Annotated in this window: 58 protein-coding genes (2 of these 58 running past the window's edge); 30 read left to right on the forward strand and 28 right to left on the reverse strand. The window is 62.4% G+C overall.

What is annotated here, in order from left to right; genetic code table 11:
• The 4 genes from ACEN84_RS12680 to ACEN84_RS12695 form a co-directional block, all read left to right on the forward strand.
• Positions 1 to 48, forward strand: partial view of an FAD-linked oxidase C-terminal domain-containing protein gene (locus tag ACEN84_RS12680; protein WP_413711040.1) — the end only. Its footprint begins 1,392 nt before the window's first position; only the last 48 of its 1,440 coding nucleotides appear in the window; its start codon lies off the left edge, out of view; it ends in the stop codon at positions 46 to 48.
• Entirely contained in the window at positions 45 to 1,247 is a 1,203-nt protein-coding gene (locus ACEN84_RS12685; protein WP_413711041.1) for an FAD-binding protein, read from the forward strand. The genes ACEN84_RS12680 and ACEN84_RS12685 overlap by 4 nt, the downstream gene beginning before the upstream one ends.
• A 94-nt stretch (positions 1,248 to 1,341) precedes the next feature.
• A complete protein-coding gene (glcF, locus tag ACEN84_RS12690) occupies positions 1,342 to 2,652 on the forward strand; it encodes a glycolate oxidase subunit GlcF (protein WP_413711042.1) in 1,311 nt (436 codons plus the stop codon).
• Between the two features lie 38 nt (positions 2,653 to 2,690).
• Positions 2,691 to 3,122 (forward strand): hypothetical protein, encoded by a 432-nt coding sequence (locus ACEN84_RS12695; protein ID WP_112713077.1) that lies wholly within the window; start codon positions 2,691 to 2,693, stop codon positions 3,120 to 3,122.
• A gap of 8 nt (positions 3,123 to 3,130) precedes the next feature.
• Here ACEN84_RS12695 and ACEN84_RS12700 read toward each other — a convergent pair whose 3' ends face one another.
• From ACEN84_RS12700 to ACEN84_RS12710, 3 genes are all read right to left on the reverse strand, one after another.
• Positions 3,131 to 3,790, reverse strand: a complete 660-nt coding sequence (locus ACEN84_RS12700) for an outer membrane protein (protein WP_413711043.1) — start codon at positions 3,788 to 3,790, stop codon at positions 3,131 to 3,133.
• A 288-nt stretch (positions 3,791 to 4,078) separates the two neighbouring features.
• On the reverse strand, positions 4,079 to 4,750 hold the full coding sequence (locus tag ACEN84_RS12705; protein ID WP_112713073.1) for a L,D-transpeptidase: 672 nt from the start codon (positions 4,748 to 4,750) through the stop codon (positions 4,079 to 4,081).
• Between the two features lie 135 nt (positions 4,751 to 4,885).
• Positions 4,886 to 5,641 (reverse strand): L,D-transpeptidase, encoded by a 756-nt coding sequence (locus ACEN84_RS12710; RefSeq protein ID WP_413711044.1) that lies wholly within the window; start codon positions 5,639 to 5,641, stop codon positions 4,886 to 4,888.
• Positions 5,642 to 5,852: 211 nt separating this feature from the next.
• Between ACEN84_RS12710 and ACEN84_RS12715 the strand changes: the two genes are divergently transcribed.
• Positions 5,853 to 6,482 (forward strand): DNA-3-methyladenine glycosylase I, encoded by a 630-nt coding sequence (locus tag ACEN84_RS12715; RefSeq protein WP_199626243.1) that lies wholly within the window; start codon positions 5,853 to 5,855, stop codon positions 6,480 to 6,482.
• Positions 6,479 to 6,982: a hypothetical protein gene (locus ACEN84_RS12720; protein WP_112713067.1), complete on the forward strand. Its 504-nt coding sequence runs from the start codon at positions 6,479 to 6,481 to the stop codon at positions 6,980 to 6,982. The genes ACEN84_RS12715 and ACEN84_RS12720 overlap by 4 nt, the downstream gene beginning before the upstream one ends.
• Before the next feature lie 3 nt (positions 6,983 to 6,985).
• Here the strand turns inward: ACEN84_RS12720 and ACEN84_RS12725 are convergent, their stop codons facing one another.
• A complete protein-coding gene (locus ACEN84_RS12725; protein WP_203429522.1) occupies positions 6,986 to 7,690 on the reverse strand; it encodes an HAD family hydrolase in 705 nt (234 codons plus the stop codon).
• 241 nt (positions 7,691 to 7,931) lie between these two features.
• Here ACEN84_RS12725 and ACEN84_RS12730 point away from each other — a divergent pair, with 241 nt between their 5' ends.
• Complete coding sequence (locus tag ACEN84_RS12730) at positions 7,932 to 8,981, forward strand: aldo/keto reductase (protein ID WP_413711045.1); 1,050 nt, start codon at positions 7,932 to 7,934, stop codon at positions 8,979 to 8,981.
• An 8-nt stretch (positions 8,982 to 8,989) separates the two neighbouring features.
• Here the strand turns inward: ACEN84_RS12730 and ACEN84_RS12735 are convergent, their stop codons facing one another.
• The 9 genes from ACEN84_RS12735 to ACEN84_RS12775 all read right to left on the reverse strand — a co-directional run bounded on the left by ACEN84_RS12735 (position 8,990) and on the right by ACEN84_RS12775 (position 14,022).
• Positions 8,990 to 9,514 carry a TadE/TadG family type IV pilus assembly protein gene (locus ACEN84_RS12735; RefSeq protein WP_130278983.1) on the reverse strand — a complete coding sequence of 175 codons (525 nt, stop codon included), beginning with the start codon at positions 9,512 to 9,514 and terminating at the stop codon, positions 8,990 to 8,992.
• Positions 9,514 to 10,032 carry a TadE/TadG family type IV pilus assembly protein gene (locus tag ACEN84_RS12740; RefSeq protein WP_203429519.1) on the reverse strand — a complete coding sequence of 173 codons (519 nt, stop codon included), beginning with the start codon at positions 10,030 to 10,032 and terminating at the stop codon, positions 9,514 to 9,516. Before ACEN84_RS12740 ends, ACEN84_RS12735 begins: the two co-directional genes overlap by 1 nt.
• A complete protein-coding gene (locus tag ACEN84_RS12745; protein WP_413711046.1) occupies positions 10,029 to 11,333 on the reverse strand; it encodes a pilus assembly protein TadG-related protein in 1,305 nt (434 codons plus the stop codon). The genes ACEN84_RS12740 and ACEN84_RS12745 overlap by 4 nt, the downstream gene beginning before the upstream one ends.
• A gap of 182 nt (positions 11,334 to 11,515) precedes the next feature.
• The gene (locus tag ACEN84_RS12750; protein ID WP_413711047.1) at positions 11,516 to 11,872 is read right to left on the reverse strand and encodes a DUF305 domain-containing protein; all 357 of its coding nucleotides are present in this window, start codon (positions 11,870 to 11,872) and stop codon (positions 11,516 to 11,518) included.
• Between the two features lie 71 nt (positions 11,873 to 11,943).
• Positions 11,944 to 12,309 (reverse strand): DUF2946 family protein, encoded by a 366-nt coding sequence (locus ACEN84_RS12755; protein ID WP_413711048.1) that lies wholly within the window; start codon positions 12,307 to 12,309, stop codon positions 11,944 to 11,946.
• A gap of 43 nt (positions 12,310 to 12,352) precedes the next feature.
• Positions 12,353 to 12,664 (reverse strand): BrnA antitoxin family protein, encoded by a 312-nt coding sequence (locus tag ACEN84_RS12760; RefSeq protein ID WP_199626249.1) that lies wholly within the window; start codon positions 12,662 to 12,664, stop codon positions 12,353 to 12,355.
• Positions 12,627 to 12,905, reverse strand: a complete 279-nt coding sequence (locus ACEN84_RS12765) for a BrnT family toxin (RefSeq protein WP_130278978.1) — start codon at positions 12,903 to 12,905, stop codon at positions 12,627 to 12,629. The genes ACEN84_RS12760 and ACEN84_RS12765 overlap by 38 nt, the downstream gene beginning before the upstream one ends.
• Positions 12,906 to 12,971: 66 nt before the next feature.
• Positions 12,972 to 13,733 carry a hypothetical protein gene (locus tag ACEN84_RS12770; protein ID WP_413711049.1) on the reverse strand — a complete coding sequence of 254 codons (762 nt, stop codon included), beginning with the start codon at positions 13,731 to 13,733 and terminating at the stop codon, positions 12,972 to 12,974.
• A gap of 55 nt (positions 13,734 to 13,788) precedes the next feature.
• Positions 13,789 to 14,022: a hypothetical protein gene (locus tag ACEN84_RS12775; protein ID WP_025555534.1), complete on the reverse strand. Its 234-nt coding sequence runs from the start codon at positions 14,020 to 14,022 to the stop codon at positions 13,789 to 13,791.
• A 134-nt stretch (positions 14,023 to 14,156) separates the two neighbouring features.
• On the opposite strand from ACEN84_RS12775, the gene hisS reads away from it, so the two are divergent.
• The 3 genes from hisS (at position 14,157) to hisG (ending at position 17,695) form a co-directional block, all read left to right on the forward strand.
• Positions 14,157 to 15,671: a histidine--tRNA ligase gene (gene hisS, locus ACEN84_RS12780; protein WP_413711050.1), complete on the forward strand. Its 1,515-nt coding sequence runs from the start codon at positions 14,157 to 14,159 to the stop codon at positions 15,669 to 15,671.
• Positions 15,672 to 15,881: 210 nt separating this feature from the next.
• Positions 15,882 to 17,003: an ATP phosphoribosyltransferase regulatory subunit gene (locus tag ACEN84_RS12785; protein ID WP_413711051.1), complete on the forward strand. Its 1,122-nt coding sequence runs from the start codon at positions 15,882 to 15,884 to the stop codon at positions 17,001 to 17,003.
• On the forward strand, positions 17,000 to 17,695 hold the full coding sequence (gene hisG, locus ACEN84_RS12790; RefSeq protein ID WP_413711052.1) for an ATP phosphoribosyltransferase: 696 nt from the start codon (positions 17,000 to 17,002) through the stop codon (positions 17,693 to 17,695). Before ACEN84_RS12785 ends, hisG begins: the two co-directional genes overlap by 4 nt.
• A gap of 75 nt (positions 17,696 to 17,770) precedes the next feature.
• On the opposite strand, the gene ACEN84_RS12795 is transcribed toward hisG, so the two are convergent.
• On the reverse strand, positions 17,771 to 18,196 hold the full coding sequence (locus ACEN84_RS12795) for a DoxX family protein (RefSeq protein WP_130278972.1): 426 nt from the start codon (positions 18,194 to 18,196) through the stop codon (positions 17,771 to 17,773).
• 198 nt (positions 18,197 to 18,394) lie between these two features.
• Between ACEN84_RS12795 and ACEN84_RS12800 the strand changes: the two genes are divergently transcribed.
• Entirely contained in the window at positions 18,395 to 19,105 is a 711-nt protein-coding gene (locus ACEN84_RS12800; protein WP_112713041.1) for a glutathione binding-like protein, read from the forward strand.
• 63 nt (positions 19,106 to 19,168) lie between these two features.
• On the opposite strand, the gene ACEN84_RS12805 is transcribed toward ACEN84_RS12800, so the two are convergent.
• From ACEN84_RS12805 to groES, 4 genes are all read right to left on the reverse strand, one after another.
• On the reverse strand, positions 19,169 to 19,615 hold the full coding sequence (locus ACEN84_RS12805) for a hypothetical protein (RefSeq protein WP_112713039.1): 447 nt from the start codon (positions 19,613 to 19,615) through the stop codon (positions 19,169 to 19,171).
• A 139-nt stretch (positions 19,616 to 19,754) separates the two neighbouring features.
• A complete protein-coding gene (locus ACEN84_RS12810) occupies positions 19,755 to 19,937 on the reverse strand; it encodes a hypothetical protein (protein WP_130278970.1) in 183 nt (60 codons plus the stop codon).
• A gap of 333 nt (positions 19,938 to 20,270) precedes the next feature.
• Positions 20,271 to 21,911: a chaperonin GroEL gene (gene groL / locus ACEN84_RS12815; RefSeq protein WP_025555501.1), complete on the reverse strand. Its 1,641-nt coding sequence runs from the start codon at positions 21,909 to 21,911 to the stop codon at positions 20,271 to 20,273.
• 56 nt (positions 21,912 to 21,967) lie between these two features.
• Positions 21,968 to 22,264, reverse strand: a complete 297-nt coding sequence (gene groES / locus ACEN84_RS12820) for a co-chaperone GroES (RefSeq protein ID WP_004675403.1) — start codon at positions 22,262 to 22,264, stop codon at positions 21,968 to 21,970.
• A 196-nt stretch (positions 22,265 to 22,460) separates the two neighbouring features.
• Between groES and chrA the strand changes: the two genes are divergently transcribed.
• From chrA to ACEN84_RS12835, 3 genes are all read left to right on the forward strand, one after another.
• Positions 22,461 to 23,843, forward strand: a complete 1,383-nt coding sequence (chrA, locus tag ACEN84_RS12825; protein WP_413711299.1) for a chromate efflux transporter — start codon at positions 22,461 to 22,463, stop codon at positions 23,841 to 23,843.
• Positions 23,844 to 23,944: 101 nt separating this feature from the next.
• The gene (locus ACEN84_RS12830; RefSeq protein ID WP_413711053.1) at positions 23,945 to 24,793 is read left to right on the forward strand and encodes a TIGR01459 family HAD-type hydrolase; all 849 of its coding nucleotides are present in this window, start codon (positions 23,945 to 23,947) and stop codon (positions 24,791 to 24,793) included.
• Positions 24,794 to 24,808: 15 nt separating this feature from the next.
• A complete protein-coding gene (locus ACEN84_RS12835) occupies positions 24,809 to 25,792 on the forward strand; it encodes a bifunctional riboflavin kinase/FAD synthetase (protein WP_413711054.1) in 984 nt (327 codons plus the stop codon).
• Positions 25,793 to 25,889: 97 nt separating this feature from the next.
• Here the strand turns inward: ACEN84_RS12835 and ACEN84_RS12840 are convergent, their stop codons facing one another.
• Complete coding sequence (locus ACEN84_RS12840; protein WP_413711055.1) at positions 25,890 to 27,101, reverse strand: MFS transporter; 1,212 nt, start codon at positions 27,099 to 27,101, stop codon at positions 25,890 to 25,892.
• Positions 27,102 to 27,345: 244 nt separating this feature from the next.
• Here ACEN84_RS12840 and ACEN84_RS12845 point away from each other — a divergent pair, with 244 nt between their 5' ends.
• Both ACEN84_RS12845 and mctP read left to right on the forward strand, forming a co-directional pair.
• Positions 27,346 to 27,543, forward strand: a complete 198-nt coding sequence (locus tag ACEN84_RS12845; protein ID WP_112713029.1) for a DUF3311 domain-containing protein — start codon at positions 27,346 to 27,348, stop codon at positions 27,541 to 27,543.
• A complete protein-coding gene (gene mctP, locus ACEN84_RS12850; RefSeq protein ID WP_413711056.1) occupies positions 27,533 to 29,008 on the forward strand; it encodes a monocarboxylate uptake permease MctP in 1,476 nt (491 codons plus the stop codon). The genes ACEN84_RS12845 and mctP overlap by 11 nt, the downstream gene beginning before the upstream one ends.
• 32 nt (positions 29,009 to 29,040) lie before the next feature.
• Here the strand turns inward: mctP and ACEN84_RS12855 are convergent, their stop codons facing one another.
• Both ACEN84_RS12855 and ACEN84_RS12860 read right to left on the reverse strand, forming a co-directional pair.
• On the reverse strand, positions 29,041 to 29,475 hold the full coding sequence (locus ACEN84_RS12855; RefSeq protein WP_413711057.1) for an RES family NAD+ phosphorylase: 435 nt from the start codon (positions 29,473 to 29,475) through the stop codon (positions 29,041 to 29,043).
• 2 nt (positions 29,476 to 29,477) lie between these two features.
• Positions 29,478 to 29,888 carry an antitoxin Xre/MbcA/ParS toxin-binding domain-containing protein gene (locus ACEN84_RS12860; protein ID WP_413711058.1) on the reverse strand — a complete coding sequence of 137 codons (411 nt, stop codon included), beginning with the start codon at positions 29,886 to 29,888 and terminating at the stop codon, positions 29,478 to 29,480.
• Positions 29,889 to 30,167: 279 nt separating this feature from the next.
• Between ACEN84_RS12860 and ileS the strand changes: the two genes are divergently transcribed.
• Positions 30,168 to 33,137 carry an isoleucine--tRNA ligase gene (gene ileS, locus ACEN84_RS12865; protein ID WP_413711059.1) on the forward strand — a complete coding sequence of 990 codons (2,970 nt, stop codon included), beginning with the start codon at positions 30,168 to 30,170 and terminating at the stop codon, positions 33,135 to 33,137.
• A 140-nt stretch (positions 33,138 to 33,277) separates the two neighbouring features.
• A complete protein-coding gene (locus ACEN84_RS12870) occupies positions 33,278 to 33,907 on the forward strand; it encodes a hypothetical protein (RefSeq protein ID WP_112713019.1) in 630 nt (209 codons plus the stop codon).
• An 8-nt stretch (positions 33,908 to 33,915) separates the two neighbouring features.
• Here ACEN84_RS12870 and ACEN84_RS12875 read toward each other — a convergent pair whose 3' ends face one another.
• A complete protein-coding gene (locus ACEN84_RS12875) occupies positions 33,916 to 34,209 on the reverse strand; it encodes a hypothetical protein (RefSeq protein ID WP_413711060.1) in 294 nt (97 codons plus the stop codon).
• Entirely contained in the window at positions 34,206 to 34,643 is a 438-nt protein-coding gene (locus tag ACEN84_RS12880; protein ID WP_112713015.1) for a nucleoside deaminase, read from the reverse strand. Before ACEN84_RS12880 ends, ACEN84_RS12875 begins: the two co-directional genes overlap by 4 nt.
• Positions 34,644 to 34,734: 91 nt before the next feature.
• On the opposite strand from ACEN84_RS12880, the gene ACEN84_RS12885 reads away from it, so the two are divergent.
• The 3 genes from ACEN84_RS12885 to ACEN84_RS12895 all read left to right on the forward strand — a co-directional run bounded on the left by ACEN84_RS12885 (position 34,735) and on the right by ACEN84_RS12895 (position 38,214).
• Positions 34,735 to 36,747, forward strand: a complete 2,013-nt coding sequence (locus ACEN84_RS12885; protein ID WP_413711061.1) for a pseudouridine synthase — start codon at positions 34,735 to 34,737, stop codon at positions 36,745 to 36,747.
• The gene (rsmD, locus tag ACEN84_RS12890) at positions 36,728 to 37,288 is read left to right on the forward strand and encodes a 16S rRNA (guanine(966)-N(2))-methyltransferase RsmD (protein ID WP_413711062.1); all 561 of its coding nucleotides are present in this window, start codon (positions 36,728 to 36,730) and stop codon (positions 37,286 to 37,288) included. Before ACEN84_RS12885 ends, rsmD begins: the two co-directional genes overlap by 20 nt.
• Positions 37,289 to 37,380: 92 nt before the next feature.
• On the forward strand, positions 37,381 to 38,214 hold the full coding sequence (locus ACEN84_RS12895) for a patatin-like phospholipase family protein (RefSeq protein ID WP_413711300.1): 834 nt from the start codon (positions 37,381 to 37,383) through the stop codon (positions 38,212 to 38,214).
• On the opposite strand, the gene ACEN84_RS12900 is transcribed toward ACEN84_RS12895, so the two are convergent.
• Positions 38,211 to 40,025 (reverse strand): monovalent cation:proton antiporter-2 (CPA2) family protein, encoded by a 1,815-nt coding sequence (locus ACEN84_RS12900; protein ID WP_413711063.1) that lies wholly within the window; start codon positions 40,023 to 40,025, stop codon positions 38,211 to 38,213. The genes ACEN84_RS12895 and ACEN84_RS12900 overlap by 4 nt on opposite strands.
• 106 nt (positions 40,026 to 40,131) lie before the next feature.
• On the opposite strand from ACEN84_RS12900, the gene ACEN84_RS12905 reads away from it, so the two are divergent.
• From ACEN84_RS12905 to ubiA, 7 genes are all read left to right on the forward strand, one after another.
• Entirely contained in the window at positions 40,132 to 41,478 is a 1,347-nt protein-coding gene (locus tag ACEN84_RS12905; RefSeq protein ID WP_413711064.1) for a TldD/PmbA family protein, read from the forward strand.
• A gap of 14 nt (positions 41,479 to 41,492) precedes the next feature.
• Positions 41,493 to 42,302: a 3'(2'),5'-bisphosphate nucleotidase CysQ gene (locus tag ACEN84_RS12910; RefSeq protein WP_413711065.1), complete on the forward strand. Its 810-nt coding sequence runs from the start codon at positions 41,493 to 41,495 to the stop codon at positions 42,300 to 42,302.
• 61 nt (positions 42,303 to 42,363) lie between these two features.
• Entirely contained in the window at positions 42,364 to 42,612 is a 249-nt protein-coding gene (locus ACEN84_RS12915) for a DUF4170 domain-containing protein (RefSeq protein WP_112713001.1), read from the forward strand.
• A gap of 175 nt (positions 42,613 to 42,787) precedes the next feature.
• Positions 42,788 to 44,104, forward strand: a complete 1,317-nt coding sequence (gene waaA, locus ACEN84_RS12920) for a lipid IV(A) 3-deoxy-D-manno-octulosonic acid transferase (protein WP_413711066.1) — start codon at positions 42,788 to 42,790, stop codon at positions 44,102 to 44,104.
• Between the two features lie 23 nt (positions 44,105 to 44,127).
• Entirely contained in the window at positions 44,128 to 44,847 is a 720-nt protein-coding gene (locus ACEN84_RS12925) for an HAD family hydrolase (protein WP_413711067.1), read from the forward strand.
• 16 nt (positions 44,848 to 44,863) lie between these two features.
• Positions 44,864 to 45,460, forward strand: a complete 597-nt coding sequence (locus ACEN84_RS12930) for a GNAT family N-acetyltransferase (RefSeq protein WP_413711068.1) — start codon at positions 44,864 to 44,866, stop codon at positions 45,458 to 45,460.
• 101 nt (positions 45,461 to 45,561) lie between these two features.
• A complete protein-coding gene (gene ubiA / locus ACEN84_RS12935) occupies positions 45,562 to 46,521 on the forward strand; it encodes a 4-hydroxybenzoate octaprenyltransferase (protein WP_413711069.1) in 960 nt (319 codons plus the stop codon).
• A 71-nt stretch (positions 46,522 to 46,592) separates the two neighbouring features.
• Here ubiA and ACEN84_RS12940 read toward each other — a convergent pair whose 3' ends face one another.
• Positions 46,593 to 47,159 (reverse strand): DUF6101 family protein, encoded by a 567-nt coding sequence (locus ACEN84_RS12940; protein WP_112714342.1) that lies wholly within the window; start codon positions 47,157 to 47,159, stop codon positions 46,593 to 46,595.
• 312 nt (positions 47,160 to 47,471) lie between these two features.
• Between ACEN84_RS12940 and ACEN84_RS12945 the strand changes: the two genes are divergently transcribed.
• Entirely contained in the window at positions 47,472 to 50,303 is a 2,832-nt protein-coding gene (locus ACEN84_RS12945; protein ID WP_413711070.1) for a DUF1217 domain-containing protein, read from the forward strand.
• Here ACEN84_RS12945 and ACEN84_RS12950 read toward each other — a convergent pair.
• From ACEN84_RS12950 to ACEN84_RS12960, 3 genes are all read right to left on the reverse strand, one after another.
• A complete protein-coding gene (locus tag ACEN84_RS12950; protein WP_413711071.1) occupies positions 50,300 to 51,730 on the reverse strand; it encodes an FAD-binding oxidoreductase in 1,431 nt (476 codons plus the stop codon). The two genes, ACEN84_RS12945 and ACEN84_RS12950, sit on opposite strands and share 4 nt — an antisense overlap.
• A 19-nt stretch (positions 51,731 to 51,749) precedes the next feature.
• Positions 51,750 to 52,724, reverse strand: coding sequence for an L-threonylcarbamoyladenylate synthase (locus tag ACEN84_RS12955; protein WP_413711072.1), 975 nt, complete (start codon positions 52,722 to 52,724; stop codon positions 51,750 to 51,752).
• A 96-nt stretch (positions 52,725 to 52,820) separates the two neighbouring features.
• Entirely contained in the window at positions 52,821 to 53,426 is a 606-nt protein-coding gene (locus tag ACEN84_RS12960; protein WP_112712987.1) for a DUF6656 family protein, read from the reverse strand.
• A gap of 401 nt (positions 53,427 to 53,827) precedes the next feature.
• On the opposite strand from ACEN84_RS12960, the gene ACEN84_RS12965 reads away from it, so the two are divergent.
• Positions 53,828 to 55,057: the 5' portion of an aromatic ring-hydroxylating oxygenase subunit alpha gene (locus ACEN84_RS12965; RefSeq protein ID WP_203429493.1), read on the forward strand. It continues 15 nt past the right edge of the window; the window shows 1,230 of its 1,245 coding nt (coding positions 1–1,230); its start codon is at positions 53,828 to 53,830; its stop codon lies beyond the right edge, outside the window.

Raw genomic sequence — 55,057 nt, forward strand, 5'->3', positions numbered from 1 at the left:
CTCAATCCGTCAAAAGTCTTCCCGCTCGATGGACGGCCGGCCGCATGAGCGCATTCTTTCCCGAAAGCGAAGATGAAGCCGCAGCGCTGATCCGCGACCACGACGCCGCAGGCCGGCCACTCGCCATATCGGGCGGCGGCACGCGCGCTGGTTTCGGCAACAGGGTCGAGGCCGAAGACACGCTCCGCTCCACACGCCTTTCCGGCATCGTCGCCTATAATCCCGGCGAGATGGTCATGACGGCGCGCGCCGGTACACCGGTTGCCGAAATCGAAGCCGCCCTTGCCGCCAATGGCCAGATGATGGCCTTCGAGCCGATGGACCACCGCGGCGTCATGGGCACCTCGGGCGAGCCGACGATCGGCGGCGTCTTTGCCGCCAATGTCTCTGGCCCCCGCCGTTTCATCTCGGGTGCGGCGCGCGACAGCCTGCTCGGCATTCGCTTCGTCAACGGCCGTGGCGAGATCGTCAGGAATGGCGGCCGCGTCATGAAGAATGTCACCGGCCTCGATCTGGTGAAGCTGCTGGCGGGTTCGCACGGCACGCTCGGCTTCCTTACCGAAGTCACCTTCCGCGTCCCCCCGCGCCCGAAGGCGGAGGAGACGATCGTCATCTCTGGCCTCAACGATGCCGAGGCGGCCAATGCCATGGCGGCCGCAATGGCGCTGCCGGTCGAGGTCTCCGGCGCAGCGCACCTGCCGATGACGGTCACCTGGCGCTTCGCGGACGGCAAGCTGCCGGAAGGCGAGGCGACGGTCCTGCGTCTCGAAGGCCTGCCGGGCTCCGTCGAGGCACGCGCCGAAAAGCTCGCCAAGGCCATGTCCGCCTTCGGCCCCGTCGCCCGCATTGGTGAGGAGATGAGCCGCACCCTCTGGCGCGAAATCCGCGATGTCTATCCCTATGCCGATGGCACCATGCGCCCCGTCTGGCGTGTCTCGGTCGCGCCATCCGCCGGGCACCAGCTGGTTGCCGCACTCCGCCTCGAAGCCGGGGTCGATGCCTATTACGATTGGCAGGGCGGGCTCATCTGGATGCGCATGGAAGCCGATCCCGAAGCCGGCCTGCTGCGCCGCTTCATCAAGGCGCTCGGCGGCGGCCATGCGACGCTGATCCGTGCTGCGGATACGGTGCGTGCCGATCTCGCGGCTTTCCAGCCGCAGCCGGAAGCGGTGGCCTTGCTGTCGGCGCGCGTTAAGGAAAAGTTCGATCCGGCCGGGATATTCAATCCGGGGAAGATGGGGTGGTGACGATGGTTCGCTTTGAATATGTGGCGTACCCCCCTCTGTCCGGCAGGGCAGAGGGGAGTAACCCCACCCACCAGGCCTCGACGGGACACCACTGATGCAAACCAATTTCACCGCCGAGCAGCTTGCCGATCCCCATGTCGCCGAATCCGAGAAGATCCTGCGCAAATGCGTGCATTGCGGCTTCTGCACCGCCACCTGTCCCACCTATGTGACGCTCGGCAACGAGCTCGATAGCCCGCGCGGGCGCATCTATCTGATCAAGGACATGCTGGAAAACGGCCGCCCGGCCGATACCGAGGTGGTCACCCATATCGACCGCTGTCTTTCCTGTCTCGCCTGCGTCACCACCTGTCCGTCCGGCGTCGATTACATGCATCTGGTCGATCACGCCCGCGCCCATATCGAGAAGACCTACAAGCGCCCGTTCATGAACCGGCTGACGCGCGCCATTCTCGCCGCCGTGCTTCCCTATCCCGGCCGTTTCCGCATGGCGCTGCAGCTCGCCCGTCTCGGCCGCCCGTTCCGCGGCCTGATGAGTGCACCGGCGCTCAAGCCCTTCGCCGCGATGCTGGCGCTCGCCCCCCGCTCCGTCCCGGCACCCTCCGTCTACTCCCGCCCCGGCAACCATCCGGCAGAGGGCAAGAAGCAGGCCCGCGTCGCGATCCTCACCGGTTGCGCCCAGCCCGTGCTCGACCCCGGCATCAACGAAGCGACGATCCGGCTGCTCACCCGCCTCGGCGTCGAGGTCGTGGCACCATCAGGCGAGGTCTGCTGCGGTTCGCTGGTGCATCACATGGGCCGCGAGGAACAGGCGCTCGCCAGCGCCCGGGCCAATGTCGATGTCTGGATGCGCGAGGTCGAAAAGGGCGGGCTCGATGCGATCATCATCACCGCCTCCGGCTGTGGCACGACGATCAAGGATTACGGTCACATGCTCCGCCTCGATCCTGCCTATGCCGAGAAGGCGGCAATCGTCTCGGGCCTGGCGAAGGACGTCACCGAATATCTGGCGACCCTCGATCTCCCCTCGCATATGCCGAAGGGCATCACCGTCGCCTATCATTCCGCCTGCTCGATGCAGCACGGTCAGAAGATCACCATGGCGCCGAAGCAGCTTCTGAAGGCGGCGGGTTTCACGGTGCGTGATCCGGCCGAAGGCCACCTCTGCTGCGGCTCGGCCGGCACTTACAACATCATGCAGCCGGATATTTCGGCATCGCTGAAGGCCCGTAAGGTGAAGAACATCGAGGCGACAAAGGCGGATGTGATCGCCACCGGCAATATCGGCTGCATCACCCAGATCGCCTCAGGCACGGCAATTCCAATTGTCCATACCGTAGAATTGCTCGATTGGGCTTACGGTGGTTCTGTACCTCAAAAATTAATAGATTTGCATATAGCTTGAATTCGGCCGGTTGTCGGCCGGTCACAGGATTGAGCGCTATGCGGCGTACACTTGTTTTGCTTTCTGTCTTTTTCGGTGCCGCAGGCACTGCGCATGCCGATAGCCGTTACTTCTGTTCCGCCGATGATGCCGCCGCCCGCTTCACCGTGGAGATCGGCTTCAAGGATGACGGCGGCCATGTGCTGAATCATTTCCGCGGCGGCCTGATGATCAAGGATGCCTCGGTTCCCGACCAGTTCAAGAAGCGCGTCTTTGATTCCAGCCGCCTGACCAACCGCTGGTCGAGCGGCGGCGAACTGCGCATGGAAATCTACGACGACAACGGCGACGACACCTCGGGCCAGGCGCTCAACATGGTGGTCATGGCCGAAGCCAAGGGCAAGGCCTTCAGCGGCACCTACGGCATGACCGTGACGGGCGGGGCCAAGCCCTTCACGGCCAGCGGCAAGGTCAGCTGCGGCTCCAAGTGAGCCGCGTCCTACCAGTGAAATGAAACGCCGAGATTGACGGCATTGGTGAAGATATCGGTCTTCAGCCGGTCGCCGCTGTCGATCGGCACATCCACCTTCGAATAGGTGCCCTTGTATTCCACAAAGGTCGACCAGCGCTCGGTGACGCGGAAATCGACACCGGCCTGCGCCTGCAGCGTCACGCCGCCGAATTCGTAGCCGAAGGTCTTGCCGGATGGCCTGGTCACCTCGACATGCGGAATGTTGACGCCGACGCCGGCGCCGAGATAGGGCGTCCAGCGCCCGCCATCCTGCGGAAAGCGGTAGAGCGCATTGGCCGTCACGAGGTTCAGCCCGTCGGTGAACTCGAAATGCGACCAGCCCGAAGTCGCCAGCGTCTTGCTGTCGGCATAGACCTTGTCATGGGTATAGTCGATCGACAGGCCGAGATTGGGATGCCCGAGATCCTCCAGCCACCATGTCACGCGCGCGCCGTAATAAGGCGGCGAAGCAAAGGACTTGCCCTCCCACCCCGCGGTAAAATGCGTCCCGTCGGAAACATCGACCCCGCTATGCGGCGCCGTCTGGTAACCGCCATAAACGGAAAACTGCAGGTCTTCGGCAAGGGCAGGCGAGGCGAGACAGGCAAGGGCGGCGAGCCCCAAGGCTGGCAGGAAGGCGCGATGCATGAGAGATCCCCGGATGACAATGCCGCCCATCTATCCCGCGTTGTGTAACAGGCTTATTGCAGTTGTGGTGTGGTGTGAGATTTCTGGGGCGTCTGCGCAAGCGGCCCCCTCATCCGCCCTTCAGGCACCTTCTCCCCGCTGGGGAGAAGGGAACTCCGGCAATCTCTTGCGCAAACATCCCCTCTCCCCTTGGGGGAGGGTAGGGTGAGGGGGCTCCACGCCGCAGCACCAACGAAACAAAAAGGGCGCCCCGAAAGCGCCCTCTTCAATTCATCGACCTAACAAATCTCAACCGCCAAACAGCGTCCTGAGCACGTCGATGCCGCGGTCCTGGAAGGCGACGTTGCCCTGCTTGTTGCCGGGGCCGACGACGATGACCTTGGTGCCGACGGGCACGCGTTCGTAGAGATCCTGCACGTCGTTATTGACCATGCGGATGCAGCCGGAAGACAGGTTCAGGCCGATCGTCCAGGGCTGGTTGGTGCCGTGGATGCGGAAAGCCGTGTCGCGGCCGCCCTGGTAGAGATACATGGCGCGGGCGCCGAGCGGATTGTCCGGGCCGCCGGGCTGGAAGGCGGGCAGCTTGTGGCCGGCCTTGGCTTCGCGAGCGCGCATCTCCGGAGGCGGGGTCCAGCCCGGCCATTCAGCCTTGCGGCCGACCTTCACGACGCCGGACCAGCCGAAGCCTTCGCGGCCGACGCCGATGCCGTAGCGGGTGGCGCGGTTGTTGCCTTCGACGAGATAAAGATACTTGTTCGTCGTATCGACGATGACGGTGCCGGGGGCTTCATCGGTGACGAGGCGTACGACGCGCTTCTTGAACTGCGGCTTGACCGTCTTCACCTGCTTGACGCCGCGCACGGCGTCGGTTGCGGTCAGCTGAGGCTCGGCATGGGCAAGGCTCAACGTGCTGGCGAATGCGATCGCACAGGCAGCCGCAAGCCGGACAATATGCTTCATTCTCTATTCCCCTCTATTCAGGATCACGGCCAAGCTAGCCAATTTGCCCTGGATTTCAAGCTTGAGAGGGGTTTGCGCGGTTTTTTGTGCTGCGGCGCGCCGTTCTTGCAACGGCCCGCCGCAGCCTTGAGGGCTTCAGATCACGATGACGCGGGTGCCAACGTTGACGCGTTCGTAAAGGTCAGTCACGTCCTCGTTGCGCATGCGGATGCAGCCGGAAGAGACGGCGCTGCCGATCGTCCAGGGCGCATTGGTGCCGTGGATGCGGTAGAGCGTCGAGCCGAGATACATGGCGCGGGCGCCGAGCGGATTTTCCGGGCCGCCATCCATGCGGGCAGGCAGGTAATGCCCCTTGGCTGCCTCGCGGCTGACCATTTCGGAAGGCGGCGTCCAGTCCGGCCACTCGGCCTTGCGGGTGATCTTGTGCTCGCCGGCCCATTCGAAGCCCGGCTTGCCGACGCCCACACCGTAGCGGCGCGCCTTGCCGTTCGCCATGACGAGGTAGAGGAAGCGGTTGTTGGTATCGATGACGATCGTACCCGGCCGTTCCTTGGTGTCGTAGTCGACCATCTGCGGCAGGAACTGCGGGTCGAACCGCTCGCGGATCACCGGAATGCCATCCGGGCGCACGACAGCAGCCTGCTGCACGGCGGCCGGAGCCTGGCGCATCACGCGCGGCTGGTACTGGAACAGCCCGCGCGGCTGCTGGCGGATGACCGGGCGCTGATAGACGACCGGGCGCACATTGCTGCCGCCGAGCTGGTTGATCCAGGGCGCGGTCAGGTCGGGGCTGAGAACGACGGGCGGGCGGCTCGCATAGCGGTCGTCGCCAAGCGCGGGCGAGGCCAGCAGGCCGATCAGGCCGGCTGTAATCAAAACGGATTTCATCATCGGACGGAACTCTCTACAAATGACCGAAAATGCTGGGGCGGGCACTTCCGCCTGGCGGGATGCTGCCACCGCTCCGGCCAGCGAATGGTAAAGATCGATTCATTAAACTGCGAAGCACCGGATAAACTTTTCGTCAGGGTTACTATCCGGTTTGGAAACGGGGTTTCTAAATGGTAAAGCCGCAATTGAAGCGTAAAATCAGTGGGGAAGCATGAGCGATACGGGCACGATTGCCGGCGATGACGGAAAGAGCCGGTGCCACTGGCACGCTAACCTCCCCGATTACATGCGCTACCACGACGAGGAGTGGGGGCGGCCGGTTACCGACGATATCCGCCTCTTCGAAAAGATCTGCCTCGAAGGTTTCCAGTCCGGTCTCTCCTGGCTGACGATCCTGCGCAAGCGCGAGAATTTCCGCGCTGCCTTCGCCGGTTTCGATTTCGAGAAGGTCGCGCTTTTCGACGATGCGGATATCGAGCGCTGCGTCGCCGATGCCGGCATCATCCGCCATCGCGGCAAGATCGTCTCGACGATCAACAATGCGAAACGCGCCATCGAGCTCAAAAAGGAATTCGGCTCGCTCGCCCGCTATTTCTGGAGCTTCGAGCCCGGTGCTGCCGACCGCCCCGGTGCCGTCGACCGCGCCTATATCGCCGCCAATCCGACGACGCCGGTTTCGGTGCGCATCTCCAAGGATTTGAAGAAGCGCGGCTGGACCTTTGTCGGCCCGACCACAGTTTATGCCTTCATGCAGGCCATGGGTCTTGTTAATGATCACGTCGAGGGCTGCTTCTGCCGCTCCGAAGTTGAATCCATGCGGAAAGCACTGGTACGTCCATGAGGAAATTGCTTGCGACAGCCGTTCTGATCGCCTTTGCCGCAGCACCTGCCCTGGCGCAGGCGCCGCAGCTCGATCCCGGCGAGAAGCTGGAAAAGCTTCAGTTCCCCGCCGTGACCATGCAGATCAAGGGCTGGACGAAGTTCGGCAACAGCCACGTCTTCACGCTGCCGGTCAAGGCCGGGCAGCACGTGAAGATCAGCTTCGAGACCCGCAGCCAATTCGCCTTTCTCGCCATCTTCGATCTGTCGAAAGCCGACGACGAGGCCTTCTTCGGCACGGATGAGGATGGATCGGCGCTCGATACCGTCGTCAAGGACGATACGACCTGGCTGCTCAGGCCCTATTATTCCAAGGTCTCGCCGCGCCGCGGTCTCGGCGCCCCCTATACGCTGATGATCGAGCCGCAGGCTCCGGGCACCGCCCCGCCCGCCGCCAAGCCGGAGACACCGCAGCGTCCGACGCTGTTCCCGCCGAAGTCCGACGCGGGCGAAGAAGAGTAAGGCTTAGCCGAGCCCATCCAGCAGGTCCCGCAACTCGCCGAGATGCGGGATCTTGCGGAAACGGGGTGCATCGGATGGCTCGTCGATATGCTCCAGCACCCAGGTGAGCTCGTGCGGCACGAAGACGCCGTAGCTGCCAGCGGCAATCGCGGGCACGATATCCGATTTCAGCGAATTGCCGACCATCATCGCCCGCTCCGGCCCATCGCCGACCTTCGAAAAGATCCGCCGGTAGGTGACCGCCGTCTTGTCGGAGACGATCTCCACGGCGTCGAAGAAATCCCCGAGCCCCGATTGCGCCAGCTTGCGCTCCTGGTCGAAGAGATCGCCCTTGGTGATCAGCACCAGCAGGTAGTTGCCGGCCAGCATCTCCAGCGTTTCCTGCACATGCGGCATGGTCTCGACCGGATGCGAGAGCAGGTCGCGGCCGGTATCGAGGATCTGCGCGATCACGCTCGCCGGCACCTTGCCCTCGGTAATCTCGATGGCTGTCTCGATCATCGACAGCGTAAAGCCTTTGATGCCGAAGCCGTAATGCGCGAGGTTACGCTTCTCGGCTTCCAGTAGCCGCTCCGATATCTTCGGCCCCTCGGCGAAATCGGAAAGCAGCTCGGTGAACTGCGCTTCGGTCAGCCGGTAATATTGCTCGTTCTGCCAGAGCGTGTCATCAGCATCGAAGCCGATCGTCGTCAGCGCGTGCTTGCTCATCGGATGCTCCTGCAATTCCCTCAAGGCGAATCTATCGGCGGCTGCCGCCGAGACAAGGGCTTTGTTTTTTGCCGGTCAGGTTGCCGCATGCAGTTGAAAAGCCGAAACACGCACTTACGTACATCATGCCTCATCAGCAGCCAGCCCCGGCTGTGCCTGTTCCGCAGGCCAATAATCAAAAACATTGCATTCCGCAGCCCGCAGGCACCCCCGCCTGTGGCAGTCACAAGGAAATTTCCTCATGAAATACAATCAGCTTGGAAATACGGGCCTCTTCGTCTCGGAGATCTGCCTGGGCACGATGACCTTCGGCGAAGCGCATGATGGCAACTTCTGGGGCGCCATCGCCGATGTCGATCAGGCCGCCGCCGACAAGATCGTCGAGCGCTCGCTGGCAGCCGGTGTCAACTTCATCGACACGGCCGACGTCTATTCCTTCGGCGAATCCGAAAGGCTTCTCGGGCAGGCGCTAAAGAACCTCAACGTTCCGCGCAAGGACGTGGTCATCGCCACCAAGGTCTATAGCGTCATGGGCGACAAGCCGAATGATCGCGGCGCCTCGCGCGGCCACATCATGGATTCGGTCGAAGCCAGCCTGAAGCGTCTGCAGACCGATCATATCGATCTCTACCAGATCCATGCGACCGATACGGTGACGCCGATCGACGAAACGCTGCGCGCCTTCGACGATCTCGTCTCCCAGGGCAAGGTGCGTTACGTCGGCGTTTCCAACTGGCAGGCCTGGCGTGTCGCCAAGGCTCTCGGCGTCTCCGAACGCCGCGGCTTCGCCCGCTTCGAAACCATCCAGGCTTACTATTCGATGGCCGGGCGTGATCTCGAGCGCGAGATCGTGCCGCTGATGAACGAGGAAAAGCTCGGCCTGATGGTCTGGTCGCCGCTGGCCGGCGGTCTGCTCTCCGGCAAGTATGGCCCGGGCGCGCCCGGCAACGGCGAGGGACGCCGCGCCAATTTCGACTTCCCGCCTGTCGACAAGGACAAGGCATGGGAATGCGTCGCGGTGATGCGCGAAGTCGCCGAAAAGCATGGCTCGAGTGTCGCGACCGTGGCGCTCGCCTATGTGCTCGCCAAGCCCTTCGTCACGTCGGTCATCATCGGCGCCAAGCGCATCGAGCAACTCGACCAGAACCTCGCTGCCACGCAGCTGAAGCTCGATGCCGACGATATGAAGAAGCTGGATGACGTCAGCGCCTTGGCGCCGGAATATCCTGGCTGGATGCTTGCCCGCCAAGGTGCCGCGCGCCGCCCGGAACCCTTTGAACCGAAGGCCTGATAACAGGCTCAGTTAAACGCGACCGCGCTGATGAAGCGCGGCCGCGTGAAGGCGCGCTCGGCGAATGTCATCTGGCCGAAGCCGAGGATGCTCGAGAGCATCGTGTAGGTCGTGGCGCCCTCGACATAGATGACGGAATCGCCATCGGTGATTTGCGGCAGCGTCGAACTGTCGAGCACCTGCGCCTTCAGCAGGCTGACCGTGCCGCTCTCCTTCTTCCAGTCGAGCTTGTAGACGCCGCCGGTTTTCTTGATGCTCGAGATCCTGAGCGCGCTCGGCGCCGTGCTGTTCTGCTGCAGATTAGTGAAGACGCCGTAGATATTGGAGACGAAGGTGGCGTCGATCGATGTCTGCCTGGAAATCACGTCCGCCACCACGCCATTGGCTTCGACGATGTTCTGGTAGGTGCGGAACATGTCGAAGACGGCGACGCTGGCGATGAAAAAGAAGATCATCACCGGCGCGACAAAGGAAAACTCGATCGCCGAGGCGCCCGAGCGGCTTTTCAGAAACTCTTTCAGAATGCGGATCATCAGCCTGGCTCGTTCACGAAGGCAAAGCGCGAGGTCAGGCGCACGCCGCCGGTACTGTCTTTCGGCAGCGCCAGCCCGTAGCCCAGCCCCGGCACCAGAGGATCGACGACATAGCAGGCGCGGGCAAAGACGATCTGCGAGCGCTGGCCGCCGGTATAGGTCGTCACCGGATCGATATTGACGCTGCGGTCGACACAGGAGGTTTCCGACGTTGGAAAGTCGGTCGACTTGCTGATTGGCGTGAATTCGATGCGGATCGACTTGATGCAGTTGGTCAGGATGATCGCCTCGTCGCAGACCTTCTTCTTGAAATCGTCATAGGTGAAGTTCGAGCCGGCCACCTGCAGCGCGCGAGACCCGCGGCTGACGGCGCGATCTAGCATGATCGACTGAGTCATGATCCAACCGGCCTCGAATGTGGAGAAGACGAGCGAGAAGACGATCGGCGCGAGGATGGCGAATTCGATACCCGCAGCCCCGGCGCGATCCCGCCGGAGGCGCTTGAGAATGCCGGTCATTGCGTCAGCCTCAGCTTCTTGATGGATGTCGAGATCGACTTGAAGGCATCGCCGATGCCCGATCCCGAAGCCGGATAATAATGGCCGGGGCTGGTGGCGCAGTTGGTCATCTGCGTCGTCGCATTGCCGCTCACCTCGAAGCCGATCGTAAAAACGGTAATGCCGCTCGACTTCGCCGCCGTGCAGACCGAGGAGAGCATCTTTGCCGTATCGGTGGAGTTGATGATCTGCTTGTTGTCAGGCGCCTGGGTGACCGGGCGGCTGTAATCCTTCGGCCGGTACTGTTCGGTGATCGCGCCGTCGGTCATCAGCACGATGACCTTCATCGTATCGGGATCGCCGAAGGCCGCCGGACGGTTCGCAAACTTCGCATCCATCAGCTTGGCATCGACCGCCGCGTTGACGATGGTCTTTGCCGCCGGGTTCAGCAGCATATAGCCCCATTGCATCGCATTTTGCGTGCCGGTGCCGTCATGCAGTTCGAGCTGCGTGATGCGGTTCTTCAGATAGGTGGCATCATTGGAGAAATAGGTGATCGCTGTCGATTCCACCGGGCACCACCAGGGCTTCAGGTCGGTGCGCCCATAGTTCCATTGCGTGAAATGCGGAACCTGCGCCGCATCCTTGAAACTCGGCACGCTGCCGCCGAAGCCGGACGTGCTGAGCTCGATGCAAGACGAATTGGAGTGATCGCGCTTGGCGCCGAGCCTGTCGAAAATCGCCGAGCCGACATTCACATGACCGGCATAGGGCACGATGGTGATCGTCGTGTAATCCTTGGTTTCGTCGGTCAGAACCTGATCGATGAACTGCTGGGCGGCTTTCTTCAGGTTCTTGATGCGGTTGCCGTTCATAGAACCCGACATGTCGAGCATCAGCGACATCTCGATATTCTGCTTGGCTTCCTCCGCCGTCGAGACGGCCGCGACGCTGAGCTGGCGCACGCCGACGAGATGGATGAAGGTCGTGTCCATCACATAGGCGGCGCTGGCGCTGATCTTCCGCGAGTTCAGCCCCTTCGTCTCGGTGAAGTTGACGGCCACATCCTGCGCATAGGAGAGGTTTTTCATGAAGCTGCGGAGCGTATCCTCAGGCTTCTCCTTCTGGGAAAGCGAGGCAGCGGCCAGCACGCCGCGGTCGAGACCATCCTGCAGTTCGACACGGATCGCCTCATAGCGCGCCAGATCGATCCCCGCGCCGCCCGCTGCAATCAGCGGCACCAGCAGCAGCGCAAAGACCATGGCGACATTGCCCTTGGTTTCGCCGGCAAGCATTCGCGCTTTCGAAAGAAGATGTCTCATCGCTTTTCCTAAGTTGATGAGACCGTTTGTATTTTAGATAAATTAGAATTTCGTAATCAAAACATTACTAAGTCGTTGTAAATAAAACGCAAAAATAGAGTGCTAATTTATTCAGTATCGAAATACGAGTAATCTGGGCAAGGAAGCGCCGGCTTTTCACCGGCGCCTCCAGTCATGATTGATTACTTGGCGTTCTTACTCAGCCATGCGTTCATCTCGGCAATTTCCGCTTCCTGAGCCTTGATCACGGCTGCGGCGAGTTTGCGGATCTCCGGATCCTTGCCGTATTTGAGCTCGATCTTCGCCATGTCGATCGCGCCCTGGTGATGCGGGATCATGCCGCGAACGAAATCGATATCGGCATTGCCGGTCATCTTGACCATCATGTCCTTGTGCATCTTGGCATTGGCTTCGGCAAAGGCATGGCTGGACGGGCCGTGGTCGCCCATCGGTTTGCTCATATCCATCTGCATGTCCTCGGCAAATGCCGGGGCAGCGAAAGCGAGGGTGGAAATGATAGCGATGATTTTCATAGACATGCGAGGTCCTTCCTCTGTCTGACAAAAGAGAATGCACGATCGGTGTCGTGCAGGCGTAGTCGCGGGAATTGTCAGACGAGGCGGGGAGGAGGAGCCTGCGGCGCAGGGCGCAGATCTGCAAGCACTCTGCCGGCAGCCGGTGCCGGATAGGCGAAAACAGGCTTTCCGCCATCGACGATCACCACAGCCGCGGGTGTCACCAGACAGTAGGAGCAGGTCGTCATGTGGCCGGGATTGCCGGGCGAACACGGATCCTTCGCCGCGTCCTGCCCATGATCCATCGCCATATGGTGGGGCGTACCCATTTCTGGCATGTCATGCTGCATGCCGGAAGCGGCCGGCTGGCTCATCGACGCGCACATCGGACAGCCCGCCCAGGCGAACGCGCTGAACGTCAGCCACCCCAATATCATCGCCATGATCGCAACGAAACGCATGAGCCGAAGATAGGTGAGGGCGCCCGCTTCGCCAAGAGGTGCGTCAGAGCTTGGCAGCTTTTCTCAGGACTTCGTTGATCCGCCCCTGCCAACCCTTGCCGGTCGCCTTGAAGGCGTCGATTACGTCAGGATCGAGCCGCAACGAAATCTGCCGCTTCGGCTTCTCGACCGCAGGCCTGCCCCGCGCCCGGCGAATGCTCTCGGCAAGCTCTGGGAAGACCTCGGCGAAGGGCCGGGCATTCTTGAAGTCTTCCTCGGTCCATTCGGGATTGTCAGGATCTTCAGCGATGCCACGCTGAATCCGCGCCTCTTCCTCGTCAGTGAGGGCGGGAATGATCCGCTTGGATTTGCTCATAGAGTTTCCTCTCTTTCCGGCTCGCGGGCCGCATCGAGATGATCGAAATGCCCTCGCTCCCCAAGGTCGCGAAGACGACCGCAAGAATATCTCCGATGGCAAAGCCGATCGCCTTCAGCCGCCTGTCCCGCGCGTCGATGATCACAGCATCCGCAAAGAATTCGAGATCGAGCTCGCGAAAGTCGAGGCCGTGCTTCGCCAGATTTCGAAACCGCTTCGGCTCATCCCAAACGATCTTCACCGCAATGATATCCGATATTAAAAGTGATACAATAAATTCTGGATTGCAACCAGCATAATATGCATCTCAATAGTCGGCAATCACCTGATGGACGATCTGGTAGTCGCGGCTTTCCTCGCCGAGCGGCGCCACCGGCCAGCTCCAGGATGCCTTTATGTCCTGCGGCACCGAGACGCCCTGCAGCAGGTCGGCCGTCTCGTGCGTCTTTCCCGTCCGGTCGATCACGGCATAGGAGATATCGGTGACGAGGCAGTTGGCGCAGGGCAGCGCCCGCAGCCCCTCTATATGCGCGGCGATCAATCGCTGCACGGTATCATCAGGCATTGCGCTACCTTGCTCCGCCTCGAAACGCCGCTTCACCCCGCGGCCGATCTGCGACAGCAGGTTCGCCGAGATCACCAGATCGAGATAGGGGACGCCGCGCAGAAAGCCGAGCGGCTCCGCTTTGCCCGTTTGTCGCAAATCGTCATAGCCGGAGAGATCACGCTCGATCAGCCGGACGTTCCTGTAGCCCTTCGCCCTCAGCCACAGCCGCACAGAGGCGAGATGCACGAGATCGATTAGCACGACCGTATCGAACGCCTTCGCCAGCGCCTCGATCGGCACGTCGCGCAACAGCCCGGATCCGAGCACGACGACCGTCCGCTTCTGTCGAAGAGCGGCAGCCGCGGTAAGCATCGCCGCCCGGCTCTTCTCCTCATGCTCCGCCCATGGCCCGCTGCAGCGCCGGGCGCGCGACCAGAGATTGACGGAATAGCGGATATAGCCGCGGTGGGCCTTGGTCGTCACGGGAACTGTGGCGGCATACTGGAGGATTTCGGCGATCATGGAATTCTACGTGCACATTCCCGGCAATATAAACTGTGTGCGTTGCTGACAGCGGCTAATCGGTCAGGCCGAGGCGCCGCCGCAAGAAATCGTCGATGGTATCGGCGGATTCCCCGCTTTCGATACTGTCCAGCTCGGCTTCAGCCTCCTCAAGGTCCTGCGCGTCCTCGACATATTGCTGGATGACCTGGAAGACATAATCCTCGACAGACATCTCAGCCTCGGCGGCGTGCTCGGCGATGATTGCGTGCATTTCATCGGGCATTTCGATGGTCATGATCTTGGTCATCGCCGGGCTCCTTTTCGCGGGAAATCTATAGCAGCGGGCGGCGCTGTTCGCCAGCCGTTGCCCTTGCCGCCCCCGGCTCGTTCCTCTAAGAGAACCCTTCATTCAGCAGTTTGGAAAATCTGGCCAGTAACCCTATGAACGACAAGCAGAAGAAACCGCAAAAGCTCAAGGCCCGCCTGCCGCGTGGCTTCGTTGACCGCTCGGCTGCCGATATCCGCGCCGTCAACGAAATGACCGCGAAGATCCGCGAGGTCTATGAGCATTATGGTTTCGATCCTGTCGAAACGCCGCTCTTCGAATATACGGATGCGCTCGGCAAGTTCCTGCCGGATGCCGACCGTCCGAACGAGGGCGTCTTCTCGCTTCAGGATGATGACGAGCAGTGGATGAGCCTGCGCTACGACCTGACGGCGCCGCTCGCCCGTCATGTCGCCGAGAATTTCAACGATATCCAGCTGCCCTACCGCACCTATCGCGCCGGCTACGTGTTCCGCAACGAGAAGCCAGGCCCCGGCCGCTTCCGCCAGTTCATGCAGTTCGATGCCGATACGGTTGGCGCGCCCGGCGTCCAGGCCGATGCCGAAATGTGCATGATGATGGCCGATACGCTCGAAGCCCTCGGCATCAAGCGCTGCGATTACGTGATCCGCGTCAATAACCGCAAGGTCCTCGACGGCGTTCTCGAAGCGATCGGCCTCGGCGGTGACGACAAGGCCGCCCAGCGCCTCAACGTACTGCGCGCCATCGACAAGCTCGACAAGTTCGGCCCCGAGGGCGTCGCCTTGCTGCTCGGCCCCGGCCGCAAGGATGAATCCGGCGACTTCACCAAGGGTGCCGGTCTCGACCAGAGCCAGATCGACAAGGTCCTCTTCTTCGTCGGCATCAAGGACTATGCCGAAAGCGCTGATAAGCTCGCCGAGCTGGTGGCCGGCACGTCCAAGGGCGGCGAAGGCGTCGAGGAACTGAACTTCATCGGCAGCCTCGTCACCAGCGGCGGTTACGACAGCACCCGCATCAAGATCGACCCCTCCGTCGTCCGTGGCCTCGAATATTACACCGGCCCGGTCTACGAAGCCGAGCTCCTCTTCGACGTCACCAACGAGAAGGGCGAAAAGGTCGTCTTCGGCTCTGTCGGCGGCGGTGGCCGTTATGATGGCCTCGTCTCGCGCTTCATGGGCCAACCGGTTCCCGCGACCGGCTTCTCGATCGGCGTCTCGCGCCTGATGACGGCGCTGAAGAACCTCGGCAAGCTCGGCCAGAGCGAAGTCATCGAGCCTGTTCTCGTCACCGTCATGGATGGCGATGTCGAGGCGATGGGCCGGTACCAGCGCCTGACGCAGGAGCTGCGCGCCGCCGGTATCCGCGCCGAGATGTTCCAGGGCAACTGGAAGAAGTTCGGCAACCAGCTGAAATATGCCGACCGCCGCGGCTGCCCCGTCGCCATTATCCAGGGTGGTGACGAGCGGGCGCAGGGCGTCGTGCAGATCAAGGACCTGATCGAGGGCAAGCGCCTCTCCGGTGAGATTGAGGACAATGCCAGCTGGCGCGAAGCGCGCGTCGCGCAGGAAACCGTGCCGGAAGCCGACCTCGTCGCCAAGGTGAAGGAAATCCTGGCGGCCCAGGCGGAAGACCGGAAGCGGGCGGGCTGAGATGGTGGCTATAGACCCCCCTCTGCCCTGCCGGGCATCTCCCCCACAAGGGGGGAGATCGGCTGGGCTCTGGTCCACAATTTCCGATCTGACGTCTCCTTCGGCTCTGCGCATGCGAGGGACGCGTGCACTCGCATCCTTCGATCTCCCCCCTTGTGGGGGAGATGTCCGGCAGGACAGAGGGGGGTACTCCCCGGAGGCATCAGCGATATGCCCCTGACGAACCTTCCCAACTTCGCCCCCGACCTCCTAACCGAGTTCGCCACCCGCAAGACCGAGCGCATCGATACGCCCGTCATTCAGCCGGCCGAACCCTTCCTGGATATCGCCGGCGAGGACCTTCGCCGCCGTATCTTCATGACGGAGAGCGAGACCGGCGCCAGCCTCTGCCTGCGCCCGGAATTCACCATTCCCGTCTGCCTGCGCCACATCGAGACCGCGACCGGCACGCCGAAGCGCTATTCCTATCTCGGCGAAGTCTTCCGTCAGCGCCGTGATGGCGGCAACGAGTTCTATCAGGCAGGCATCGAAGATCTCGGCGAGACCGACACGGCGAGCGCCGATGCGCGTGCCATCGGCGATGCCGTCGCCATCCTGCAGCGGCTGATCCCCGGCAAGACCTTCTCGACCGTTCTCGGGGACCAGGCGGTGTTCGAAGCCGTTGTCCAGGCGCTCGGCCTGCCGCTCGGCTGGCAGAAGCGGCTGATCCACGCCTTCGGCAACATGACGCAGATCGAGGCGCTGCTTGCGAGCCTCGTTAGCCCGCAGTTCGTCACCGGTCTCGACGATGAGATCGCCAGGCTCGTGGCAGCAGGCGACGACCAGGCGCTGATCGCCCATATCGACCAGACGATGGAAGCGACCGGCTATTCCACCAATGCCAGCCGTTCGCCCGCCGATATCGCCCGCCGTCTCAAGGAAAAGCTGGTGCTCTCCGAGACCCGGCTCGATGACGATGCCTTCCGGGTGCTGGAAGAGTTTCTGTCGCTGAATGTGCCGCTGGCCGACGCGTCCTCGGCGCTGGCAGGCTTTGCCGATGCCGCCGGCCTGAAGATCGGCACCGCGCTATCGCATTTCGACAGCCGCTTGGCGGCACTCTCCAATGCCGGTCTCGATCTGTCCTCGATGGATTACCGCGCCGCCTTCGGCCGCCCGCTGGATTACTATACCGGCCTCGTCTTCGAGGTCAGCGTCGAGGGCTCGTCGGCGGTTCTCGCCGGTGGCGGCCGCTTCGACAAGCTCCTTAATTTCCTCGGTGCGAAGGAACGCATCCCGGCCGTCGGCTTCTCGCTCTGGCTCGACCGCATCGAAACGGAAAGGGCAGCGGCATGACCGTTACCATCGCACTGCCATCCAAGGGCCGGATGAAGGACGATGCCTCGGCGATCTTCGAGCGCGCCGGCATGAAGATCACTGCCGTCGGCAACGACCGCTCCTATCGCGGTCGCGTCGAAGGCTGGGATGATGTCGAGGTCGCCTTCCTGTCGGCTTCGGAAATCTCCCGCGAACTCGGCAACGGCTCGATCGATTTCGGCGTCACCGGTGAGGATCTGGTGCGCGAAGGTTTGGCGGAGACCGACAAGCGCGTCGAATTCTGCGCCCGCCTCGGCTTCGGCCATGCCGATGTCGTCGTCGCCGTTCCGGAAATCTGGCTTGATGTCGATACGATGGCCGATCTCGGCGATGTCGCCGCCGACTTCCGCGCCCGCCACGGCCGCCGCCTGACCATCGCCACCAAATACTGGCGCCTGACGCAGCAGTTCTTCTCCAGCCAGCACGGCATCCAGCTCTATCGCATCGTCGAGAGCCTGGGCGCCACCGAGGGCGCGCCTGCATCCGGCTCGGCCGATATCATCGTCGATATCACCTCCACCGGCTCGACGCTGCGGGCAAACCACCTGCGCGTTCTGAACGACGGCGTCATCCTGCGCTCGGAGGCCTGCCTGGTGCGCGCCCGCAAGGAAAGCCACGCGGCCGAGCCCGTCGTGGCGAAGATCGTTGCCGCCGTCCGCGGCGCACTCTGATTTTTCAGCATGCTGAAAACGAAAAAACCCGCCGTCGCGAGACGGCGGGTTTCTTTATGCTTGGGAGGCTTCGGCTTAGGCCGTGAGAGCCGATACACCGCGGCGGGCGTCGATCGAGTAGGCACCGGCACCGACAGTTGCGAGCAGGATGTAGGCACCAGCCAGCGTGAAGTTCTTCATGACCATGATCTGGTTCAGGATGTTCACGAGTTCAGCACCGCTTGCATAGGGCAGGTGGAAGACGACGGCGGTGAACACACAGAAGGCAGCGAGCAGCCAGCCGACGATGCGAACCTGGAAGCCGACGAGAACGGCAAGGCCGGTCAGCAGTTCGAAGAGGCCTGCGAGATAGGTCAGAGCGGTTGCGGCCGGAAGGCCAGCACCAGCGATCATGCCGGCAGTGCCAGCCGGGTCGGTGATCTTGCCGAAGCCGGCGAGGATGAACATGAACGACAGCAGGATGCGGGCAAGCACGAGAAGAAGGCTAGAGGTATTCGACATGGACGTAATCTCCGTTTGAATGACTGTGAGATCCGCTGATCTCGTTGGCCACACTTGTCGCGCATTTTGTCGCAGCTGGAAAGATAAACGAACGGGGACGGTTCGTTCAGTATTTTGAAACGATCGTCTCTTGAAGGCGGCTTGTCTTCCCGGCGGTCGCTCTCTTATGGTCGGCCACCAACCCCCACGGAGATTTCAATGGCAGACCTTTCAAGCTTCCCGATCACCGAGCGCTGGCCGGCAAAGAACCCGGATGTCATCCAGCTCTATTCGCTGCAGACGCCGAATGGCGTGAAGATCTCGATCGCGCTGGAAGAGCTCGGTCTGCCCTATGAGCCGCATTATGTCGGCTTCGCTCAAAACGACCAGAAATCCGCGGAATTCGTCTCGCTCAATCCGAACGGCCGCATACCCTCGATCATCGATCCCAATGGTCCGGATGGCAAACCGATCGGCCTCTTCGAATCCGGCGCCATCCTGCTCTATCTCGCGGAGAAGACCGGCAAGCTGATCCCTGCCGATGCCGCCGGCCGCTATGAGACCATCCAGTGGGTCTTCTTCCAGATGGCCGGCATTGGCCCGATGTTCGGGCAGTTCGGCCATTTCTACAAGGCGGCAGCCGATAAGGTCGCCAACAACAGCTATCCGATGGAGCGCTACCGCGATGAGGCCAAGCGCCTGCTGAGCGTGCTGGAGAGCCGCCTGCAGGGCCGCCAGTGGATCATGGGCGATGAATACACCATCGCCGACATCACCACCTTCCCGTGGATCCGTGGCGCCGACATCTTCTATGGCGGCCGCGAGGTGCTGGAATACGCGAAATTCCCGGCCGTGATGGCCTGGCTGGAGCGCTGCATCGCCCGCCCGGCAAGCGCCAAGGGGCTGAACATCCCGGTCAAGCCGGTGTAAGTCAAACAGCAAAGGCCGGTCGCAGGACCGGCCTTTTTCAATTCTGTGCCTGCGCAGTGACGCTTACTGGCGGCTCGCCATCTGGTTGGCGCTGTCGAGCTTGAAGCGCGGGAAGATGAAGACGCCGACCATGCTGCCGCTGTACTTCTCTTCCAGTCCGGCAGACTCGCCCATGCAGAACAGCGGCTGGCGGAAGCCGTTCGGCATGACGATGGTCGTCGAGAAGCAGAAGGAGGAGGAAAGCGTCGCGGCCTGCTCGAAGAGCGCCAGGATATGGGCGCGATCCTTCACGTCGTAACAGCGCATCAGGCTGAGCAGCCCGCATTCCCGGCCGGCGAGACCATGGAGCATCGAGCTCCATTCGCCAAGCTGGATGACGCCGCTGGAGAAATCGCCGTTCCACGCTTCAGAGACGGAAAACTGCGCGAGCATTTCCTGGTTGTGATGGGTCAGATCAAAGGAGCCAGGCGTAAGAGGGGCTGCAACATTGGCTTTGGCGATCTTGAACAAATGGGGTTCCCCGTGTCGTGCGCAGTTCTATGCAGCGCTCGTGCGGTGTGACGAAAACATCTTCATGCGACACCGGTCATCATGTCCGGGCGTGAGCAAAATACGGCGCCGCCAATGCGGAACCCTTCTCATGCTCTTTTCAAAATTCTGGCGCGGAATGCTCTGCAGCCGGCGTCATTTGCAAAATACGGTCTTCCGCTGGCGGGCGGAAAAATATCGTCATGCACTGCAATTTGCAGCGCGGATTTATAGGCAGTTTTTGAGAGGCGGCAAATGCTTTTTCGGGGGTAATCCGCAACGCGAAGGATGCGATATATTGCATGCTTCTATAAAAGGTAGAAGAAATCAAAGTAAAAAGTTGCCCGTTTTGTGAGATGTAAACGGTTACGCTTCGCAAAAATTTCACATTGCAGCGGTGAAACCAATTTCACTGAGAGTATTTCACCTGATGACAAAAAACGCCGCTTGGTAAGTCTCGCGAAAGCTTCGGAGTCCGATTTTCGCACAAAATAGACGCTTAAACGTTTTACCAGTTCGGTTCCTGTGGCCTCGAAAATTGGTAAGGCCGAATCGGTTCTCCGCAAACAAAAAGGGCGGCCCGAAGACCGCCCTTCCGTAACTGAACCGGTTGGCTCAGATGTTAGACCCGAAGGTCTTACATCATGTCCATACCGCCCATGCCGCCCATGCCGCCAGGCATGCCAGCCGGAGCGTCCTTCTTCGGCAGCTCGGCGATCATGGCTTCCGTGGTGATCAGCAGCGAAGCAACCGAAGCTGCGTTCTGCAGAGCCGTACGGACGACCTTGACCGGGTCGACGATGCCCATGGCGATCATGTCGCCATATTCGGACGTCTGGGCGTTGTAGCCGTAGTTGTCCTGATCCTTGTCGAGAACCTTGCCGACAACGATCGAAGCTTCGTCACCAGCGTTTTCTGCGATCTGGCGAACCAGAGCCTGCAGAGCGCGGCGGATGATGTTGATGCCAGCTTCCTGGTCGTCGTTCTCACCCTTGGACTTGATCTTCGTAGAAGAGCGCAGCAGAGCGATACCACCGCCCGGTACGATGCCTTCCTGAACAGCAGCGCGCGTCGCGTTCAGAGCGTCGTCGATGCGGTCCTTCTTTTCCTTGACTTCAACTTCCGTCGAACCGCCAACGCGGATAACGGCAACGCCGCCAGCGAGCTTGGCAAGACGTTCCTGCAGCTTTTCGCGGTCGTAGTCGGAAGAGGTTTCTTCGATCTGAGCCTTGATCTGGGCAACGCGGCCTTCGATGTCGGACTTGGCGCCAGCGCCGTCGACGATCGTGGTGTTTTCCTTCGAGATCGAAACCTTCTTGGTACGGCCGAGCATGTCGAGCGTAACGGATTCGAGCTTGATGCCGAGGTCTTCGGAGATGACAGTGCCGCCCGTCAGGATGGCGATGTCTTCCAGCATGGCCTTGCGGCGGTCGCCGAAGCCAGGAGCCTTGACGGCAGCGATCTTGAGGCCGCCGCGCAGCTTGTTGACGACGAGCGTAGCAAGAGCTTCGCCTTCGACGTCTTCAGCGATGATGAGGAGCGGCTTGCCGGTCTGAACGACGGCTTCGAGAACCGGGAGCATCGACTGCAGGTTCGAGAGCTTCTTCTCGTGGAGGAGAATGAAGGCGTCTTCGAGGTCAGCAACCATCTTTTCCGGGTTGGTGACGAAGTACGGGCTCAGGTAGCCGCGGTCGAACTGCATGCCTTCGACGACTTCGAGTTCGGTTTCAGCGGTCTTGGCTTCTTCGACGGTGATAACACCTTCGTTGCCGACCTTCTGCATGGCTTCAGCAATATCGAGACCGATCTGCTTTTCGCCGTTTGCGGAGATCGTGCCGACCTGGGCAACTTCTTCCGAAGTGTTGATCTTCTTGGCCTTGGCCTGGAGATCCTTGACGACTTCGGCAACAGCGAGGTCGATACCGCGCTTCAGATCCATCGGGTTCATGCCGGCTGCAACAGCCTTGGCGCCTTCGCGAACGATGGCGCGGGCCAGAACCGTTGCCGTCGTCGTGCCGTCGCCGGCGATGTCGTTGGTCTTCGAAGCAACTTCGCGGACCATCTGGGCGCCCATGTTTTCGAACTTGTCTTCAAGTTCGATTTCCTTGGCGACCGATACGCCGTCCTTGGTGATGCGCGGAGCGCCGAAGGACTTGTCGATAACGACGTTACGGCCCTTCGGGCCGAGGGTGACCTGCACTGCGTCAGCGAGGATGTCGACGCCGCGCAGCATCTTTTCGCGCGCAGAGCGGCCGAACTTTACTTCTTTAGCTGCCATTTTGATAACTCCTGAAAAGGGGTGTCAGCGATAATCGGGACGGGATGACCGGCTGATTAGCCGATGATGCCCATGATGTCGGCTTCCTTCATGATGAGAAGGTCTTCGCCGTTGATCTTGACTTCGGTGCCCGACCACTTGCCGAACAGAACGCGGTCGCCGGCCTTGACGTCGAGAGCGACGACCTTGCCGGACTCGTCACGAGCGCCGGAGCCGACGGCGACGATTTCGCCTTCCTGCGGCTTTTCCTTAGCGGTGTCCGGGATGATGATGCCACCCTTGGTCTTTTCTTCGGACTCAACGCGGCGAACGACGACGCGGTCGTGAAGGGGGCGGAAATTGGTGCTTGCCATTGTCTAATCCCTCGATCAAATGACATTCGCGGACCGGGGTGGCCCACATGGATGAGTGTTAGCACTCTCCAATGAGGAGTGCTAGACGCCGTGCATTTAGGGATGGCTCCAGAAAGAGTCAAGGAAAGCCTTCGCGGATTTTTGCGCCGGAATTGTGGAGAGGGTGGGGGATTTGTCTGACGTGGTTGCCGAACCCATGCCGCGGCCCGCTTTTTCCGAGGCTTTTGCCGTCTGGGCCCGCATCGGCTGCCTGAGCTTCGGCGGCCCCGCCGGCCAGATCGCCCTGATGCACAAGACGGTGGTCGAGGAAAAACGCTGGATTTCCGAAGACCGTTTCCTGCACGCCCTTAACTATTGCATGCTTCTGCCCGGCCCGGAGGCTCAGCAGCTCGCCACCTATATCGGCTGGCTGATGCATGGCGTTCGCGGCGGCATCGCTGCCGGCCTGCTCTTCATCATGCCGGGCTTTCTCGTCATCCTCGTGCTCTCCGGTCTTTACGCCTATTTCCAGAATGCCGAATGGCTGCTGGCGCTGTTCTTCGGCCTGAAAGCCGCCGTGCTCGCTGTTGTCATCGAGGCGCTGATGCGGGTCGCCGGCCGTGCATTGAAATCGCGCTTTCATTATTATGTGGCGGCCGCCTCCTTCGTGGCGCTCTTCCTGCTCAATCTGCCATTCCCGCTCGTGGTCCTCGCCGCAGGCATCGCCGGCTTCGTCGTCGAGCGGCGCAGGCGAAAGGCGGAGGGTGTGGCGCCTGTCGAGGCTCCGGCGTCGGCGGGAATGCTGTCGGGACTGACCAGCCGCCATATCGCCAGGCCGTTCCTGATCCTCGCCTTCTGGGTCCTCGTCTGGCAGTTCCCGCTGTTGATCGTTCGCGGATTGCACGCGCCGTCCGATCTCATCGCCGAGGCGCTGAGCGGCGAGACCAACGTCTTTGCCGCCGTCTTCGTCTTCTTCTCTAAGATGGCCGTCGTCACCTTCGGCGGCGCCTATGCCGTTCTCTCCTATGTCGCGCAGATAGCGGTCGAGCACTATGCCTGGCTGCGCCCCGGCGAGATGCTGGACGGGCTGGCACTGGCCGAGACGACGCCGGGGCCGCTGGTCCTCGTCCTCTGTTTCGTCGGCTTCATGGCCGGGTTCCGCAATGCGCTCGGCATCGACCCGTTGTTCGGCGGCGTGATCGGCGCCAGCCTCGCGGCATGGGCCACCTTCGTGCCGAGCTTCGTCTGGATCTTCGCCGGCGCTCCCTTCGTCGAGAAGCTTCGCCAGAACAAGATCTTGTCGGCAGCGCTCTCGGCGATTACCGCTGCCGTCGTCGGCGTCATCCTCAATCTGGCGCTCTGGTTCGGTCTTCACGTGCTCTTTGCCGATGTCGGCAATATCGCGCTGTTGTCGCGCGCCACCGGCCTTCCGCTCGTCAGCCTCGCCTGGCCGGTCTGGAGCACGCTGAACGTCGCCGCAGCACTGATTTTCGTTGCCGCCTGCGTCATGCTCTTCCGCTTCAAGCTCGGCATGGTCAGCATCCTCGGCTTTGCCGCTGTCGCCGGTCTCGCCGTGCGCGGCGTCGAGCTGCTTCTCTAGCGGCGCGCTCCTGTTTTTGCGCCGTGAGGCCGAAAAAACCTTGCCATCCCGCCGGGCCTTTGCAATGTCACGCCTGATTGAAAAGCAAACGGGATATCGGAATGGCCAAGCGCATCGGAAGTTTTGCGGAAATCACCAGCCAGTATGACGCGGTGTTCTGCGATGTCTGGGGCGTGCTCCACAATGGCGTCGATCCCTTTCCGAAGGCAGCCGCCGCACTGGAAGCCGCACGCGGCGAGGGGCTGACGGTCGTCCTCATCACCAATTCCCCGCGCATCGCCCCGCTGGTCGTCGATCAGCTGCGCCATATCGGCATTCAGGACGGCGCTTACGATCGCATCATCACCTCCGGTGACGTCACCCGCGGCCTGATCGCCGAAGGCCCGAAGAAGGTCTTCCTGCTCGGCCCCGAGCGCGACATCGCCATCATCGAGGGCCTCGGCGTCGAGCGCGTCGATGCCAAGGAAGCAGAGTCCGTCGTCTGCACCGGCTTCTTCGATGACGAGAAGGAGGTGCCGGAAGACTATACGGAGATGCTCAAGGAGTTTCAGTCGCGCGACGTGCCGATGATCTGCGCCAATCCTGATCTGGTCGTCGAGCGCGGCCACAAGATGATCCCCTGCGCCGGCGCCATGGCTGCCTACTACAACCAGCTCGGCGGTTCGACCCGCATTGCCGGCAAGCCGCACACGCCGATCTATGACGCCGTGCTCGAGACCGCCAAGGAACTGCGCGGCGATTTCCCGAAGAGCCGTATCCTCGCAATCGGCGACGGAATGCCGACGGATGTGCGCGGCGCCCTCGATTACGGCCTCGACCTTCTCTATATCAGCGGCGGTATCCACGCGAAGGAATACACGCTGAACGGCGAAACGGATGAAGCCATCCTGCACGCCTATCTCGAGCGTGAGAAGGCCGCGCCGAAGTGGTGGATGCCACGCCTCGCATAAGAAGAAGCCCTGCCGATGACCGTCTTTCACCGCAATGAAACCCGCGAACCGCTGCCATCCCATCTGAGAGGCGGCGTCATTGCCATCGGCAATTTCGACGGCGTCCATCGCGGCCACCAGTCGGTGCTGACGCGGGCGCTGGAAATTGCCAAAGCACGCGGCGTCCCGGCGCTGGTACTCACCTTCGAGCCGCATCCGCGCACGGTCTTCCGGCCGGATAGCCCGGTTTTCCGCATCACGCCGGCACCTCTCAAGGCCCGTATCCTCGAAGCCCTCGGCTTCGGCGCCGTCATCGAATATCCCTTCGATCGTGAATTCTCGCAGCGGTCCCCTGACGATTTCATCCACGGCATTCTCAAGGATTGGCTCGGCGCCTCCGAGGTCGTGACCGGTGTCGATTTCCATTTCGGCAAGGGCCGCGAAGGCGGCCCTGCCTTCCTGATGGATGCCGGCCAGAAATACGGCTTCGGCGTCACCCTGATCGATGCCTTCCGTGACGAGAATGCCGATGTCGTCTCGTCGAGCCGCATCCGCGCGCTGCTGAAGGATGGCGATGTCAGCGAGGCTGCTGCCCTGCTCGGCTATCACTATACGGTCGAGGCGGAAATCATCGGCGGCGAAAAGCTCGGCCGCCAGCTCGGCTTCCCGACAGCCAACATGCAGCTGCCGCCCGAGGCCGAACTCGCCTCCGGAATCTATGCGGTCCGCTTCCGCCTGCAGAACGGCACGCTCCACGATGCCGTCGCCAGCTACGGCCGCCGCCCGACGGTCACCGAGAACGGCGCGCCGCTGCTCGAAACCTACGTCTTCGATTTCAGCGGCGATCTCTACGGCCAGATCTGTTCGGTCTCCTTCTTCGGATACCTCCGGCCGGAACTGAAATTCGACGGCCTCGACCCGCTCGTCGCCCAGATCAAGCGCGACGAGGAAGAGGCGAGGGCACTGCTCTCAGGTGTCCAGCCACTCGGCGAACTCGACCGGCTGATCTGCTTTATCTGAACCTTTGCCGTGTAGCCCCGTGCGCCGCACTTCCCTTCTCCCCTCGGGGAGAGGGTGCCCGAAGGGCGGATGAGGGGGCCAAGCCCTGTATGTTGGCCTAGGCGGCACCCAACGCCGGCGCCTGCTTCCCCCGCGGCAACGGCGGAAACGCGAGCGCGATAGCCGCCGCACCGAGCCCCACCAGCGCCGAGCCGATGAACAGCCACGAATAGTTCTGGTAGGTATCGAAAATCCAGCCGCCGATCAGCGGTCCGAAGGCCATGCCGATGCTCGACAGCATCGTCGCGGCCCCGAACACCGTGCCGATCACCTTCGGCCCGAAATACTCGCGCGCCAGCACCGCATAGAGCGGCATGACCCCGCCATAGGCGCTGCCGAAGATCACGGCGAGCGCGTAGAACTGCCCGAGCTCGCTCACCGCCAGATAGGTCGCCAGCGCCGCCGCCTGCACCAGAAGCCCGGCAACCAGTACCGGCTTGACGCCGAACTTGTCCGCTAGGCTGCCGTAGAGCAGGCGCCCGCCGAGACCCGCAAGGCCCTCGACGCTGTAGATGCTGACCGCCGCCATCGGCGCCACGCCGCAGATCGTCGCGTAGCTCACCATATGGAAGATCGGCCCGGAATGGGCCGCGCAGCAGGCAAAGAACGTACCGCCGAGCACCAAGAACTGCGGCGAGCGGAAGATCTTGCCGAGCGCCGGGCGTTCGCCGCCTGCTGCTTCCAGCGTGCCTGTGTCGCTCGCCGGAGAGGGCGCGCGGCGTACGAGCAAAGCGGCCGGGATCAGCAGGACCCAGGCGCCGATGCCGATGACCAGCATCGCCGTGCGCCAGTCGTATGCCGAGATCAGCGCCCGGGCGAGCGGCGAGATCGTCATCGGCGCAACGCCCATGCCCGCCGAAACCAGCGACACCGCCAGCCCGCGGTTCTCCTCGAACCACTCGGTCGTCGATGCGATCATCGGCGCGAAGAAGGCGCTCGCCGAAATCCCGACGAGGACGCCGTAGGTCAATTGAAACTGCATCAGCGATCCCGCCCGGCTGGCGAGAACCAGCGCCAGCCCGAGAAGCAGCGCCCCGATCAGCACGACGGGGCGGGGGCCGAAGCGGTCGCTCAAAGCGCCCCACATGAAGCCGCCGACGCCCATGACGATGAAGTTCAGCGTCATGGCGCTGGCAATGCCGGTATGCGACCAGCCGGTATCGGTGGCGATCGGCGTCTGAAAGATGGCGAGAGAAAACATTGCGCCGAGCGCAACGCATGTCATCAGGGCGCCGGCGGCGACGATGACCCAACGATAGGAACTGCTCATATCCACTTCACTCCCTGTGGATCGAATGGAATGCCAGCGCGGCAAAACCCGTGCTGCACTCCAAGGACGTGCGAGCTGTCGGCATTTCGACAGTGCCACGATAATTTTTGCTTGTCGCCGCCCTCCGCCAAAAATGGCGGTTTCATGGCAAATACGCTTGTCCCGATGCCTGAGGGGTATATGTCTGAACTGTCATATGACGCGGATTCGCTGCGCCCCCACAGCAATGAAAGGCAATCTCAACATGGATAAAAGGTTTGGAACAGCGGCCTGCTGGCTGCTCGTCATTCCCTATATCGGGCTCCTCTGGGTGCCCTTCTACAATTTCCGTGAGCCGGCTCTCTTCGGCTTTCCGTTCTTCTACTGGTACCAGCTCGCATGGGTGCCGATCACCGCGTTCCTGACCTGGATCGCCTATCGGAGCATGCGCAATGACGACTGAGATCAACGGTACGGCGCTCAGCGTCTTCATCTTCTTCTTCATCCTCGTCACCGTCATGGGCTTTGTCGCAGCCCGCTGGCGCAAGCCGGAAACCCTTGCCCATATCGACGAATGGGGTCTCGGCGGCCGCTCCTTCGGCACCTGGATCACCTGGTTCCTGGTGGGCGGCGATTTCTACACCGCCTACACGGTCATCGCCGTTCCGGCACTCGTCTATACGGTCGGCGCCTACGGCTTCTTCGCGCTACCCTACACGATCGTCGTCTATCCCTTCGTCTTCATGGTGATGCCGGTTCTCTGGAAGCGTGCCAAGGACTTCGGCTATGTGACGGCGGGTGACGTCGTTCACGGCCAGTATGGCTCGCGCGGCCTGGAGCTCGCGGTCGCCGCAACCGGCGTCATCGCCACCATGCCCTATATCGCCCTGCAGCTCGTCGGCATGACCGCGGTCTTGAAGGCGCTCGGCCTGCATGGCGAACTGCCGCTCGCCATCGCCTTCATCGTGCTGGCGCTCTACACCTATTCGGCGGGCCTGCGCGCCCCGGCGCTGATCGCCTTCGTCAAGGACATCATGATCTATGTCGTGGTGATCGCGGCCGTGGCGTTGATCCCCTCGAAGCTCGGCGGCTATGCCAATGTCTTCGCCTCGGCGGATGCCGCCTTCCAGGCCAAGGGCTCCGGCAACCTCCTGCTCGGCGGCAACCAGTATGTCGCCTATGCGACGCTGGCGCTCGGGTCGGCGCTCGCGGCCTTCATGTATCCGCACACGCTGACCGGCATCTTCGCCTCCAACAGCGGCAATACCATCCGCAAGAACGCAGTGCTGCTGCCGGCCTATACTTTGCTCCTCGGCCTGCTGGCGCTGCTCGGCTATATGGGCCACGCCGCAAACCTGCAGCTGGAAAGCCCGAATGACGTCGTCCCGGCTCTGTTCGAGACGCTGTTTTCCAGCTGGTTCGCAGGCTTTGCCTTCGCGGCGATCGCCATCGGCGCGCTCGTGCCTGCGGCCGTCATGAGCATCGGCGCCGCCAACCTCTTCACCCGCAATTTCTGGAAGGCCTACGTCAATCCAGAGGTCAGCGATGCGGGCGAGGCGAAGGTCGCCAAGATCACCTCGCTGGTCGTCAAGATCGGCGCTCTGCTCGTCATCCTCTTCCTGCCGACGCAGTTCGCCCTCGACCTGCAGCTCCTCGGCGGCATCTGGATCCTGCAGACGCTCCCGGCGCTGGTTTTCGGCCTCTACACCAACTGGTTCCGCGCCCCCGGCCTGCTCGCCGGCTGGTTCGTCGGCTTCTTCGGCGGCACGTTCCTCGTCTGGATCAACGGTCTGAAACCACTCCAGCCGATCACGCTCGGAGAGACCTCCTTCACCATCTACATCGGCCTCCTGGCCCTGGTGGTGAATATCCTGGTCGCTGTCGTGGTGAATGTGGTGACGCCTGCGAAGGCGGTTGTGAGAGCTTGAACAATCGATAGCAGGCGGCCTCGTGCCGCCTGCTATCGCAGAAGGCGGCTATCGAAGGGATAATCGAAGGTCGTCTCGATAGCGATGCCGTCGGCAGCCGGATGTTTCGGGTTGATCAGGACATTGCGTGCCTGCGGCATGACCACGCTCGGAACCTCGATCAGACAGGTATTTCCTGCCTCCAGCAGCGAGGTGCCCAGCGCCTGTGTCGCCGCGAGATCGGCGGTATCAACGTCATTGTCGCCGATACGCATCGACGGCAGCCCGTCCGGACAGGCGATCTTCAGCAGCTTGTAATGCAACGGCAGATCTTCCAGATCCACGTGAACCAGGATTTCCAGCAGCGCTGTTGACGGATGATCGGCGCAATAAACAACCGGATGTCCTGTCTTGTGCCACCGGCCGGAAGCCAGCAGCCCACCGCACCCGCTAAGATCCACATGATTGGAGATCCGCCAGAGATACACGGTCAGATATAAATCCCGTGGTCGATGCGCAGAATTGCTTCTTCTACGAGCCGTGCACCCGTTTCCGATTCAAGAAGATCGATCGGCACGACGCCGTTCAGCGAACGGTTGGCCTTGCGCAGCCAGCGCTGAGCCTTCTCGTGTTCGCCGAAAACCTTGTCGGCCAGCTCGCTGATGCGGAGGATACGCTGGGCACTGTCGTTTTCCGCCAGCGTCAGCGGCTCGCCCTTCTCGACCCGGCGCGCAAGCGTGCGGCGAGGGGCAACGAAGCGGTAGATCTCGTCCATCGAGAAGCCGAACTCCTTCAGTCTTTCTACCGAGCGGCCGTCAAACCGCGGCAAGGTTCCGCCGGCCGCCGTCTGCACGAGAGCCTGCGCAGAATGATCTTTCGATGCTGATGAGATGCTGGCCATGATGCTGCTCCGCGCCAAGTGCCCTCAAATATATGCGCACTTGGCCAAAACTTCAATCGCGCCATCCGGCCTCTTCCTTTTCCCCGCAAAAGCGCCTATGAACCGGCCCGATGAGTAAATTCCGGCTGGCGATTGCGATACGAATTATCGGCCCGGCCTTCCGCGCGCGCTGAGCGGCCGGAAGGTCCGGGTTTTTGGCGCTTGTCGAGCAAGCGCTTCCGTCACCAACAATTCCACATCCGTTGCGCCCTTTGAGGCCGCCAGAAACGATTGCCAGACATGACCGACACAGCCGAAAAGATCGACTACTCGAAGACCCTCTATCTGCCCGAAACCGACTTCCCGATGCGCGCCGGTCTGCCGCAGAAGGAGCCGGAAATCGTTGCCAAGTGGCAGCAGATGAACCTCTACAAGAAGCTGCGTGCTTCGGCCGCCGGCCGCGAGAAGTTCGTGCTCCACGACGGCCCGCCCTATGCCAACGGCAACATCCATATCGGCCACGCGCTGAACAAGATCCTCAAGGACGTCATCACCCGCTCGTTCCAGATGCGCGGTTTCGACTCCAACTATGTTCCGGGCTGGGACTGCCACGGCCTGCCGATCGAGTGGAAGATCGAGGAAGAGAACTACCGCGCCAAGGGCAAGGCCAAGCCTGACCTGACCGAGCCGGCCGCAATGATCGAGTTCCGCCGCGAATGCCGCGCCTATGCCGAAAAGTGGATCGGCATCCAGGGCAGCGAGTTCCAGCGCCTCGGCATCATCGGCGATTTCGAAAATCCCTACCTGACGATGAACTTCCACGCGGAAAGCCGAATCGCCGGCGAGCTGCTGAAGATCGCCAAGTCGGGCCAGCTCTACCGCGGCTCCAAGCCGATCATGTGGTCGGTCGTCGAGCGCACGGCGCTGGCGGAAGCCGAAGTCGAGTATCACGACTACGAAAGCGACACGATCTGGGTGAAGTTCCCGGTGACAGAAGCGAAGCTGGCTCAAAGTCCTGAGCAGAGTTACGCTTCGATGGATGCCGCTTTTGCAGACGCTGAGAAGATGCGCAAGGCACTTGAAGAGGCCTTTGTGGTTATCTGGACGACTACGCCTTGGACGATCCCCGGCAATCGGGCAATCGCATATTCGGCCCGTGTGTCGTATGGACTCTATGAAGTTGTCGCCGCCGAAAATGACTTCGGTCCGCAACCGGGTGAGAAGCTGATTTTCGCGGATAAGCTTGCGGAAGAGTCGTTTACAAAAGCTAAGCTTCAATACAAGCGGCTAGCGTCCGTTCCCTCAGGCGTTCTGAGCGGCATCACCTGCGCCCATCCGCTGAAGGGCCAGGGCGGTGGCTACGAATTCGGTGTCCCGCTTCTCGATGGCGACCACGTCACCGATGATGCCGGTACCGGTTTCGTCCACACCGCGCCGTCCCACGGCCGCGAAGACTTCGACGTCTGGACCTCGTCGGTCCGCGAGCTCGATGCTCGCGGCATCGACACGAAGATCCCGTTCCCGGTCGATGATGGCGGCTTCTACACCGCCGATGCGCCCGGCTTCGAAGGTGCCCGCGTCATCGATGACAACGGCAAGAAGGGCGATGCCAACGACCGCGTCATCAAGGCGCTGATCGAGCGCAGCGCGCTCTTTGCCCGCGGCCGCCTGAAGCACCAGTATCCGCATTCCTGGCGCTCCAAGAAGCCGGTCATCTTCCGCAACACGCCGCAGTGGTTCGTCTATATGGACAAGGACCTGAAGGACGGCACGACGCTGCGCACCCGCGCCCTGAAGGCGATCGACGACACCCGCTTCGTTCCGGCCGCCGGCCAGAACCGCCTGCGCGCCATGATCGAGCAGCGCCCGGATTGGGTCCTGTCGCGTCAGCGCGCCTGGGGCGTTCCGATCTGCGTCTTCGTCGACGAGCAGGGCGAAGTGCTGAAGGACGATGCCGTCAACCAGCGCATCCTCGATGCTTTCGATGCGGAAGGCGCCGATGCCTGGTTCGCCGAAGGCGCCAAGGAACGCTTCCTCGGCAACGAGCATGATCCGGCCCAGTGGAAGCAGGTCATGGACATTCTCGACGTCTGGTTCGACTCGGGCTCGACCCACACCTTCACGCTGGAAGACCGCCCGGACCTGAAGTGGCCGGCCGATCTCTATCTCGAAGGCTCCGACCAGCATCGCGGCTGGTTCCATTCCTCGCTGCTGGAATCCGCTGCCACCCGCGGCCGCGCGCCTTACAACGCCGTTCTCACCCATGGCTTTACCATGGACGAGAAGGGCGAGAAGATGTCGAAGTCGAAGGGCAACGTGACCTCCCCGCAGGAAGTCATGAAGGATGCCGGCGCCGATATCCTGCGCCTCTGGGTCATGACGTCGGACTATGCAGACGACCTGCGCGTCGGCAAGACCATCATCCAGACCAACGTCGATGCCTACAGAAAGCTGCGCAACACCATCCGCTGGATGCTCGGCACCCTGGCGCACGACAAGGGCGAGACGATCGCGCTTGCCGATCTGCCGGAGCTGGAACAGCTGATGCTGCACCGCCTGGCCGAGCTCGACCAGGTCGTCCGCGAAAACTACGATGCCTTCGATTTCAAGAAGATCGCCCGCGCGCTGATCGACTTCTCGAATGTCGAGCTCTCGGCCTTCTACTTCGACATCCGCAAGGACGCGCTCTATTGCGACGCGCCGTCGAGCCTGCGCCGCCGTTCTGCACTCTATGTCATCCGCATGATCTTCGATTGCATGGTGACATGGCTGGCGCCGATGCTGCCGTTCACGACGGAAGAGGCCTGGCTGTCGCGCAATCCGTCGGCCGTCTCGGTCCACCTCGAACAGTTCCCGGCAATCCCGGCTGACTGGAAGAACGAGGCGCTGGCCGAGAAGTGGAAGAAGGTCCGCGCCATCCGCTCGGTCGTCACCGGCGCCCTCGAAATCGAGCGCAAGGACAAGCGCATCGGTTCGTCGCTCGAAGCTGCCCCGGCCGTTCATATCGCCGATGCGGAGCTGAAGGCTGCGCTCGAAGGTCTGGATTTCTCGGAAATCTGCATCACCTCCGACATCGCGATCGATGGCGGCGAAGGTTCTGCCGATGCCTTCCGTCTGCCCGAAGTTCCGGGCGTTTCGGTCGAACCGAAGCTGGCAGAGGGCGTCAAGTGCGCCCGTTCCTGGCGCATCACCAAGGATGTCGGCTCGGATGAGAAGTATCCGGATGTCTCCGCCCGTGATGCCGCTGCGCTTCGTGAGCTTGGACTGTAAAGCCTGAAGAAAATTGCCGGGTGAATTGCTCTTTGGCGGTTCATCCGGTAAAAGCTGCCTGAAAATGGCCGGATTTTTACGTCAGGGGGACGGATGTCCGGTTGGGCGATGATTGCACCGGCATGGCTGGAAGGGTTTTCATGTTAGCGACGCGTTGGTTCCGTGTAGGCGCCTGCCTCACGGTTGTTATGGCGGCAGGCTCGATGGCTACCGGCTGCACGAGCCCCACTTACGGCACCGGCACGAGCGCAATGGCGCAGCTCGGTGACGATATCGGCCAGTCCGTATCGCTCGCTCCGCAGGAGCCGAAGAACAAGGGCGTCAAGTATCAGCCGCGCCCGACGCTGGTCATGCCCGCACAGGCTTCCAAGGAAACCCTTGTCGAGCCGCAGGCGACGATCGCCACCAAGGACAATCCGCAGTGGCCGGAATCCCCTGAGGAAACCCGCGCCCGTCTCGTCAAGGAAGCTGACGAGAATTCCGACAGCTCGACCTATGTCTCGCCGCTTGCCAAGAACGGCATCGAAGGCGGCCGGAAAACCGCAGCCGAACAGGCCCAGGCATTCCGCGAAGCCCGCGCCGCCCAGAAGGGCGGCGGCGCCGTGACTGAGCGCCGCTCCATCTCCGATCCGCCGACCGAATACCGTCAGGCTGATGACCCGTCCAAGCTGGATGATCTTGGTGAGCCGGAAGCCAAGAAGGAAAAGAAGCGCAAGAAGGATGCCGCTGTCGCCGGCACCGGCAAGCAGTGGTGGAACCTGCTGCAGTAAGCGGATGCTTACATCTGCCGCGCCGCTGCCCAGCGGCGCACAAGCAGAATGTGGATGATCTGGCAGATCAGAAGAACTGAGCCGGTGATCGCGAACAGCGCGATCACCCCGCTGGCCGCAAAGATCGCGCAGATGGCGACCGAAAGACCCGGCACGAAGGCGAAAGCGGCCGCCCGCGGCGCCGACCAGTTGACCTCTCCCCGCAAGGACCATTGCATTGGAATGGCGCTCGTACCGGGCGCGATGCGCAGATAGGCGAAGCCGCCGATCGCGATCATGACGGCGAGAATGACAAGGCTCATGGCGTCTCCCGCTTTCCGGCAAAGAACGTCCTGAGGATATCCGCAGCCTCCGTCTCGTTCAAACCCGAATAGACCTCCGGTGCATGATGGCAGGTCGGTTGCGCATAGAAGCGCACGCCGTTGTCGACTGCGCCGCCCTTCGGATCCTCGGCGCCGTAATAGAGGCGCCGGATGCGGGCAAAGGAGATCGCCGCCGCGCACATCGTGCAGGGCTCCAGCGAAACATAAAGATCGGCCCCGGTCAGGCGCTCCTGTCCAAGCTCCTCGCAGGCCATGCGGATCGCCGCAATCTCGGCATGGGCGGTGACGTCGTTGCGCTCGCGGGTGCGGTTTCCGGAGCGGCCAACGACGGCGCCATCAAGCACCACGACGGCGCCGATCGGCACCTCGCCACGCTCACCGGCAGCGCGCGCTTCCTCGAGCGCCATCTCCATAAACCGATTTGTCTTCACGATCCGGCAAATTCCCACTTAACCGCAGGGGCACGACCTGATAGAGAAGCCCCAAAAGGCAGGCAAACAACAAATGACATTCAAAGACAAGCCAAAACGGCCGGGTGGCAAGCCCGCAGCGCGCGATACGCGTCCGAAAACCGAAGGCAAGCCGGCACGCAATGCCGCGCCGAAGGCAGAGGCTGCGGCAACCGAAGGCGACGCCAAGGCCGAACGCATTTCCAAGGTCATGGCGCGCGCAGGCGTTGCCTCGCGCCGCGATATCGAGCGCATGATCATGGAAGGCCGCGTCACGCTGAACGGCAAGCTGCTCGAAACGCCCGTCGTCAACGTCACGCTGACGGACAAGATCGAAGTGGACGGCGTGCCGATCCGCGGCATCGAGCGCACGCGCCTCTGGCTCTATCACAAGCCGGCCGGCCTGGTGACCACCAATTCCGATCCGGAAGGGCGCCCCACCGTATTCGACAATCTGCCGGATGAACTGCCGCGCGTCATGTCGATCGGCCGCCTCGATATCAATACCGAAGGCCTGCTGCTGCTGACGAACGATGGCGGTCTCGCCCGTTCGCTCGAGCTGCCGACGACCGGCTGGCTGCGCCGCTACCGCGTGCGCGCCCACGGCGAGATCGATCAGGATGCGCTCGACAAGCTGAAGGAAGGCATTGCCGTCGATGGCGTGCTCTATGGCTCGATCGACGCGACGCTCGACCGCACCCAGGGTTCCAACGTCTGGATCACCATGGGCCTGCGCGAAGGCAAGAACCGCGAAATCAAGAACGTCCTCGGCGCGCTCGGTCTCGACGTCAACCGCCTGATCCGCATCTCCTACGGTCCGTTCCAGCTCGGCGACCTGCCGGAAGGCCATGTGATCGAAGTGCGCGGCCGCACGCTGCGCGATCAGCTCGGCCCGCGCCTGATCGAAGACGCCAAGGCGAATTTCGACGCGCCGCTCTACAACAACAGCCCCGCTGTTGCAGAAGAAGAGGAAGAGGCGCCCGCCAAGCCGGAACGCCGCGAGCGCACCTGGAAGCCCGGGGACAAGCGCGAGCGCGCGCTGAGCCGCCTCGATACCAAGCGTGACGATCGCCGTGACGACCGCCGCGATGATCGTCGTGACGGTGGCCGCGAAGGCGGACGCAAGGATGACGATCGTCCGAAGCGCCCGGCGCTCGGAAGCCGCCGCAACGCCAATGTCTGGATGGCGCCCGGCGCCCGTCCGCTCGGCGAGAAGGCTGCGGCCAAGGCTGCCAAGAACGAAAAGACCGCCCGCCGCCGTGGCGAGGGGCCTGATGCCGGCAAGCCGCAGGGGTCGAGCTACGACAACGACCGTCCGCGCACGGTGATCAACCGCGCTCACGACGAAGAGGGCGAATGGATCCGCTCGACCGAAACCCCGGCTGGCGGCAAGGATGACCGCGAAGGCTTCGGCCGCAAGCGCTCCTTCGGCGACCGTCCCGATCGTGGTTTCGGCGACCGTCCGGCGCGTGGTGATCGCCCGGCCCGCGGCGAGCGCTTCGAACGCGGTGAACGCCCCGCCGGTGATCGTCCCGCTCGCGGTGACCGTCCTGCTCGCGGCGACCGCCCGTTCGGCGACAAGCCGCGTGGCGACCGAAAGCCCCGTGAAGATGGCGAGCGTACGCGCTCCTTCGGCGACCGTCCGGCCCGCAGCGACAGGCCCTATGGCGATCGTCCGGCTCGCGGCGAGCGTCCTGCCGGTGACCGTCCCGCTCGTGGCGACCGTCCTTTCGGCGGCAAGCCGCGCGGCGACCGCCGTCCGCGCGAAGAGGGTGACGAGCGTCCCCGGTCCTTCGGTGACCGTCCGCGTCCCGCCCGCAGCGCTTCCGGCGAAGCCCGCTCGGAGCGTCCCCGCGGCGATCGTGCGTTCGGCGACAAGCCGCAGGGTGACCGCCCCCAGGGTGACAAGCCGCGCGGCAAGAGCTTCGGTGCGAAGCCGGGTGGCGCAAAGAATTTCTCCGGCAAGCCGAAAGGCGACCGGCCCGGCGGCGGCAAGCCTTCGGGCGGCCCGTCGCGTGGTGGACCAAAAGGAAAGGGAATGACGCGCGGTGCGGATCGTCGGCGGTGAGTTTCGCGGACGGTCGCTCGCCGTACCTAAATCCAACGACATCCGGCCGACTGCCGACCGGACGCGTGAGAGCCTGTTCAACATTCTGAGCCATGCCTATCCGGAATGCGTCGATGGCACCCGGATACTCGATCTCTTTGCCGGTACCGGCGCCGTCGGTCTCGAAGCCGTCTCGCGCGGCTGCCGTCATGCGCTCTTCGTCGAAAACAGCGTCGAGGGCAGGGGCCTGCTCTGGGAAAATATCGATGCGCTCGGTCTGCACGGCCGCACGCGCATCCTGCGGCGTGATGCCACGGACCTCGGCACGGTCGGCAATCTCGAGCCCTTCAACATGCTCTTCGCCGACCCGCCCTATGGCAAGAGTCTGGGCGAAAAGGCCATGGAAGCGGCCGCCAAGGGCGGCTGGCTGGTGCCGGGCGCCATCGCGGTTCTCGAAGAGCGCTCCGATGTTGCCGTTTCGGTCGATCCTTCCTATGTCTTCCTGGAAGACAGGATCTTTGGCGACACCAAGGTCCATTTCTTCCGCTACCAGCCGCTTTAGGCAGGGCGGAAAACCGGGAGTGTTCAGTGCAGCAGGCAGGTATTGTGAATAGCGTGATACCTGCCACGGATGGCCTGACGCCCGTCAGCGGCATGCCGACCGTCGCAGTCGCCTTCGGCGGCGGCGGTGCCCGCGGCCTTGCCCATATCCATGTCATCGAAGCGCTGGATGAGCTCGGCATTCGCCCCGTGGCGATCTCGGGCTCGTCGATCGGCGCCATCATGGGCGCCGGCATGGCGGCCGGGATGACCGGCGAGGCGATCCGCGAACACGCGCTGATGACCGTCGGCAACAAGACCGCCGTCGTCAGCCGCATCTGGGGCTTGCGCCCGCAGACGGTGCGCGATGCGGTCGCCAAGGGCATCCGCATCGGCCAGTTCAATCTGGAGCGTATCCTCAAGGCCTTCCTGCCCGCAGACCTGCCGGATCGCTTCGAAGACCTGCTCGTGCCCATGCAGGTGATCACCACCGATTATTACGGCCAGAGCGAGGTCATCATCGATCACGGCCAGCTTTTCCCGGCACTTGCCGCGTCCTCCTCGATCCCCGCCGTCTTCATGCCCGTGCGCATGAACGACCGCGTCATGATCGACGGCGGCATCAGCAATCCCGTTCCCTATGAATGCCTGATGGATGTTGCCGATATCGTCATCGGCATCGATGTCGTCGGCGCCCCCGAAGGCGACGGCACCCATATCCCGAACCGCATGGAGAGCATCTTCGGCTCCGGCCAGCTGATGATGCAGACGGCGATCACGCTGAAGCTGAAGATCCAGCCGCCGCACATCTTCCTGCGCCCCACGGTCGGCCGCACCGGCGTCATGGATTTCCTCAAGGCCCGCGAAGTGCTCGCCATGTCCGCAGGCGTCAAGGACGACCTGAAACGCGCACTCGAGCAGCAATTCGAGGCGCGCATCAAGGCTTAGGCGTCAGCGGTGACGTCAGCGGGTCCGGCCAAGGGATCCTCATCCATCTCCATCGCGCGCTTCGGCTTGACCAGCGGCTCCGGCCGCACCGGATGCGAAAACAGCATGTCGCGCCCGGCCTGCAATCCTTCCGAGACCTGCAGAACCAGCCGCTCCTCGTCGCGGCGGCGGATATCCTCGCCGATTTCATAGGCTTCCGCTTCGCCGACACCGAGAGCCTCCAGCGTCCGGCGGCCGAAGAGCAGACCGGATTCCAGCGTTTCGCGCAGCTCGTAATCGACATTCTGATTGCGCAGCGCGATCGAGTGGATGCGGTCATAGGAGCGCACGAAGAGTTTTGCGTGCGGATAATCGGCCTGAACGAGCTCCACCACCTTGTCGGTAATCTCCCGCTTCTGCGTACAGACGACGACGATCTTCGCTTTGTCGATGCCCGCCGAGCGCAGCACATCCTTGCGCGTCCCGTCGCCGAAATAGATGCGGAAGCCGAAGGACGATGCCTGGCGGATACGGTCGGCGGAGAAGTCGATGACCGTCACGTCGCGGCCACCGGCAAGCAGGATCTGCGCGGCGATCTGGCCGAAACGCGAGAAGCCGACCATCAGCACATCGGCACCGGCGCCGACGAAATCCTCGTCCAACTCCTCATGCTCGTCGCCCGTCAACAGGCGCCTCGAAAGCGCCGAGCCGATCGGCGTCAGCGCCATCGTCAGCGTCACGATGGCGACCAGCAGCGAAGCGGTGCTCGATGGCATCAGGCCCGCGGTCGCCGCGGCGGTAAACAGCACGAAGCCGAACTCGCCACCCTGCGGCAGCAGGAAGGCGATACGGATCGCGTCGTTGTGCGGCGAGCCGGAGGCGCGGCAAAGCCCATAGATGACGGCAGCCTTCACCGCCATGATGACGGGCACGGCGGCGACGATGAACAGCGCATTGTCGACCAGCACCTCGAGCTCCAGCGAGAGCCCGACGGCGATGAAGAAGATAGCGAGCAGCACGCCGCGGAAAGGCTCGATATCGGCCTCAAGCTCATGCCGGTAGGAGGATTCCGCCAGCATGATGCCGGAGAGGAAGGCGCCCATCGCCATGGAGAGACCCGCAAACTGCATTAGCGTCGCCGACCCCATGACGACGAAAAGGGCGGCTGCAATCATCGCCTCGCGGGCGCCTGTGCGCGCAATCACCTGGAACAGCGGCGTCAGCAGATAGCGCCCCATGACGATCATCGCCACGACCGCGCCGATTGCGATCCCGAAATCGAGGAACGGCTGATCGCCGCCCTCGCTGCCGCCGCCACCGAGCACGGTGATCAGTGCCAGCAGCGGCACGATCGCCAGATCCTGCAGCAGGAGCACCGAGAACGAGCGCTGCCCGTATTTCGTGTTCACTTCCCCGGTACCCTCGAGGATCTGCATGGCGAAGGCGGTGGAGGACAGCGCCAGACCGAAGCCGGCAACGATGCTGCCACGCCATTCGAGCACGCCGGAGAGATAGGCAAGCGCCGTCAGCGCCAGTCCCGTCAGCAGCACCTGCGCCGTGCCGAGGCCGAAAATGTCGCGGCGCATCTGCCAGAGGCGTGATGGTTTCAGCTCCAGTCCGATGATGAATAGCAGGAAGACGACGCCGAGTTCGGCGACGCCAAGGATCTGCTCGCCATCGGTAATGCCGTGGAAAACTGGCCCGATCACCACGCCGGCGGCGAGATAGCCGAGCACGGTGCCAAGCCCGAGCTTCTTGAAGATCGGAGCTGCGACGACGGCGCCGCCGAGCAGCAGGATCGTTTCGGAGAAAAAGGCATTAGGGGCAGACATGCGTCGGAAACTCGTTCGGTGATGGGGCGGGAAAAAGAATCGGCGGCCGCGGCCTTGATGCTTTCCGAACTGCACAATAAATGGAACCGGAAGGAAAGGCCAAATCATGTCCTCAGAAATTGATTCCTCGACACTTCTTTCCCGTGCCAGCCAGCTGATCGATCTTGCCAAGAAAGCCGGTGCCGATGCCGCAGACGCGGTGGTCGTCCGCTCGCGGTCGCAATCCGTCAGCGTCCGGCTCGGCAAGGTGGAGGGCATGGAGTCTTCCGAGAGCGACGACTTCTCGCTGCGCGTCTTCGTCGGCAAGAAGGTTGCCAGCGTTTCCGCCAATCCCGGTTTCGACCTGACGGCGCTCGCCGAGCGGGCCGTCGCCATGGCCAAGGTATCGCCCGAAGACCCCTTCGCCTGCCTGGCCGACGAGAAGAACCTCGCCAAGTCCTATCCCGATCTGCAGCTGCTCGACCGTACCGAAGTGACCTCGGACATGCTGCGCGAAGCGGCGCTGGCGACGGAAGCGGCCGCACTCGCCGTCAAGGGCGTCAGCAATTCCTCCGGCGGCGGTGCCTCCGGCGGCATGGGCGGCATGGTGCTCGTCACCTCGCATGGCTTCGAAGGCAGCTATATGGGCTCGCGCTTCGGCCGCTCGGTCAGCGTCATCGCCGGTGAAGGCACCGGCATGGAGCGCGACTACGATTTCGACAGCCGCATTTACTACAACGAGCTCGACGCCCCCGAAGAGATCGGCCGCCGCGCCGGTGAGCGCACCGTCAAGCGCGTCAACCCGCGCCAGGTGCCGACAGGCAAGGACGTCACCGTCATCTTCGACCCGCGCATTGCCCGCGGCTTCGTCGGCCATATCGCCGGTGCCATCAACGGCGCCTCGGTTGCCCGCAAGACCAGCTTCCTGCGCGACAAGATGGGCCAGCAGGTCCTCAAATCCGGCCTGTCGATCACCGACGATCCGCTGATCGTCCGTGGCCCGGCCTCGCGCCCCTTCGACGGCGAGGGGATCTCGGGCGAAAAGCTGGTGATGATCGAGAACGGCGTGCTGAACCACTGGTTCCTGTCGACGTCGACCGGCCGCGAGATCGGCATGGAAACCAACGGCCGCGGCGTGCGCGGCGGCAATTCGGTGACGCCGGCTTCCACCAACCTGGCGCTCGAACCCGGCGATATCTCGCCCGAGGATCTGATCCGCAGCGTCGGCAACGGCTTCTACGTGACCGAGCTGATCGGCCAGGGCGTCAACATGATCACCGGCGAATACAGCCGCGGCGCCACCGGCTTCTGGATCGAGAATGGCGAGCTGACCTTTGCGGTCTCCGAGGTGACGATTGCATCGAACCTCAAGGAGATGTTCATGCGCGTCACCCCCGCAAACGATATCGATCGCAAATATGGCGTCGCAGCCCCGACGCTCGCCATCGAGGGCATGACGCTCGCCGGGCGCTGAAGATTGGAAGACAGATGACTGACGCCGTAAACGCCCGCTGGCAGAGCGATCTCACGCTGATCGCCGATGCCGCAAAGCAGGCGGGTGAAGTGGCGCTCGGCTATTTCAATCAGTCGCCCGAGGTCTGGTGGAAGAACGAGGGCCGCTCGCCGGTCAGCGCCGCCGATTTCGCTGCCAATGAGACCCTTGAGAAGATCCTGCGCGCCGCCCGCCCAACTTACGGCTGGCTCTCGGAAGAGACCGAGGACAGCGCCGCGCGCCTTGCCAGCGAAACCGTCTTCATCATCGATCCGATCGACGGCACCCGCGCCTTCCTCGGCGGCCAGGCTCTCTGGTGCGTCAGCGTCGCCGTCGTTCATCGCGGCCGCCCGGTCGCCGGTGTCCTCTACGCTCCGGCGCTCAACGAACTGTTCGAAGCCGTCGAAGGCGGCCCGGCGCTGAAGAATGGCGAGCCGATCTCGGTCTCCGCGCGCGGACCGGAAACGGTCAGCCGTTTTGCCGTCGGCGAGGATCTGCTGAAGGCCTTCCCGGCGCCCTTCCGCAGCCGCATCGAGCGCGTCCGGCATGTGCCCTCGCTCGCCTATCGTATCGCCATGGTCGCCGATGGCCGCCTAGAAGGCACCTTCGTCAAGCCGACCTCGCATGACTGGGATCTCGCCGCCGCCGACCTCATCCTCGCGCGCGCCGGCGGCGAGCTCACCGGCCTCGACGGCGTGCCCGTGCGCTACAATCGCGCCGAGGTCAGCCATGGGGCACTGTGCGGCGCGGCGGCACCCCGCATGGCAGAGTTTCTGGAAGGACTGGCTTCGATACGAAGCAGTTGACGTTTTCGTCAAAATCCCGCAGATGAAAGCGCGGAGGAGACCAGAAAAGAAAGAGAAGAAAATGACGGAATCCGGCGGTAAGAAGCAGCTCCTGCACCTCGTTTTTGGCGGCGAATTGGAAAGCCTGACGGACGTTCAGTTCCGCGATCTCAAGGATCTCGATATCGTTGGCATTTTCCCGGATTACGCATCCGCGCTGACCGCGTGGAAGGCCAAGGCACAGTCGACCGTTGATAACGCACATATGCGTTACTTCATCGTCCACATGCACCGCCTGCTCGATCCGCAGGATAAGGCCGGCAGCAACTGATTTTATAGGCTTTTCAGCATGGTAGCCGCCCTCGCGGCGGCGCCGTTTCATGCCCGCGTATTGCGCCCGCTGCCGTCGAATGACGCATTCTGAACAAATTAATCGGCCATTGCGGCCGCAACAATAATTGGGGAATGGGTTTGATGTCGATCATTGCTGATCGGAGGCATTTTACATGAGTTCGCCGGGAGCGCGTTTCGCGCTGGGCGTCTACAGGACCGCGGGTGTCGTGGCGACGCCTTTGGTCGGCGCCTATCTCGCCTACCGCACCGCCAAGGGCAAGGAAGAGCGCGCGCGCCGGACGGAACGTTTCGGCTATGCGAGCGCCAACCGGCCCCAGGGCCCGCTCGTCTGGTTCCATGCCGCAAGCGTAGGCGAAACCAATGCCGTCATCCCGCTGATCCGCGAAATCCGCCGCCGCGATATCCACGTCATCCTGACGACGGGAACGATCACCTCGGCGAAGGTCGCCGCCGATCGTCTCGGCGGTGATGCGATCCACCAATATGTGCCGCTCGACCTGAAGCCGGCCGTCAGCCGTTTCCTGGAATACTGGCAGCCCGATTGCGCCATCATCGCCGAGTCCGAAATCTGGCCGGCGACGATGATGGAGCTCGGCCGCCGCCGCATTCCGCAGATCCTCGTCAATGCCCGCATGTCGGACCGCTCCTTCGCTCGCTGGCAGCGCCGCCCGTCGATTGCCGAGGCGCTGTTCGAGAACCTGGCGCTGGTCATTGCCCAGTCCGATGTCGATTCCGAACGCTTCCGCGATCTCGGCGCCCGGCATGTGATGACCTCGGGCAACCTGAAGGTCGATACCGACGCGCCGCCCTATGACGCCAATCTCTTTGCCCGCTACAAGCAGCAGATCGGCGATCGCAAGACCTGGGCCGCCGTCTCCACCTTCGATGGCGAGGAAAATGCCGCAGCCGTCGTCCACCGCACGCTGAAGGACCGCAACAACCAGCTGACGATCATCGTGCCGCGCCATCCCGAGCGCTCCGACGAGATCGAGCAGATGCTGGTTGCCCAGGGCCTGAAGGTCGCGCGCCGCACCCGCAACGACGTTATCTCGCCCGATGTCGATATCTTCCTCGGCGATACGATCGGCGAGATGGGTCTCTATCTCCGCCTCACCGAAGTCGTCTTCGTCGGCCGCTCGCTCTATGCCGAAGGCGGCCAGAACCCGCTGGAGCCGGCCATGCTCGGCTGCGCGGTTCTCTCCGGCAGCAATGTCCAGAATTTCCGCGAGGCCTACCAGAAGCTCGCCCGCCGCGGCAGCGCCCGCATGGTGCGCGATACCGAGATGCTGGCCAAGGGCGTGCATTATCTGCTCATCAACGACGAAGCGCGCCGCAATATGATCGAGGCCGGCATCGCGGCCGTGCAAGAAATGCGCGGAGCACTGACGGCAACGGTGAAGGCGCTCGAGCCCTACATCAATCCGCTGACGGTGAAGGCAAGGCTGCTGCCGAAATCGGCGCAAGGCTGAGGGATACAAGGCTGAGGGATACGATGGCACTCGACGGTATCAGGGGCATTCTCTTCGACAAGGACGGCACGCTCCTCGATTACGACGAGAGCTGGCTGCCGGTGAACCGCGAGCTTGCCCGCATCGCCTCGCAGGACGATGCCGCGCTCGCCGATCACCTGCTGCGCGAAACCGGCATGGATCCCGTCAGCGGCCATATCGTCCCCGACAGCCTGCTCGCCGCCGGCAACACCCGCCAGATCGCCGCGGGCCTCGTCGCTGCCGGCTCGAGGGTCGAGGTCACCGAGCTCACCATCAAGCTCGACACGCTGTTTTCCAATGCCGCCGAGTTTTCGGTACCGGTCACAGATCTCGCCGGCTTCTTCGCCCGCCTCCACGCCCGCGGCTTCAAGCTCGGCATCGCCTCCAGCGACAACGAACGCTCGATCCGCCAGACCGCCCAGCGCTTCGGCTTCGCCCAGTATGTCGATTACATCGCCGGCTACGACAGCGGCTTCGGCAGCAAGCCGGAAGCCGGAATGGTGCTCGGCTTCTGCAAGGCCACGGGCCTGGCCCCCGCCGAAATTGCCGTCGTCGGTGACAACAATCACGACCTGCATATGGGCCACAACGCCAATGCCGGCCTCAAGGTCGCGGTGCTGACAGGCACCGGCTCCCGCGAATCCCTCTCCGCCGCATCCGACTACTGCCTCAACGACATCACCGAGCTCGAAACCCTGCTGCCGGGCCTCCAGCCGGCCTAGTCCAGGCCCGAACCATATGACATTCGATCCCCGATCAGCGATGAAGCCGACCTTGCGTGGTGAGCGCCTGACGCTTGTTCCGTTGGAGAAGCAGCATAGGGCCGTGCTCCTGGCCGCAGCCGCTGACGGCAATCTCTGGGACCTGAAGGTAACCGCCGTCCCGAGCGCCGAGACAATCGACACCTATATCGAAACCGCGATCGCCGGCCGTGAAGCCGGGACGATCATTCCTTTCGTGACGGTTGCCGGGGATCAGGTCGTCGGCAGCACGCGCTTCTGGAAGCTCGACCGCGTCAACCGCAATGTTGAGATCGGGCATACCTGGATCGGCGCCTCATGGCAGCGCAGCTTCGTCAATACCGAGGCGAAGTTCCTGATGCTGGAATATGCGTTCGAAGTGCTGGACTGCATCCGGGTCCAATTCACCACCGATGAATTGAACGAGCGATCGCGCCGGGCGATCGTCAGGATCGGCGCGGTCGAGGAAGGCATCATCCGCAACGAGCGCATCATGCCTGATGGACGCAAGCGCAACTCGGTGCGCTTCAGCATCATCGATACGGAATGGCCGCAGGTGAAGGATCAGCTGAAGGCGCGGCTCGCTTCCGCCTGAGGCGGGAGGCTGCGTTCGAGGCTCGCGCTTTCCCGCCGACCGGATCACCCGCGCCACCATGCCCGCTTGACCCGCCGCATTCCGCGTCGCTACATGACTCCATGCAAAAGATCGACGGACTGAACGGGCGAGTCGCCGACGCGCCTTCGGACAATTGGGTTTACCGGATCCTGCCACCCTGGCTCTGGCCCTATGCGCAGCTGGCGCGCTGGGACCGGCCGATCGGCTGGCAGCTTCTGATGTGGCCGTGCTTCTGGTCGGTGGCGCTGGCGGCCAATGCCGCGGCGGCCGCGGGCAGCTTTTCCGGCGGGCAGACGATCTATCATCTGATCCTCTATTTTCTCGGATCCGTCGCCATGCGCGGCGCCGGCTGCGCGTATAACGATCTCGTCGATCACAAGATCGATATGGAAGTGGCGCGTACCCGCTCGCGCCCGCTGCCCTCCGGCCGCGTCACCCGCACGCAGACGAAGATCTTCATCGTCCTGCAGGCGCTCGTCGGCCTCGCCGTGCTTCTGCAATTCAACTGGTTCGCCGTGATATTGGGCATCCTGTCGCTCAGCATCGTAGCGCTCTATCCCTTCGCCAAGCGCTTCACCGACTGGCCGCAATTCTTCCTCGGCCTTGCCTTCTCCTGGGGCGCGCTGATGGGCTGGGCCGGGACCTTCGGCACGCTCTCACTTGCTGCCGTCTCGCTCTATGTCGCCTCCGTCGTCTGGACGATCGGCTATGACACGATCTACGCGCATCAGGACAAGGAGGACGACGAACTGATCGGCGTCCGCTCCACCGCGCGTCTCTTCGGGGACCGCACCCGGCAATGGCTGATCGGGCTCTATGGCCTGACGCTCGCCCTGATGCTGCTCGCCTTCGTGCTCGCGGGCGTCGGCCCGCTCGCCTATCTCGGCCTGCTGATTGCAGCCGGCATGTTTGCCTGGCAGATCGTCAAGCTCGATATCAACGATGGCGACCAGTGCCTTTACCTCTTCAAGTCGAACAACCGCGTCGGCCTGATCATCTTTGCCGGCCTGTTCGTCTCGCTGCTCGTCACACTTCCCTGACAGAAACGAAAAAACCCGGCGCAAGGCCGGGTTTCAGTTTGACGCATCTCGCCACAATCCCAGTTGTTGGCTCAGTTGCGGGCGATGATTTCCTTGCCTTCGATCTTCATCGAAACGCCAAGCTTGCCGGTGGTGCGACGCACCAGGAAGCGCGGGCGGCGGTTGGCGAAATAGGAGTGGCGGCGGCGCGGCTTCATGTGGCTGGTGCGCAATTCGCCGAGATGTTCTTCGAGCGGGCGGGCAACGCCATCGGCTTCCACCATCAGCATCGGAATGCGGAAGGCTTCCGACCAGCCGCGCCAGTCGGCGGCGATGTCGCCGAGATCATGGGCGACGAGCAGCGGAACGCAGAGATCGGGATCTTCGTGATGAAGCTCGAGAGTGACGGTGACTTCGCCATTGCCATGGTCGATCGCCCGGGCTGCAACGCCCTTGAAGGCGCGCTTCGGCAGGGCGATAGAAAGCGGCAGGCCGCTGGAGGGGAGAACCTTGCGCAGGATCGCGCCACGTTCGTCGATCGTTATGCTGACGTCGCCAGCGGCGTCATGGATCGCGTAGCTTACCTGCTGGGGGAAGCGCGACGGATCGAGGCGCAGAGTCGTACCGGCCCATGCGGGCTTCATAACGGTGTTGTTCATGTTCATTTCTACCCTTGTCTTACCTGAGAGCCGGTTTCCGGTCTTCTCCTCGGGGCTTTTCGCCCTCTATGGCTCGACAATAGGCGCCGGCTCTTCCGGACCGCTTAAAATTTGCGGTTAAGAAAACGCTGCCTTTCCTGATGGTTATCAAAATCGAATGTGGCAGGGTTTCTGGAATATGAACGTTGTCTCACAAGCACATGTGCCATTCCGGTACCCGCAGCGGTAAGCCTCGGGTAAGCTTTAAGTGGCAAAATCGGCACAGGATATCCTGTTATTCTTTTAGATATTTTCCCGCAAAGGGTCGCCCGGATGATTTCATCTTCTGTTGCTTACGCGATGTTGTCGAAAGACATGAAGACGAGCCTCGATCGCGTCTCGTCCCAGGCGACCGTCAAGCAGAACGCCGACTATTACGCGGAAAATATCAACAAAGTCAAAGATGTAGACGATTTTCTCGGCAACTATAAGCTCTATAGCTATGCGATGACGGCCTATGGCCTCAGCGACATGACCTATGCCAAGGCCTTCATGAAGAAGGTGCTGGAAAGCGATCTGACCGATCCGAACAGCTTTGCCAACAAGCTCGCCGATTCCCGCTACAAGACATTCGCCGCCGCCTATAATTTTCACACGCCGGCCCCGCAGGCTCAGACATCGGCGCAGGAGGACGACACGATCGGCCTCTACACGTCGTCCTACGAGGATAGCGGGCAGGATACGGCCGCGGAATCCAACTATTTCAAGTCCGCGATGCGCGATGTCGACAATGTCACCGACCTCGTCGCCGATCCGCGCCTCAAAGCCTTCGTGCTGACGACCTTCGGCATCGACGGCACCTATGTGTCGAGCAGCTTCCTGAAGAGCGTTCTGACCAGCGACGTCAACGATCCCAACAGCTTCGTGAATACGCAGGCCAATGCCAAGTATCAGGATATGGCCAAGTATTTCAATTTTGCCGCCGATGGCACGACCGGCGGCACGCCGCCGCAGCCGCCGCAGAGCGCGGCGCAGCAGGCCGATCTCGTCGATCGCGCCAATGCCAACGGCAAGGACTATTTCGCTTCGACGATCGGCACCGTCGCCAATGTCGACGACCTTCTGTCCGACCAGAAGCTGAACAACTTCGTCCGCGTCGTCTATAATGTCAGCAACACCGTTTCCGACGCCGACCTCAAGACCTACCTGACCGATCCGGCGACGGCAGCCTCGAGTGGCTACAAGACGCTGAACTCCGCCTTCGGCTTCAATGCCGACGGCAGTGTCAGCGGCAGCGCGCAGACCGCGGACCAGACCGCCGCCACGACCGCGCGCTTCGACCAGTCGACGGCCTATTACAAGCGGATCATGGAAACCGTCACCGGCGCCGACGATATCGTCGCCGATCCCGCGCTGTCGTCCTACGTCAAGATCGCCTTCGGCGTGCCGCTGACCATGTCGGATGACGACGTCACGAAGATGCTGACCGACCCTACCTTCGCGGCGTCCGTCGGCGCCCCGGATGCCCCGTCGGATTTCAATTTCAACGCCGATGGCTCGATGGTGGGCTCGGCCCAGACGACCGACCAGAAGAACGGCATCGTCGAGAAATACACGCTGAATTCGCTGCAGAAGGTGGTCGACTATGACGACGTGCCGGGCGAGCCCGACGACGTCTATTACGTCACGCCGGCGGCGGCCGATTTCAACAAGGCCTATTTCGAAAAGACCATCAAGACGATTACCAGCGTCGACCAGCTGATGGCCGATGACCGCCTGACCTCTTATATCAAGGCCGCCTACAGCCTTGGAAAGCATGGTTACGGCAGCGGTCTCGTCGATGGTCTCGATAACACCGGCTTGCGCCAGGTGCTCGTCAATGGCGGTCTCGCGACGCAGCTTGGCCTGAAGGATCTTCACGATGCCTTCAATTTCAATGCGGATGGAACGGTCACGTCGCCCGATGGCGCCCAGAGCACAGCCAATACCGCGCAGGTCTCGAAGCAGTATATGGCGCGTTACGACGATGAGGCGAAGGACTTCATCGACGATATCACCTCCAACTATAAGAAGTTGATCACCTCGAGCGTCGGCACCGGCACATTCTCGGATATCAAGGATATCAACGACTTCCTGCGCGACAACAAGCAGATCGACTTCGACAAGAAGAACGATGACCTGCCGGACCTCTACCATGTCGCGCTGCAGGCCTACGGCCTGACGGAAGCCGACCTTCCGAAGTCGATGGCCCGCAAGGTGCTGACAAGCGATGCCTACGATCCGAAGGGCTATGTCGCCTCGCTGAAGGACGATCGCATCACCAATTTCGCCCGAGCCTTCAACTTCGGCGCTGACGGCAAGATCGGCCCGTCTCTGGCGCCGCTGTCGGACGCTTCGATGGCCAAGTACGCCACGAACTACAAGTCGCATGCGACCATGTACATGGCCGACGGTCCGCTCAAGGACAAGGCATCCAAGGACGCAACGACGGATGTCGACAACTTCGCCAAGGGCATGGCCGATGTGAAGTCGCTCGACGACTTCCTCGGCAACAGCAAGCTCACCGATTTCATCCTGAAGTCCGTCGGCCTCGATCCGAAGGACTACGACAAGGATACGCTGAAGAAGATCTTCACCTCGGACCCCGAGGACAAGAAGAGCTATCTGAACACCAAGGCCGACAGCAAGTTCAAGGACATCGTCGCCGACTTCAACTTCGACAAGGACGGCAACATGACCCGGTCGAAGCTCGGCACGGTTCAGGACGCGGGCGCGCTCGACCGCACCCAGTCGGCCTATGTCGCGCAGCAGCTGGAAACCCAGCAGGGTCAGAGCAACGACGGCACCCGCCTGGCGCTCTACTTTGCGCGTCAGGCTCCCAACATCACCTCGCTCTACACGATCCTTGGCGACAAGGCGCTGTTCCAGGTCGTCCAGACGGCCTTCAGCCTGCCGACACAGATGTCCAGCATGGATGTCGACAAGCAAGTGTCGATGCTGCAGAAATTCATCGATCTCAAGGAACTCGGCGATCCCACGAAGGTCGACAAGCTCGTCAAGCGCTTCACGGCGATGTACGACATCCAGAACAGCACGACGCAGGCGCCGGCCCTTCAGATCCTGACGAACGGCGGAACGACCAAGGCGGCCGGCATCCTCGGCTAATCGAGGCTGATCACCTTGCCAGGGTTCATGATCCCGGCGGGGTCGAAGGCGTGCTTGATGCGGCGCATCAGCTCCATCTCGATATCGGAACGGATCGAAGCGAGCTCGTCGCGCTTCAGCTGACCGATGCCATGCTCGGCCGAAATAGAGCCGCCATGGGCACGCACCAGACCGTGAACGATCTTGTTCATCTCGCGCCAGCGGCCGATAAAGGCCGCCTTGTCGGCACCGACCGGTTGCGAGATGTTGTAGTGAATATTCCCGTCGCCCATGTGGCCGAAGGCGCAGATGCGTGCGCCCGGCATCGCCGCCAGCACCGCCTCGCTCGCCTCTGCCATGAAATGCGGGATTTTCGACACCGGCACCGAGACATCGTGCTTGATCGAGCCGCCTTCCGGCTTCTGCGCGTCCGACATGCTCTCGCGCATGCGCCACAGCGCCTGCTGCTGGGCAACAGAGGCGGCGATGGTGGCGTCCTGCACCAGCCCTTCCTCGAAGCCTTTCTCCAGGAGCGCATTCATCATCCGCTCGGCGGTCTCGGCTGAATCCGAGGTCGAGATGTCGATCAAGACATACCAGGGATGCGGGCTCTCCAGCGGATCGCGCACGCCCTCGATATGCTTGCTGGTGATCTCGACGCCGAAGCGCGGCATCAGCTCGAAGCCGGTCAGCGATGTCCCGCAGAGGCTGCCCGCCAGATTGAAGAAGGCGAGCGCATCCTCGACGCTCTGAAGTCCGGCAAAGGCCACCTGCCTGCCGAGCGGCTGCGGAAAGAGCTTCAGCACGGCGCCGGTGATGATCCCGAGCGTGCCCTCGGCGCCGATGAAGAGGTCGCGCAGGTCGTAGCCCGTATTGTCCTTCTTCAGGCGGCGCAGGCCGTCCCAGATTTCGCCGGTCGGCAGCACCACTTCGAGGCCGAGGCAGAGCTGGCGCATGTTGCCATAGGCAAGCACGGCGGTGCCGCCGGCATTGGTGGAGAGGTTGCCGCCGATGCGGCAGGACCCTTCCGAGCCGAGCGACAGCGGGAAAAGCCTGCCATGCGCTTCGGCCGCTTTCTGCACGTCGGCCAGGATTGCGCCGCCATCGGCAACCAGAATATTGGCGACCGGATCGACGTCGCGGATCCTGTTCATCCGCTCGAGCGAAATGATGATATCGGATTTGCCCTCGCGCGGCGTCTGCCCGCCGACGAGCCCGGTATTGCCGGTCTGCGGCACGACGGCCGTGCCGGTCTCGCTCGCAAGCTTCATGATCGCCGAGACTTCCTCGACATTGCCGGGCTTCAGAAGGAGAGGGGAGGAGCCGTGATAGAGGCCGCGGTTCTCGATCAGGTGGGGCGCCAGGTCGGCTTCGCTGCCCAGCGCGTGTTTCTCGCCGACAATGGCGGTAAAGCGGTCGAGCAGTTCGGCAGAAACGGCAGCACTCATTGGCCCTGATCCTTGTTGGTCATTCGCGCGGGGCGGCGGCCCGCCTCAGCCGGTCATTGATCGCTTCGCCCAGCCCCTCGTCGGGGATCGGCGCAAAGGCGATCGTCGCCGCGCCACTGGCGTCGGCCTTCTTCATATAGTCGAAAAGATTGGCAGCGGCCTCGGCAAGGTCGCCTGCCGGGCTGAGGTTCAGCCGGATCGCTGCCTTCTCCATGCCTTCGATGTCGCGCGGTCCAAACAGGATCGCCGCCTCGCCTGCAGCGATCGTGCTGGCGTCCAGGCGCACGGCGGCGCCCGGCGCATAATGCGAGGCCAGCATGCCCGGTGCCTCGATCGCGGCGGATGCCTTCTTCTGGCGGCGCAGCCGCTTGCCGGCGACGCGCTCGATTTCGGCAGCGGCGAGACCGCCCGGGCGAAGCAGCGTCAGTTGGCCATTCTCGACCTTCACGATCGTCGACTCGACGCCGACCTTGCTGGCGCCGGCATCGAGGATCAGCCGGATCTTGCCGCCGAGGTCGTCATCGACATGCGCGGCGCTCGTGGCGCTGATCTTGCCTGAGGTATTGGCGCTCGGCGCTGCCAGCGGCCTTCCGAAGGCGCGGATGAGATCACCGGCAAAACCCTTGGGAATGCGGATGCCGACAGTATCGAGGCCGGCAGTCGCCAGCGCATGGATCCCGCTTTCGGGCTTCAGCGGCAGCACCAGCGTCAGCGGGCCCGGCCAGAAGGCCTGGGCCAGCGCCCGCGACAGCGGATCGAACACCGCGTAACGCTCGGCCATGGCAAGATCGGCCATATGGCAGATCAGCGGATTGAACTGCGGCCGTCCCTTGGTCTCGTAGATGCGGGCAATGGCAGCCGGGTTGGTCGCGTCGGCCGCAAGGCCGTAGACCGTTTCCGTCGGGATTGCGACAGGATGACCATCGCCGAGAACGGCCGAGGCAGCGCTCAGCGCTTCCTCTCTATGTTCTGCAATGTCGATGATCCGTGCCATGGGCCGCCTTTGATGTCAGGCAGTCCATAGGCCCTTGAGCGCCTGCGATCAATATCAGAGCTGGCGAATGCGATCAGAGTTGACGAATGATCCCGATCAGAGCTGGCGAATGATCTCGCGCAGCTGCTCGTTGCGTGCGCCGAGCAGCAGCACGTTCTTGATTGCCACCTGCGGATCGTCGGTCCGGAACAGCACACCGTTGCCGCGCACCGTGCGGTCGATCGTCATCTTCTCCGCGGTATGTTCGCCCGGCTTGATCGCCACGGCGAAATACATGCGCGAATACTGCATGTTGATCTTGTGGAAGAAATTGTCGTTATCGCCGATATCGGCGTAGAAATTGGCGATGTAGAAGGCCCAGCTGACCTCCTCGTAGCGGGCGAATTTCGTCCGCGACGCCGTCACATGGCAGTAGCCGAGATGCGGGCTGTCGGCCAGCGTGCGGTGAAACACCATCTTCGGAAACTGGATCGCCCGGTGGAAGCCGTTGATCTGCTGATGCGCCTGGGTGCCTGCCGATTGCAGCTTGCGGCCGGTCTTTTCGGCGACTTCCTGATGCGAGAGATAGCGGCGCTCTTCCGCCAGCCAGTGTGCCCGCTCCCGGGTGATCTTCCCGGTGCGCAGAAATTCGGAATGCGGCGCCGCTGGCGGCTCCTCCGGTTTGGTCTCGTCCCTGACGTCGAAATAGCGAAGTTTCGCCATGGCGCGTATTCCGTAAGCGTTTGTCCCTTGGCCCAAGAATAGGAGTTCATGCTTAATGTGCTCTTAAGGCCGCGAGCCGCGCCAACCCCTGAAAACTTGCAGTACCCCGGTGTCGTATTTGGGATAATGTCGGGAGAAGGCAAGCGGAGCACGGGTCTGCGCCGTGGCTTTCGCAATGTCGCAATCGAAAGAAAAGAGTGGAAAATCCGTCAGGGCCTCGATTTTCGCAGCCACGCGTCATCCTGTCGTCAATTTCGAAGCCGATGTCGCTTTACAACCAAGACCCGGGGATGCCCGGTGCTTAAATGCCCCCATGACCAATGCTCCCGAGAGGGAGGGAAGCCAGACGCTTCCGAAAGCCATGCCTTTGATGGCTGAGCCGATTGCACGAGGATATGCAAATGGACATTCGCAGCAACGTTTTGCGGCAGCTCAAAAACCGGCGCGAAGGCTTCAGCCTTGAGCAGCCTTTCTATATCGACGAGGACTATTTCAAGCTCGATATGGAAATGATCTACTACCGCGACTGGCTCTTCATGGGCCACGATTGCGAACTGCCGAAGGCGGGCGCCTATTTCACGGTGCAGATCGGCCAGTATCCCGTCGTCATCGTCCGCGGCCGCGACAATGTCATCCGCGCCTTCCACAATTCCTGCCGCCACCGCGGCTCGCGCGTCTGCACCAAGGAGCACGGCTCGTCCGTCCGTCTCGTCTGTCCCTACCACCAGTGGGCCTACGATCTCGACGGCAAGCTCGCCTTCGCCCGCCACATGGGCGACGATTTCGACAAGAGCGGCTTCGGCCTGAAGCCGGTCCATTGCGAAAGCTTCGGCGGCTATATCTTCATCTGCCTCGCCGACAAGGCGCCGGACTTCCAGCCGGTTCGCGACATGGTCGCTCCCTACATGCTGCCGCATCGCCTGGCCGAAGGTAAGATCGCCTTCCAGAGCACGATCATCGAGAAGGGCAACTGGAAGCTTGTCTGGGAAAACAATCGCGAGTGCTACCACTGCGCCGCAAACCACCCGGAACTCTGCCGCACCTATCCGGAAGCCCCGAGCGTCACCGGCACCGATGGCGGCGCCGATGATCCGGAGATCGCCGGCCACTGGGCGCGCTGCGAGGCCGCCGGCCTGCCGAGCAAGTTCCAGATCTCGCCGGACGGCCAGTTCCGCGCCGCCCGCATGCCGCTGATCGAGGATGCCGAGAGCTACACCATGTCCGGCCGCCCGGCCGTCAAGCGCAAGCTGTCGGAAGACGTCACGATCGACCGGATCGGCACCATGCTGCTCTTCCACTACCCGACGACCTGGAACCACCTGCTCGGCGACCACGCGATCTCCTTCCGCGTCATCCCGCTCAGCGCCAACGAGACGGCCGTCACCACCAAGTGGATCGTCCATAAGGATGCCGTCGAAGGCGTCGACTACGATCTCGAAGAGCTGACGCATGTCTGGACCGAGACCAACGACCAGGACCGCCGCATCGTCGAAGAGAATGCCTTCGGCATCCATTCGCCGGCCTATGAACCCGGTCCCTACTCGATGCTCCACGAGGGCGGCGTCATGCAGTTCCTCGAGTGGTACACCAACTTCATGGTCAACCGCCTGCAGGGCGATCAGGCGAAGCTT

This window comes from Rhizobium sp. Rhizsp82 (assembly GCF_047325115.1).
In the GTDB taxonomy this organism is placed as follows: Bacteria; Pseudomonadota; Alphaproteobacteria; order Rhizobiales; family Rhizobiaceae; genus Rhizobium.

Coding starts and splice junctions, on each gene's coding strand:
- ACEN84_RS12685 (WP_413711041.1), top strand. CDS start 45: ATGAGCGCATTCTTTCCCGAAAGCGAAGATGAAGCCGCAGCGCTGATC.
- glcF (WP_413711042.1), top strand. CDS start 1,342: ATGCAAACCAATTTCACCGCCGAGCAGCTTGCCGATCCCCATGTCGCC.
- ACEN84_RS12695 (WP_112713077.1), top strand. CDS start 2,691: ATGCGGCGTACACTTGTTTTGCTTTCTGTCTTTTTCGGTGCCGCAGGC.
- ACEN84_RS12700 (WP_413711043.1), bottom strand. CDS start 3,790: ATGCATCGCGCCTTCCTGCCAGCCTTGGGGCTCGCCGCCCTTGCCTGT.
- ACEN84_RS12705 (WP_112713073.1), bottom strand. CDS start 4,750: ATGAAGCATATTGTCCGGCTTGCGGCTGCCTGTGCGATCGCATTCGCC.
- ACEN84_RS12710 (WP_413711044.1), bottom strand. CDS start 5,641: ATGATGAAATCCGTTTTGATTACAGCCGGCCTGATCGGCCTGCTGGCC.
- ACEN84_RS12715 (WP_199626243.1), top strand. CDS start 5,853: ATGAGCGATACGGGCACGATTGCCGGCGATGACGGAAAGAGCCGGTGC.
- ACEN84_RS12720 (WP_112713067.1), top strand. CDS start 6,479: ATGAGGAAATTGCTTGCGACAGCCGTTCTGATCGCCTTTGCCGCAGCA.
- ACEN84_RS12725 (WP_203429522.1), bottom strand. CDS start 7,690: ATGAGCAAGCACGCGCTGACGACGATCGGCTTCGATGCTGATGACACG.
- ACEN84_RS12730 (WP_413711045.1), top strand. CDS start 7,932: ATGAAATACAATCAGCTTGGAAATACGGGCCTCTTCGTCTCGGAGATC.
- ACEN84_RS12735 (WP_130278983.1), bottom strand. CDS start 9,514: ATGATCCGCATTCTGAAAGAGTTTCTGAAAAGCCGCTCGGGCGCCTCG.
- ACEN84_RS12740 (WP_203429519.1), bottom strand. CDS start 10,032: ATGACCGGCATTCTCAAGCGCCTCCGGCGGGATCGCGCCGGGGCTGCG.
- ACEN84_RS12745 (WP_413711046.1), bottom strand. CDS start 11,333: ATGAGACATCTTCTTTCGAAAGCGCGAATGCTTGCCGGCGAAACCAAG.
- ACEN84_RS12750 (WP_413711047.1), bottom strand. CDS start 11,872: ATGTCTATGAAAATCATCGCTATCATTTCCACCCTCGCTTTCGCTGCC.
- ACEN84_RS12755 (WP_413711048.1), bottom strand. CDS start 12,309: ATGCGTTTCGTTGCGATCATGGCGATGATATTGGGGTGGCTGACGTTC.
- ACEN84_RS12760 (WP_199626249.1), bottom strand. CDS start 12,664: ATGAGCAAATCCAAGCGGATCATTCCCGCCCTCACTGACGAGGAAGAG.
- ACEN84_RS12770 (WP_413711049.1), bottom strand. CDS start 13,733: ATGATCGCCGAAATCCTCCAGTATGCCGCCACAGTTCCCGTGACGACC.
- ACEN84_RS12775 (WP_025555534.1), bottom strand. CDS start 14,022: ATGACCAAGATCATGACCATCGAAATGCCCGATGAAATGCACGCAATC.
- hisS (WP_413711050.1), top strand. CDS start 14,157: ATGAACGACAAGCAGAAGAAACCGCAAAAGCTCAAGGCCCGCCTGCCG.
- ACEN84_RS12785 (WP_413711051.1), top strand. CDS start 15,882: ATGCCCCTGACGAACCTTCCCAACTTCGCCCCCGACCTCCTAACCGAG.
- hisG (WP_413711052.1), top strand. CDS start 17,000: ATGACCGTTACCATCGCACTGCCATCCAAGGGCCGGATGAAGGACGAT.
- ACEN84_RS12795 (WP_130278972.1), bottom strand. CDS start 18,196: ATGTCGAATACCTCTAGCCTTCTTCTCGTGCTTGCCCGCATCCTGCTG.
- ACEN84_RS12800 (WP_112713041.1), top strand. CDS start 18,395: ATGGCAGACCTTTCAAGCTTCCCGATCACCGAGCGCTGGCCGGCAAAG.
- ACEN84_RS12810 (WP_130278970.1), bottom strand. CDS start 19,937: ATGCAATATATCGCATCCTTCGCGTTGCGGATTACCCCCGAAAAAGCA.
- groL (WP_025555501.1), bottom strand. CDS start 21,911: ATGGCAGCTAAAGAAGTAAAGTTCGGCCGCTCTGCGCGCGAAAAGATG.
- groES (WP_004675403.1), bottom strand. CDS start 22,264: ATGGCAAGCACCAATTTCCGCCCCCTTCACGACCGCGTCGTCGTTCGC.
- chrA (WP_413711299.1), top strand. CDS start 22,461: ATGCCGCGGCCCGCTTTTTCCGAGGCTTTTGCCGTCTGGGCCCGCATC.
- ACEN84_RS12830 (WP_413711053.1), top strand. CDS start 23,945: ATGGCCAAGCGCATCGGAAGTTTTGCGGAAATCACCAGCCAGTATGAC.
- ACEN84_RS12835 (WP_413711054.1), top strand. CDS start 24,809: ATGACCGTCTTTCACCGCAATGAAACCCGCGAACCGCTGCCATCCCAT.
- ACEN84_RS12840 (WP_413711055.1), bottom strand. CDS start 27,101: ATGAGCAGTTCCTATCGTTGGGTCATCGTCGCCGCCGGCGCCCTGATG.
- ACEN84_RS12845 (WP_112713029.1), top strand. CDS start 27,346: ATGGATAAAAGGTTTGGAACAGCGGCCTGCTGGCTGCTCGTCATTCCC.
- mctP (WP_413711056.1), top strand. CDS start 27,533: ATGACGACTGAGATCAACGGTACGGCGCTCAGCGTCTTCATCTTCTTC.
- ACEN84_RS12860 (WP_413711058.1), bottom strand. CDS start 29,888: ATGGCCAGCATCTCATCAGCATCGAAAGATCATTCTGCGCAGGCTCTC.
- ileS (WP_413711059.1), top strand. CDS start 30,168: ATGACCGACACAGCCGAAAAGATCGACTACTCGAAGACCCTCTATCTG.
- ACEN84_RS12870 (WP_112713019.1), top strand. CDS start 33,278: ATGTTAGCGACGCGTTGGTTCCGTGTAGGCGCCTGCCTCACGGTTGTT.
- ACEN84_RS12875 (WP_413711060.1), bottom strand. CDS start 34,209: ATGAGCCTTGTCATTCTCGCCGTCATGATCGCGATCGGCGGCTTCGCC.
- ACEN84_RS12880 (WP_112713015.1), bottom strand. CDS start 34,643: ATGGAGATGGCGCTCGAGGAAGCGCGCGCTGCCGGTGAGCGTGGCGAG.
- ACEN84_RS12885 (WP_413711061.1), top strand. CDS start 34,735: ATGACATTCAAAGACAAGCCAAAACGGCCGGGTGGCAAGCCCGCAGCG.
- ACEN84_RS12895 (WP_413711300.1), top strand. CDS start 37,381: ATGCCGACCGTCGCAGTCGCCTTCGGCGGCGGCGGTGCCCGCGGCCTT.
- ACEN84_RS12900 (WP_413711063.1), bottom strand. CDS start 40,025: ATGTCTGCCCCTAATGCCTTTTTCTCCGAAACGATCCTGCTGCTCGGC.
- ACEN84_RS12905 (WP_413711064.1), top strand. CDS start 40,132: ATGTCCTCAGAAATTGATTCCTCGACACTTCTTTCCCGTGCCAGCCAG.
- ACEN84_RS12910 (WP_413711065.1), top strand. CDS start 41,493: ATGACTGACGCCGTAAACGCCCGCTGGCAGAGCGATCTCACGCTGATC.
- ACEN84_RS12915 (WP_112713001.1), top strand. CDS start 42,364: ATGACGGAATCCGGCGGTAAGAAGCAGCTCCTGCACCTCGTTTTTGGC.
- waaA (WP_413711066.1), top strand. CDS start 42,788: ATGAGTTCGCCGGGAGCGCGTTTCGCGCTGGGCGTCTACAGGACCGCG.
- ACEN84_RS12925 (WP_413711067.1), top strand. CDS start 44,128: ATGGCACTCGACGGTATCAGGGGCATTCTCTTCGACAAGGACGGCACG.
- ACEN84_RS12930 (WP_413711068.1), top strand. CDS start 44,864: ATGACATTCGATCCCCGATCAGCGATGAAGCCGACCTTGCGTGGTGAG.
- ubiA (WP_413711069.1), top strand. CDS start 45,562: ATGCAAAAGATCGACGGACTGAACGGGCGAGTCGCCGACGCGCCTTCG.
- ACEN84_RS12940 (WP_112714342.1), bottom strand. CDS start 47,159: ATGAACAACACCGTTATGAAGCCCGCATGGGCCGGTACGACTCTGCGC.
- ACEN84_RS12945 (WP_413711070.1), top strand. CDS start 47,472: ATGATTTCATCTTCTGTTGCTTACGCGATGTTGTCGAAAGACATGAAG.
- ACEN84_RS12950 (WP_413711071.1), bottom strand. CDS start 51,730: ATGAGTGCTGCCGTTTCTGCCGAACTGCTCGACCGCTTTACCGCCATT.
- ACEN84_RS12955 (WP_413711072.1), bottom strand. CDS start 52,724: ATGGCACGGATCATCGACATTGCAGAACATAGAGAGGAAGCGCTGAGC.
- ACEN84_RS12960 (WP_112712987.1), bottom strand. CDS start 53,426: ATGGCGAAACTTCGCTATTTCGACGTCAGGGACGAGACCAAACCGGAG.